Consider the following 54,655-nt stretch of genomic DNA (forward strand, 5'->3'; position numbering starts at 1 on the left):
CGTGTTTGACTGGATCAAAGCTGACCCGCGACGGAAGGCAGTCCGAGAGGATCGGCAATATGTTGTTGGCCGAACGCAGCGCTTCCTACGAAGTTACTTATCGTCAGATGGGTCCGGCAAGCAACGGTTCGTCCCGTCATTGATCCGCTTGCGGAGGACGCACAGATGGCCAGAGCCACTGCTGAAGCTGCGCTCGTGGTAGTGAAGCGCCGGATCCGTCGTGGAAATGACGGGGAAGACCATTCGGCCATTTTCATCACGGATGCTTACGCTACTGTAGCAATGGCATATCGTCGCGCCGCGGGCACATATACGATCGATCAGGACATGCAGCAGCTTGGCACCGCTGCAGTCCATCTTCTGACCATTGCGACGTCCTACATGACAGCTCACCCTCCAGCCGGAGGAAGTTGAGAGGCCAGCGCTCAGCCCTGCGGCTTATGTATTCGGATAGAGTAGAGATATGCGGGCGCGCCTCGGCCCAGCGGGGCGACAGTGTCCTTATCGTTAGCGTCCAACTAGGTTCAATAAAATCCAATTAGCGCTGAGTTTCCGTCACCTAAGCTGTGGGACCATCCACGTCAGTCCACCTTCGTCCTGTAAAATCCCAAACAGAATGTGGTATGGAATGTGGTATGGACCGGCGGCAACCACAGAAGGCTCTATCTGCTCTGCGAATTAACAAGCTGACTCAGCCGGGCCGATATGGTGATGGCAACGGCTTGTACTCGTCGTCGATCCATCCGGTGCAAAGCGATGGGTCCTTCGAACTGTTGTCCGAGGCAAACGGCGCGACATCGGCCTTGGCGGTCTGCGCCTAGTCTCCCTGGCTGAAGCGCGACAAAAAGCACTGGCGTATCGAAAACTGGCCAGAGAGGGTGGGGACCCCATCGAAGCCAAGCGCTCAGCCCGGGCGAAGATTCCAACATTCGCGGAAGCCGCGAGATCCACGATGGAACAGCGCCGCGGTGGTTGGAAGAAACGGTAAGGGCATGCCGATCAGTGGATGAAGAGCTTGGAAGGCAATTGAAAGCATCGAAACAGCAGACGTGCTGCTGGTGCTGTCACCAGTCTGGCTTTCTAAGCCGGAAACCGCGCGGCGCATCCGGCAACGGATAGCAACAGTCCTGGACTGGGCGAAGGCTGCTGGGTACCGCAAGGGCGACAATCCAGTCGACGGCGTCCGAATGGGGCTTCCTCGGCAGAACGAGAAGCGCCGCCACTTCGATGCGATCCCCTACGCCGACGTACCTGCCTTCGTTAAGCGGCTCCCCGAGGCGCCTACCGCCGAGTTCGCGCGACTAGGGCTTTAGTTTCTGATCCTAACTGCTGCTGCTCGAACGAACGAGGTGTAGAGAGCCCAGTGGGGTGAGGTGGACCTGGAAATGGCGACTTGGGCAGTCCCCGCCGGCCATATGAAAGCGGGACGAGAACACCGTGTCCCGCTGGCGCCGCGCGCAGTCGAGATACTTCGCGCCGCCCGCGCCTTGAACAGCGATTCAGGTCCGATCTTCCCAGGACGAGACTTGAGCTCTCCGATGTCGAACATGGTGTTTTTGATGATGCTGCGCCGATTGGGCGTCACCTCACGGTCCATGGCTTTCGTTCAGCGTTTCGGGACTGGGCCGCAGATACGTCTTCATCGGTTGCGGTTAGGGCCATCAGCCAACAACAAGACCCGCTCCTTGAAGATGCGCACGATGACTCCGAGCTTGCCGCCCGTAGTCGGCCACGACGACCCTTTCTTTTGGCGAACTCTCCTTGAGATATTCTGCCGGACCTATATCGCCGCTTGCGGCCGTCCACCGGAATGGTCGAAAGAACGTAAGGTGGCTCTAGGATTTGACCTGATCCAAATTTGGGAGGAGCATTTCAAGCAAAAAGAGATGGAGCCGAAAGGAGGCTTTGAAGACCTTGCGAGAGAAAGACCCCTACAAGACTAAATATAAGGAGGGGGGAGGTGGAGGGTCAGTCTGAAGGCTGTATCCGATGTCGCCAAACAGATCGAACCTATGGAAGAAATGAGCGGCGGACACCCCATGATTCGCCTGGCGCGACATTACAGCGATCTATTCCTGCCGGCGCTCGATCAGCACAACGGGAACCCAACATAACTGGTTTGCCGATAGGGCTCAGACAACAGGCACATTAATTCTCCCTGTTTTTAGTTCGAAGGAAAGCAGACGCTCACGGCATTCGACATTGCGTGAGGTTCTGCATGTCTGACACAAACTCTCGAGCCCTGTGGCGGCTTAGCGAAATTATTAGGCCCTATGGGCCATTGGCGTTGGCGAGGAGGACGTGGTGGGCCGGGGTCAAGTCCGGTCGCTTTCCCGACCGGTGAAGCTCGGGCCGCGCATCACCGCTTGGCGCGATAGTGACATTCAGAAGCTCATCGATCACGGCATCGAGCCGACGCTCGGAAACGCTGCGCATCCTCATAAAAAGGCCGCGGAGCCGCGGTCGTGAAGAAGGATCTTAATCGAGAACAAGATCTTGCAACGCCATTTGAATTGCAACTCGGCGGGGCGCGAACCGCATTTCGCAGTGGTTGCGTGTTCTCAGCAGGGCCGGCGCCGCGACGGATTACGATCTTGTCAAGTTGTTGGCTGAATGCGCTAGGCGCGACGAAAGAATCAGCGAACTCATGAGGCTGAATCTTGCCAGCGCCCAGGGACCTGATCCGCGGAGGGCATTATGGCCAGCGGTTATTATCGCACAAACAGGCCGAACACATGGCTGCTCCGACCAATCCTGCGACGTGAAGATTCTTCTTGCCAACCCGGAGCCGTCCACACCCACAGCGCTGCTATGTCCGATCCCCAAGAGATGACCCGACCAAGAGCATGCTGCTGCCCAGGGCAGCCTTTGACCCGCACCGGACTTCGGTCGGTTTTAACGCGGCGCGAACTCCGTGGGATCACGGCTCCTTGTCCCATAACGGCCGGAATGTGGCGCTTGCGCCGCCCGCTCGCCTATTTATTTCCCCTTCTCCGCCCAGCTTAGAGCGCGTTTCGTATCCACGTTTGACGCAACGCCCTCAGTACTGAAGAGAGTTCCTTGCGTCCGGTGGAGCAAGCGATGCGTACCGAATTGTCCTTTCACTGCAAGCTGCGCCACATGCTTGTTGCTGTTGCCATCGTTGGCCCCGTGGTGCTGACGCCCGAAATGGGTGCGGCCGAGGGCTTGCTTGATTTCTTTTTCGGTGGCGGCCAGAAGCAACAGCAGCAGACCTCGTCTTTTAACAACAATCCGCAATCACCACCGCCGCGGCCGGTCGTCGTAAGCGCGGGACCTGCTTTCTGCGTGCGCAGCTGCGACGGCAAATATTTTCCGCTGATGCGCGGCGCGGCGTTGCCGGCGCAGATGTGCCAAGCCTTCTGTCCGGCAAGCCCCACCAAAGTGTTCTTCGGCTCCAGCATCGACAGAGCCTATACCGCAACCGGCGAACGATACGGCGATAGCGAAAACGCCTTTGCCTATCGGAAGGCGCTGCGAGCCGATTGCACCTGCAACGGCCACAATCCCGCCGGTCTTGCGTCAGTCGATCTCGCGATGGACGGCTCGTTACGCTCGGGCGACGCGGTCGCTACCGCTGACGGGCTCGTCGCCTATTCCGGCATACGGGTCGGCAACGACCAGAGCCCAGATTTCACGCCATTAGCGTCTTCCGAGTTGACGCGCACGCCGCTTCCGGCGGCGACCATCACGCCGAAGCCGGTGCCTGGGCGCGACTAACGCATAGATGCGGATTGATGTTGCAATCAATGTCCGACGGTCACCTCTTGCAGACCTCCTTTCGTTGTCGGCCCGTCGCTGACGTTAGCCCAGAGCGCAAGTATGTCCGCTTACGAAAGGTGACCGGACCAAGTTCATGCTGGTCGACGAGGGTAGCCTTTGACCCGAAGCCGATCTTGCGGTCCTTAGTCATCGCTCTTGCGCCGCGAAAAAGTGCTAACCTTCTCATCCCACAGGCCTGGGTCCGTGGAGGGAGGGGCGCATGCGACGGCGGGACCTTCTTGCAGGATTATTGGCGACGACAACGGCCACCGCGGTGCGAGCTGCCGAGCCAAACAGGGTCTACCGGCTGGCGTTTTGCAATCATTTCAAGCGGTTGCCGCGGGGGCCCATTGCGATCCGCATATTCGACCGCTTACGCCAGCTCGGTTACATCGAAGGTAAGAATTTGGTCGCGGATGGATATTTCGCTGAGGATCGGCCAGAACGCTACGCGGAGATCGCACGCAAGGCTGTCCAGGCAAAGCCCGATGTGATCGTGGTGTCGTGGGACAACCAGCTCCTAGCGCAGGTCGCTAAAGAGACATCCACGATCCCGATTCTTTGGCAAATGCCATCGCTCGACGCCGGATTTGTGCGCAACCCTGCTCGGCCGGAAGGCAATATCACCGGTTTCGCCTTTGACGCCGGGACGGAGATGCAGGGAAAACACCTCGACATCCTGCCAAGCTGTCCCATCTGCGTCCCGTATCGCCTATCTCTCAAACCGCTACGATTGGGAAGGGACTTGGGGGCATGCGGTTGTCCAGGCTGGGCGCAGTTCGGGCATTTCAATTATCGGCATACCGATGGACCATTGGGTAGAGGACGAGGACTATCGTCGAGCATTTGAGACCATAGGCCAGCAGTCCGCAGACGCGCTCATGTTTAACGGGCTAGGTGGTAATTTCACTCACAGAAAACTCATCGCTGAATTAGCCTTGAAATATCGACTGCCCTCGATTGGTTGGTCTCCCGATATTGTCGAGAACGGTCCCGGACTCCTCTCTTACGCGGCGGACTTGAGCGATCTTACGGACCGCTTTGCTAATGCCGTGGGCCAAGTTCTCAATGGCACCAAAATAGCGGATATCCCCGTCTCTCCGCCGACGAAATTCATCCTCGCGATCAATCTAAAAACAGCAAGGATGCTCGGCCTCGAAATACCCGCCGGATTGGTCGCCCGCGCGGACGAGGTGAGGAATTGTGAAGGGTTTCGGATGCCGGCCGCATGACTGACGGCGCGGCGTATTCGGGCGGCCGGCGTCCGAAACCCTTCACAGCAGCGCCATCCAGCGATGTCCGCTCTTGCTTCATTGCCGGCAGCAAAGCGGACATCAGGTGAGCCGGAGCTGAGCGCTCCGATCAGGCCGCTAGCTAAGCGGACTTACTCGTCGTCCTCGTCATCTTCTACCTCCTCTTCGTCGTGGCGAGCGGCATCGTCTCACGGAGCAGGTCGCCTTCCATGTCCATCCAGAGGCAGAGCGATCAGACCGGACAGGGCTACCGGCGGCCATCCGACGCTTTTGAACTCCATGCGGTCCGTCTTTTGCAGCGGCGGTTAGTAACAGGACCACCGGCAGCAAAAGTCGGCGGCTTGATTGCATTCCTTGGTTCCCCCAAAGGCGCTGAAATCCTACAGTGCCGGCGATCAAGATTCTTACCAGGGATATCGCTTGCTGCAGCCCGAACAAGTTCCCGACCTGGGTCAGATGGATCGCAAGTGGTCCATTCGGCGCAGCTTAGTGTTCGGAGGCGTTGGGGTCGTCACCGTGGCCTTGCTGATCTGCGCCATGGGCATCTACGTCTTGCTCTATCGGCCGCTGGTGAAGGAGCTGGCGGCGTCGGAGAGCCGCCGTGCCGCCGTCCAGGTGACCGCTGATTTCGAGACGATCTTCGTCAGGGTCGAGGCGATCGCTCGCCTCGAACGCGAATGGGGACTCAAGGGACTGATCGATGTCGATCGTCTCGACGCCTCGAACGCTCTGCTTCGCCCACTCCTGAAAGGGACCAGCGGCATCACCTCGTTCGCAATCGCGCGCGACGACGGTCGCGAGATCCTGATCTCGTCGGAAGCCAACGGGCGCTGGTTCAACCGCCTCACCGATCCGGACGTGCGCGGCGGCGTCGGGCGCTTCATCAGTTACGATGAGAGCGACCGGGTGGTCGGCGACGAGCTGCGAAAGACCGACTACGATGCCAGAAAGCGTCCGTGGTTTCTGGCCGCCGCAGCGATGCCGAAGGACGACAATATCCATTGGACGGCGGCCTATCGGTTCGTCTCGTCCGGCGAGCCGGGCCTGTCGGCGGTGGTGCGGTGGACCGCTCCGGACGGCCATCGCTACGCCATCACCAGCGATGTGTGGCTCCGTGAAATCACGAGCTTCACGCAGCAGGTCCGTTTCACCAATTCCGGACTGGCGGCGATTTTGACCGACGCCGGCGAGGCGCTCGGTCTCCCGCGCCATCCGGGATGGACGAGCGAGACCGTCAGGAAGGCATTGCTGAAGCCTGTCGACGCGCTCGGAGTGGCGCCGCTAACGGCGTCATACCGAGCCTGGCAGGCTCGCGGGCGTCCTTCTAACGAGATCATCCCGGTCGAGGAAAGCGGAAACCTCTGGTTCGCATCGTTCCATGCGGTGCATCCTGCAGGTCAAACCTTCTGGATTGCAACGCTCGCGCCCTCAGCGGATTTCGGATGGGTGGGCGCGGGCAAGCTGGCGATTGGCGCAGCGCTTGTCGTCGGCTGCATAACAATCGCGTCGTTTGCCGCGATATGGTTCGGCACGCGCATCGCCCGGCCGATCGAGCAGTTGTCGGCTGAAAGTGAGCGCATCGGGCTCATGGAATTCTCTCGACCGATCAACGTGGCATCGTCGGTCGACGAGATCGATGCGCTGGCCCGCTCCCTCGAAAGGATGAGATCGAGCTTCGTGCAGGCCCAGGACGAATTGAACAGCAAGGCCGAGCTGGAACGGAAACTGGTGCAGGCCCAGAAAATGGAATCGGTCGGCCAACTCACAGGAGGCGTTGCGCACGACTTCAACAACATGCTCACCGTCATTCTTGGCACCATAGAGATTCTGAAGGACGGCGTTGCCGGCAATCCAGAGCTTTCCGCCATCGCCAAAATGATCGACGAAGCCGCCAAGCGCGGCGCGGACCTCACTCATCGGCTGCTCGCCTTCTCCCGTTTGCAGCCGCTGCAGCCGCGCCGAACGGACGTCAATGCGCTGGTCATCGATGTGGGCCGGCTTTTGCGGCCGATGCTCGGCGACAACGTCGAGATCGTTTCGATGTTGGCGGACGATGTGTGGGCCGCCCTGGTCGATCCGAGCCAACTGAGCAACTCTCTGGTCAATCTTGCCGTAAATGCGCGAGATGCGATGCCGGCCGGCGGCAAGCTCATGCTGGAGACCGAGAACGTCCAGCTTGACGAGGACTATGCGAGTGCAAATGGCGACGTTCGTCCGGGACCTTACGTGATGATCGCCGTTAGCGATACCGGGCAAGGAATCCCCGCCGCGATCCGCGACAAGGTGTTCGATCCGTTCTTCACCACGAAGCACGCCGGGAAGGGATCCGGGCTCGGCCTCAGCATGGTCTACGGCTTCGTCAAGCAGTCGAACGGCCACATCAAGATCTACAGCGAGGAGGGATGTGGAACGACTGTTAGGATCTATCTGCCGCCGGCAGGGGAGCACGATGAGGGGCAGGCGCGTGCCCAGCCGGTGACGCAGGTCGAGAGGGGAACTGAAACAATTCTGGTGGTCGAGGATGAAGCATTGGTGCGCGACTACGTTGGCGCTCAGCTGCGGAGCCTCGGCTATACCGCGATCCTCGCGAGTAACGCCGCCGAAGCGCTGGCCCGCATCGAACATGGTGATGCCGTCGATCTGCTGTTCACCGACGTAATCATGCCCGGCCTCATGAACGGGCGTCATCTCGCCGACGAGGCCGTGAGGCGGCGGCCCGGCCTCAAGGTGCTCTTCAGCTCCGGCTATACCGACAACGCCATCGTGCATCACGGGCGCCTCGACCCGGGTGTCCTCCTGCTGGCGAAGCCCTATCTCAGGTCGGATCTTGCCCGAATGATACGCACGGCGCTGGCCATGCGCACGCCCGATGGGGATGCTGCCGCTCGACCAGAGCCGCCCGGATCGCTCTCATAGTCGAGTTGATCATCACGATAGGCGCTCCCCGTCCGAGCGAGGTGCTCGGACCAGGCCGGGCTCAGATGCGCCTACTCGTCGTCCTCATCCTCATCTTCGATTTCCAGGCGTCCCAGCGTGGCAAGCGGTAGCGGCTCGCGGAACAGATGACGCGCTTGGCGAGGCCTAGCGCCGCGCCAATTTTTTCCGCTCTTGGCCGATGCTGCCTACCCCGAGGTTGGTCCCAAGTGTCGTCTGTCGAGTGTAGACCGGAAGCGCCTTGCGGGGGCTAGACCGCCGATTTTGACCCAAAGGCGACCTGCCGTCCTCATCTTACCGCTCTGACGGCGTGAAAAAAAATGCTAACCTTCTCAGCCCACGAGCGTGGTCCTTGAGGGGGTCACATGCAACGGCGCGATCTTCTTGCAGGATTGTTGGCCACGACAACGGTGAGCGCGCTGCGGGCGGCTGAGCCAACCAAGGTCTATCGCGTGGTGTACTGCGCCCATGTGAAGCGCCCGAAGCCTCCTTCGTCCTTTCTCGCGAGATTGCTTGAGCGCTTGCGGCAGCTTGGCTACAGCGAGGGCAAAAACCTGATCGTAGACATATATGGCGCGGAGGATCAGCCCGAACGATATTCAGAGATCGCACGCAAGGCGGTCGAAGCAAAGCCCGACGTAATCATGGTGTCGTGGGACAACCAACTCTTAGCGAAGGTCGCTAAAGAGACATCCACGATTCCGATTGTTGCATACATGCCATCGCTCGACGCCGGATTTGTGCGTAACCCTAACCGGCCTGAGGGCAACATTACTGGAATCGCTGCGGACGCGGGGATTGAGATGCAAGGGAAGCACCTCGATATTCTGCGGCAGGCCGTTAGCTCCGCATCACGTGTTGCCTACCTTTCAAATCGCTACGATTGGGAAGGAGTTTGGGGACGCGCAGTTGTCGAGGCTGGCCGGGCATCAGGAGTATCAATAATTGGCATCCCGATGGACCATTGGGTCGACGAAGAGGACTACCATCAAGCATTTGAGACTGTGGCTCAGCAGTCGGCCGAGGCACTCATGGCTAACGGACTTGGTGGCAATTTCACCCACCGATATCTTATCGCCGAGTTAGCGTTGAGATATCGGCTTCCGTCCATAGGTTGGTATCCGGACGTTGTCGAGAACGGTCACGGCCTCCTGGCTTATACGCAAGTCGACAGCGATATACCGGAGCGGTGGGCTAACTCGGTGGCCCAAGTGCTCAAGGGCACAAAGATAGTGGATATCCCCGTCTCCCAACCAACGAACTTCGTCCTCTCGATCAACTTGAAAACTGCAAAAACGCTCGGCCTTGAAATCCCTGCTGGATTGGTCGCCCGTGCTGACCAGGTAATCGAGTAGGTTTTTGTAGTGCGGAGTTTAGTCTGGAATTGGCCCATCGCTGCCGCATCCCACGGCCGCAGCTGTGTCGGCTGTCAGAGCTAGACCGGACCTAACTTAAACCGGGCCAAACCGTCGCGATTGACCCGAGGCAGGCGTCCGTCCGTGGACCCGCAAAGCAAAAACTACCTGACCTGCCACTGAATTTTCATCCAGCAGCAGTTAGAGTCTCGGGGGTTTGTACGCCAAGTGGCGCGGGTGGAGCAACGGACGATCGGCGGAGCTGGTCGGGGTTGCGCAGCCGATCGTCCGTTGCGGTGAGGTGGGCGGCGTAGGCCGCGGGGGTCAGGTATTTCAGCGACGAGTGGGGACGCTGGAGATTGTAGTCGGCGACCCAATTGGCGATTTTGGCGCGGGCATCATCGAGATCGAAGAACAGAGTCTCGTTGAGTAGCTCATCGCGCATCCGGCCGTTGATGGGGAAGACGGCCCCGCTTCCTCGGCGCCGGCGATATACTGGCGATGGACGAACCCGGTAACAGGAGCAATTCACCAATGGAACTCGCGACAATTGGGTTGGACATTTCGAAGCACGTATTTCACATCCATGCAGTTGATGGCCAAGGCCAAGTGGCCGGTCGCCAACGCCTCCGGCGAGGCGAGATCGTGTCGTTCTTCTCCTCGCTCGCACCTTGCCTGGTCGGCATCGAAGCCTGCGCGACTGCTCACGACTGGGCGCGGGAGATTCGGCAGTTTGGACATGATGTGAGATTGATCCCGCCGGCCTATATTAAACCCTACGTACGAAGAGGAGCCAAGAATGACGCCGCTGACGCGGCCGCGATCTGCGAAGCGGTCAGTCGTCCCAATATGCGGTTCGTTCCCATCAAGAGCGGCGAGAACCAGGGCTTCTTGATGCTTCATCGTGCAAGAGGCTTATTGGTCCGCCAACGAACCATGACGGCCTGCGCCATTCGGGCTCACTTTGCTGAGTTCGGAATCATCGTCGGGCAAGGCCGGCAACGGGTGGATGGTCTGGTGGACGTGTTGGATGACGAGGAACTGACGCTACCGGCCCACGCCCGGATCGCATTAGCCGTCCTTGTGAACCAACTGAAGGAATTGGACCGGCAGGTCGAGGCTATCGAGCGCGAGCTGGCTCAGATCCAGCGCGTAAATCCGATGGCGAAGTTGCTGTCCTCGATCCCCGGGATCGGTCCCATAACGGCCACAGCTCTCGCCGGGACCGTACCGGACGCGACAATTTTCCGCTCCGGGCGGGAGTTCGCGGCCTGGCTTGGCCTGACGCCTAGACAAAATTCCACCGGCGGGAAGGACAGGCTCGGCCGCATAACAAAGCAGGGCGATTCCTATCTCAGGCACTTGCTTGTCATCGGGGCACGCAACGTCGTTCGGTGTCCAAAGGCCCGGTCCCGGGTCGGAGCTGGCTGGATCGAAGCCCTTCTTGAACGGCGTCGGCCCATGGTTGTTGCGGTCGCTGTCGCCAACAAGTTGGCTCGGATCATCTGGGCAATGATGACGACCGGTGAGTTCTATCGGCCTAAGCTCGCGGCCTGAGCTGCCGCGCTTTTTTTGGCCACCCTAAGGAGTGAGGGCAGATGACAGCGTGATGGAAACCGGCGGAGCTGGGGATCGAGAAAGCCCGAAGAGTTTTAAGCGCAACAAGCGCGACCCGTTGATGAGGCCTCGATCCGCGATCTCGATCAGGGCCAGCGGCCATGGCATCGGTCGCACTAACAGGCCGTATACATGAACGCACCCGACCGGTAACCAAAGTGCTGCTGAAATCTCTTGCATCCGCGGGGCCGTCTATACACGAAGCCATTCTGCATGGGCTTTCCCGGTGCGATGAAGTGCCAATCGATGGCTGCGTCCTTGCACCAAGCCAGCATGGCGTTGCAGGTGAACTCGGTGCCATGGTCGGACACGATCATTCCTGGCTTGCGGCGTCGCTCGACGATTGCCGTGAGTTCGCGGGCCACGCGCCGCCCCGAGATCGACGTGTCCGGAATAGCGCCCAGGCATTCCTTGGTGACGTCGTCGACGATGTTGAGGATGCGGAAGCGTCGGCCATTGGCGAACTGGTCGTGGACGAAGTCCAACGACCAGCGGGCATTTGGCTAGGCCTCGACTAGGATCGGGGCCCGGCTCCCCGCGGCCTTGCGGCGAGCCCGCCGCTTGCGGACGGTGAGCCCTTCCTCGCGATAAAGCCGGTAGATCCGGTCGATCCCCGATGGCTCGCCCTCGCGCCGCAGCAGGACGAACAGGCGGCGATAGCCGAAACGCCGCCGCTCGTTGGCGAGATCGCGCAACCGGCCCCGCAGAACTGCGTCCTGCGGGCGGCTGGAGCGATAGCGGATCATCTTCCGATCCGCACCCACGATCGAGCAGGCCCGCCGCTCCGACAGGCTCACGACGGCCTGCAGATGCGCGACCGCAGCGCGCTTGGCGGCGGGCCCTACCATTTTTTTGAAAGGAGCTCACGGAGTGCGGCTGCATCGAGCATCTGTTCGGCCAGAAGCTTCTTCAGCTTTCCGTTCTCCTCCTCCAGGGCCCTCAACCGCTTCGCTTCGGAAACGTCCATGCCGCCGAATTTGGCCTTCCAATTGTAGATCGTGCCTCGGAGATCCCGTGCTTGCGAGCCAGATCGGCCGTCTTCGCCCCGGCCTCATGCTCCTTCAGCACCGCAATAATTTGCTCTTCCGTGAACCGTGCTCGCTTCATCTGTCCGTCCTTCTTCGGGGCGGACTCTAGCTCCTTCTGGAGGAAATACTCAGTGGCTCGATGGCTCTCCTTTGCAGGGGACCCTAAATCGGCTACCCGGGGGTTCATCGGAACGCCGCCTCTCGACCCTCAAGTGCGCCTCACATTTGCTGAACAACTTTACGCTGGGCGTCTGCGTCCTGTTCGATATACCGCTAAGCGTGCGCGGCCCAAGCCTGCCTGTCGCGGATGCATGTCTGACTGCTACCGTCGGCTCTGTCGTTGGTCGAGCCCTAGCTAGGACGTTTCCATAACCTGCGCCGCATGTTCGTACTCATCGTTAAGAGCCCCAAGCAGTTCTTTCGGCGAAAGACGCTTTGACTCGATACGGCTAAGGGTTGGGCTGACGGGCGCAATCCAATCATTGGCTTGGTCCTCGAACTGCGCCCACCAGTTGACCGAGCAAAGTGCTGGAACAATCAAAAGTAAAAGCTCGAAAGACGGCAATCTTGTTCCGTTTTTGCTGCCATCGTTAAAATCAGCGAGAATGTCTTTGAGAACATCCAGAGTGCCGCTGACGAACTGCCCCTCGTTCAATTCGCATAGCCGGAGTTCTCCATGCTCATCTCTCATAACGTGTGCTGCTGCGATAGCCTCATCGGACTCGACAACAAAGAACCGCCATCCTGAAATCCTCGCGGCAGCTCTGATATTTCCGTCCTTAGGTACTTCGTTGAGCCGCACAAAGCCGAGCCTGTGCCCCCAACATAGCTGAAGAGCGTCTGGCTTTGCCTTCTTCAACTTTGGCGTAAGAAATCCTCTGGTCGCGGCACGTTTTCGAATGCCATCTAGCGCAGCTTTCTTAGCTTCTTGCGAATTTGCTGAAAGGTAAGCTGTCATGGCGCCCTCGTGTGATAACTGTCCGTATAGACGGCCCCCATCCGGTAAAGAGCGGGAAAGTCGCTCCAATCTATGTCTGACAAGCCCCACCATGGATCTGCGATAGCTACTGCATCCACCTCAGTGTCGCCAGCATAGCCGTAGATCGCAACGAAATGCTCGCCACCCCCTAACCAGGCAATGCGCGCGCACAAGGGACGACCTTGGTCTATCTCGCTTCGAATCTCAGCTTGAATCGCGTCTCGCACTTGAAGCCTTAAACGCTCGGACTTTTCAGGTCGTCGGACATTCCATTGTTCAAAGCGGTCGAGACGATTGAGCGACGACATAAGATACCCAAATACATTGCACGGCTCATCCTTGTCTTGTTTGCAACAGTCCGTCCTGCCGAGTTCACCGTTTGCAATCTCGCATTGAGAGTACTTGCCTGATGAAACGTAAGTCTTAGCAACGCTGACCGCTAAGGCCGCCCAGCACCAATTGGTCTTCTCTTGATACTCAAGGTGAAAATCTAGAGCCTTCCAGGTTGAATCGTGGACTGAGCCTAGTTTGATCGGATCACACACCGAGCCTAAGGCGCGTTCGCCTTCTCCCGCGACTGATGTCATTTGAGTTACCTCGAGAATAAGCTGATAGGTTAGCCGGACCCGATTTGCATCCGACGTGCTTCCATTTCTAATGTCCTGAGCCGCCTGGCTCACTCTGCGCTCTTTCGATCGCGTCGTTAAAGCTGCCGCACGTCATCAAAAGCTTAAACGCTTGTTTCGCAATTTCTACTCCGGCGGCTGTATCAGTTGGATAGTGGACTCCGGCGACTTCGCGATTTCGACCAATGCGATCTGCTAGCGCAATTAGCTCACGTCCGCTGCGTGGTCTAATTTTCGCGAGCGAATACGCTATCATGTGACTTTCCAAAGAATGAGCGCTCGGAAATGATGCGTGCCAAGGGGAGTTAATCAGAGGAACCAAGGCTGGACACACTTGTTGAGGTCGCGCCCGCTTGAAACGCAGCTTGAAATAAATCGAAACCAGCTGCGCTACACGCATCGCCATTTCAATTACTTTGAGTGTTTCAGAGTGCGACCACGACGATAACATCAGGACTTGGGCGAAGTATCCCCTGAGTCTAGCATTCTGGTCCAAAATCTCGTTGACCAAGCGTGGCCGCTCGTCTCGAGCCATAGCAAATAGCTGTTCGATCTCATGGAAGATGATCTTGGGATCGGTGGGTGGACCTGAATGCGTAATCTTCTTCTGCCAATCCGTCTCACCAAATTCTGCAAGTGCTATCACGCCGAACAGATCAGGCTGCCACGCAGAAGATGGGAAATGAATGTCATAGTTTAGATCTTTTTCGCAAATGGTGCCGCCGAGCGGATCGAAGAGTAGAAAGGGCGCACCTTGGGGGGCCGGTGCACCGACATACGCGCCGCCAACCGCGCTGCCGCCGCCTTCTCCGCCACCCTCGCCTCCGCCTTCGCCGCCCCCCTCTCCGCCACCTTCAAGTATGTGCAAGCGCATGGCTTCCTCCTGAGTTAAAGATTACTTCGGAGCGGCACGCCAGAGTTAATCGGGAATTCCGGCGGATCTCAATCTTTGCAAGTACAAAGAACGTTGGGGTTCTTTAAATGGACAACGGGCTGCGTATTGAGAGACTTTGAATTGAGGTAGCACCTTGCTGTGTTGTGTGACCATCTGCGTGGCTTGTTCATCGCGACCGAGAGCGAGTAGGCTCGCCGCTGCTATGCGGATCGCATTTCCAAAGCGAGGGTTTAAACTTAGAGCCTTACGGGACCATCGCAGGGCGTCCTCGTAGCCCTCGTTGAGATAATGGTTCTGTGCGAGCCTAGCGTAACTTACAAATGCTTGCTGATCGAGAGGCGAAAGACGAATTGCCCGCTCTGCCCGCTCGATACCGCTCAAAGCATCACCGATGAAACCATAAGTCGCACTGCTAAACATCCAAGCCCAAGCGTTATTCGGGGAAATAGTAAGCGCACGATCGAAGCAGTCCAACGCAGCATCGTAGTCGCGGAAGAACATACTCGTGGCATGTCCCTTCAGCGCAAGCGCGAGTGCATTGCTGGGGTCTCGCTCAAGCGCCAGGTCTGACAAGTGCATAACTTCTGCAATTTCGACAGCAGGATCGGAAGACCAGCCTTCTGCAATGTTGAACAAGTGCCAATGCGCTGAGAACGCAAAAGGCGCTGCATATGTATTGTCGTCCTCACGTGCCCTTTCAAGAAGAGTTCGCGCTCGCGAAAAACTGGAGAAGTCAAGCTTATAGAGCAGCTCAAGGGCTCGAAGCAGGTGATCGTATGCGTTGAGGCTTTGTGGCCGCTTACGCATGGCACGCCTAACTTCAGCTCGACGAACGTGGGTAGCTACGCGCTCTACTATCGCAGAAGCAATCTCGTCCTGTACAACGAAGATATCGTCGATCTTCGAATCATATTTCTCTGCCCAGATCACTGAACCAGCTGCCAAGTCAGTAAGCTCTACTGACACACGAATAGAGTTTCCTGTCCTCCTAACCTTTCCGTTTAGAACATATCGCACTCCGAGCTTCTCGCTTGCCAAGGATGGGTCTAAAGACCGCCGGACAAAATTAACAGTTGAACCACGAGAGACGACTAGTAGATCCCGAAGGTTGCTCAAGGTGGCGATAATGTCGTCGACGAAACCTTCAGCAAAATAGTTGTCGTCATTGTTTTGCGAGAGATTTGCGAACGGCAGTACGCCGATCGATGGCAGTCTTGCTCGCTTTGAACCCTTCGACGCAAAACCCACAGCTGCACTGCGGTCTACACCGGGCAAGCGAACAGAAAAGGCGGCTATCGGCCGTGTTAGATTCTTAAACCGAAGTTCGCCCAAATCGTCGAAAGCGTATTCATTCTGATCACCAATCTGGTCGAGCATAGCTGACGAGAGGACAATTCCGCCAGCTGGGGCCGCGGTTTGCAACCGAGCGGCAATATTGACTCCGCTGCCATACACATCATTCAGATCCACAATCACGGGATCCCAATGGATGCCCATCCGAAATGATATTTGGAGTTCAGGCGGATGGTCTGCTTCCCTGGATCTAATCTCGCGCTGCAACTCTGCGGCTGCTTTTAGGGCGTCCAATGGACTTTCAAATATGGCGATAAAGCCATCGCCCGTGTTCTTGACGATCTCCCCGCGCATGTAAAGGATGCATGGATCGATAGTTTCTACCCTTAGGCGACGAAACCGTCGATGAATTTGAAGCTCGTTGGTCTCCATGAGACGCGTATACGCTACTACATCAGCGGCGAGCACAGCTCGGCTGAGGCGACCGAACTCGATAATCGGCTCGACTGAAACGTCTGGGCCAGAAGGCACAGCCACCTCCTCAAACCAAGCGAATGATTACTCTACCACCAGTTTGAAGTGGAGTCTTCAGCAGCGCCGTTCGATAGCGGCCCAAAATCAGGGCATCGCAGGGAATCAAGTGCTAGGCAGATATCGAGGAGCCTTTACGGCGCCTGTGGTAAATGGCTGCTGCTACAACCCTTCCTTGCTTCTCTATTTCGCTGGAAACGTATCGGTAGTGCCGTCAGCCGAACCCGCTCGGTCTTGGCCCCTTGGTCCGACGTTGTACCGGCCGTGCGGAGTAGTTGCATGACTGGCTGGGTAGCCGGTTCGTGGGCCCCTCTCTCCGGAGAGACATCGAGTTACTCGAAGCGTGCGATCCGAACTGGCGGGGAATGTCCCGTTCGCGCGAACCATGCGCCGGCCTCGCTTCTCACCGACTCCCTCCGTTAGACAGATCCTGGAAGGCAAGGGACTCTCACCGGCCCGAGCACGATCGCCAACGGATACGGTCAATTGGTCGCCGGTCGGCTTAATGATGGTTGGTCAGCTTATCTGGTGACTATAGTCTTTCAGCATTTCGCCGGCCCGAAGCAGGCAGTCGTCGGTCGGATGAAAGACGAGGTCCAGACGATCTACTCGACGCTCGTGACGTATGTCCATCGGAGACCCGCTTCTTGCGGTGGAGCAAATACCGCCAAATATCCGCCACCGCCTCCAAGCTGATACGTGGCGATCTGACCGTAGCCAACAGCGGTCAATTCGCAACGCAGCAGCTCAATCGACCTGCCGTGCCATGAGGTGGGACGCTCGAAGTCGACAATTCCGGCTTCAATGCGGGCGCGAGATTGTAAAGGAAGGCATAGGGCTGGGGCTATCTCGTGATACATGTGCCCAAGGATGGCGACATCCAGCGACGAAGCGGGCAGGCGGGGGTCGTGCGGTTCGCCCATCACAAATATAACGTATCTCAGCCCCAGTCGTTCCGTTCGCCTCCTGAGCTCGATGAGGTAATCCCGCATCACATCCTGGGCGACGATAACCGTTCGGGCTGAAGAGGTATGAGAGACGGACCGTGCAGTAGCCGCTGCCTGCACCAATATCGCCGACTGTCATGCCTGGTTTCAGCTCAAGAAGACGTGCGACCTCACCGGCCTCATTCAGGAAGTCGCGGTGCTCCTCGGCGGAGCGGCTTAGGCTGGGGATCGGCGCAACCGGACGCCGAGGTGCGGGAAACTCCTTTGCGGGGATTCCTGTCGGGGCCAGATAATTAACGTCAGCGGCGTACGCGGGGGTGGTGCCCAGCGCCATGACCAGCCTCACTGTGCGGACCAGCGTTATCGTAGGTCCGCAAGGTATCAGGCGTGTCCGTCCACGTTGCGAAGGATCCGGGCCCAGGGTCATTACTCCAACCACATGCCGGAAGCGGTAGCCCACCTAGCGATTTGCTCCGATCTTCTACTCCTGATAACAGCGGCCAGGGCTAGCTGATGCGATGGTGTAAACTGCGAACGCGGGTAAGCCCAGTTTGCCTATGCGGGCTGACCTTGTCACGCCAATGAAGCATAGTCTTGCGAGGATCGGCCGGTTTTGGCGCAAACCGACATGCTGTCGAATCCGAACGTCTCACAAGAGCCAACAAAGAGAAGACCTAATAGCTCTTCGCGGCGCGATAGAAAGCTTCGACCTTGGCCCGGTCTTTTGAGTGAGCACCCTCGCGGTCGGTCTTCGTTTTCGAGTCAACGCCGGCAGGTTGGACCGATCGGATGGCCTCTTCGACGTTGTCTGGTCCGAGGCCACCAGCGAGTATTACCGGGGTGCGAACAGTCTCGACAATCGTTCGACTGACGCTCCAGTCATGCGTCACGCCCTGCGCACCGATTTGGATATCGCCTACTCGATGACTATCAAGTAGGATCCACTGAACAATTCCATCATAAGTGCGCGCCACGTGTACCGCCTCGGGTCCCGTCACAGATATGCTGCGAATGAATTTGAGTTTTGGCAGAGTCTTTCGCAGCGCCACGACATGATCAGGCGTAAGCAAGTCGTTGGAAGCGCCGAGGTGCACGATCTGGGGATTAAGCTCCCTGGCCATCCGTTCGATGAGATCGACATCCGCCGAGAGGAACAACGCTGAAAGTACAGACGGCGCCCGGATCGCTTTCATAACGGCAGCTGCTTTGTGAACCGGAAGCTCGCGAGGGAAGGAACCATCGCCGACAAGCACGCCGACATGATCTACACCAATTGAGGATATTGCTTCGGCTTCGGCGGGCGTCGCGACTTCGTAGATTTGCGTCAGCATTGTTCTACCCGGCCCTCTGGGCCACACACTGGGATCGGCACGGCGGCCTCCCCGCGGGCGGAACGTCTGGCGGTTCGTGCAGTCGACTAAAGCGTGATGGCATTAAGTTCGATAGCCTGAGTTTTTGAGGTAGTTGGCACATTCCTCGGAGGTGAAGGCGTCGAGGGCGTGGCCGATTGCGGCGCAGACTGCGTCGACGGTTCGCGCGGCGGCTTTGCGGAGCAGATGCTTGAGCTTGGCAAAGACCTGTTCGATCGGGTTCAGGTCGGGCGAGTATTTTGGCAGGAAAAACAGCTTGGCACCGACCGAACGGATGAGCTGGCGAACTGCCTTGCTCCTGTGGCTGCCGAGGTTATCCAGGATGACGATATCGCCGGGTCGAAGGACGGGCAGAAGAACCTTCTCGACATAGATGCGAAAGCTCACGCCGTCGATCGGCCCCTCGATGAACCATGGCGCCTCGATCCGGTCGTGGCGCAGGGCCGCCAGGAAGGTCATGGTCTTCCAGCGGCCGTGGGGAACCTTGGTGTGTAGTCTGTGCCCGCGCGGCGCCCATCCCCGCAAGGGTGCCATATCGGTCCTGGTCCAGGTCTCGTCGATGAAGACCAGCCGCTCAGCTTCGACGCGATCTTGATACTTTGTCCACTGGGCTCGCCGCCGCGCGACCTCAGGTCGATCGCGCTCGCCAGCCGCCACGCTTTTTTTTGAAGCTGAGCTTCTCGGCATGTACGAAGTCCCACACCGAGTGGTAGTCGACCTTCAGGCCACGTCCGGCAAGCTCGGCAACGAGACCGCGTATGGTGAAATCGCCATCCTTGATCCGTTGTGACAGCCAGACCGCGTGCTTGCCCGAAATTGCCTTCGGCTTGTAGCCGCCGATCTGGCTAGGCTCAACGCTGCCGGTCTTCTCGACCCGCTGCATCCAGCCGATGGCCGTGCTGATCGCCACCCCAAACTGCTTGGCGGCTCGATTGCGCGACATCCCGCCCTCGATCGCGGCTACGACACGTTTACGGAGATCCAGAGAGTAAGGCTTGCCCATCCATGCTGGCCTCCTATCCAGCCAGCATGGTGAATCAGAAACAAACTGGTTTGGGAATCCCAAATCGATTCAGACTAAAGCCATCCCGCTTTAGGCGTCTGCCAAGAGCTCGCGCACATTGAGGCGACCCCCGTCTGGCTTGCTGACGTAGAGATGGCTCTCAAGTGCGGACTGCATGTTCTCAAACATCGCGTAGAGATCGTCGCAATAGACCGAAGGATTATCGTAACCGTTCTTTTTGGAGAAACGATGCGGAAGATAGCCTCCGCCGCAGGCGTTCATGAACTTGCATTGCCGACACTTCGCGCAAAGATTGATTGAGGCATCCCGCGCGGCTTTCCAGCGAGGCTCGTTCCTGACCTCGTCGATCGCATGATCGAAGATGTTGAACGTGGTGCTCGTGAAGCCGTCGCCTGCAATCCGCAGTACATCGTGCGCCTCCACGGTGCCATCTGTCATGACGGTGCAAAGTTCGACAGGTTTGTGGCCCACGCCCTCGGTCGGCGAATTGTTGCTAAGCAGGGCAGTGATCATGTCAGAAATGATACGAATATTGGTCGTCGACTTTGTACGATTTGCCTCCAGCCACAAGTCGAACAGACCCTTGTAGAACGCGGCAATAGATGGCGGTTTCTCATCCACCGTCGCGTCGGGGATCATGATGTCGTAGTTGGAGATTCCACACGCAGCGAAAAAATCAGCATAGTGCTGTGGCGCGTGGACGGGATTGCAGACTGCCAGGGCAATTACGCCAATCTTACGCGATACCAGCATTCGAGCGGCACGTTCCACAGCGGCGTGGGTACCCGTACCCTGAAATGTTCTGCGATGAATGTCATGTATGTGTGCTGGCCCATCCAGACTGATCGCAACCGAAATGTGGCGGGCCTCGAAGCAGGCCAGCCATTCGTCATCGATCAACACGCCGTTGGTCGTGACCGCGATGGGAAATTCGCAGCCCGTCCGTGATGAAATAGCCTCGCAGGCCTCGGCAAAGCGATGGAAGTTCTCGACGCCCCATAGCAGCGGCTCGCCGCCGTGCAGAATGATCGGAAAATCGACGAGGGAGTATCTGACGACGTGCTCCTCGATGCGCTGCAGCAATTGATGCTGCACGTCAGGGCTCATCAGTTTGGGCTTGCTATAAACGGACGTATCGCGAAACCAGTAGCAATAAGAGCAGTCGATGTTACATCTCGTCGCAACCTTGACCAGCAACTGCGCAATCGGCAGATCCTGGAAGGCAGCAAAATCTGAACCGTCAGCCGACATGCCGATACCGAGCCGGGCTAGAAGAAACCTATCTAATACCCTCGAACAAATCCCCCTCGGCGGAACGCGCCCGCGCCCGGGGCGTACGCCGCCCTGCGAAAGGCGCCTGCATTAGCCCCTTTAGCAAAACCCCCTCGTCTGAAAGCGGCTTGGGTCGCCACGGGTTCCTCGGAGACAACGCCTTGCTCCGCACTCTGTCCGCGCAGATCGTTCAGCAATGCGTCGATACCCTGATGGTCGCTTTGAATTGTTGCCCCTGGCCCATGTAATTGTATGAGGCTGGCCAAAACCTTCAGCGTCGTAATCGGCATGGTCATGCTCCTCATTTTCGCGACGCGGTGCAGGGATCGAGCGAAAGGCCGGTGGACCGGCTGAAGCGGTGGCAAGGTATACCTTTTATATTGAAGTGGCAACGTGGTCGGCCGCCTAGGGACAAGGCAAGTTCAGGACATGCTCGTACGCAACGGCAAACGCAACGTTGATGCAAATCAAGCGTTCAAATTGACGCGTCAGAGCGGCGAAGCGAGAGCGTGGCTGGAGAGGTACACTCCGACTAATGGTAATTCACTGTACGTCCACTATTTTGTATAGAGCCGCAATTCTTTAGCGGCGATCTCGAAACGAGGTTTTGCATGACCTCTCATTGTTGGATCAGGCGGCTCTGCGCGCCGCTCCTCGCTTTAATTCTGACCGTCGGGCCGTTGGTTTCGTCGGTATGCGCTATTGAGGATGCTCGAAAGGTTGGCGTGGTGTCCTTTGGCCTTTTCGGCGATCAGGGCGTATTTAGAGCGGAGGCAACTGGCGCAGCTCAGGTCGTAGCGGCCCGTTTCGAAACTGGCGCGATCGACGTACAATACAATTCGAAGAAAGGCGGAGGTGCAACGATCGAAGCCTTGGCTAGTTCGTTGCAGGTCGCAGCCAATAGCCTGAATGCCGATAAAGATGTTCTCTTTCTGATTCTCACCTCCCATGGCTCTCCCGACGGACTTGCAATCAAGGCGGGGCGGCTCACACAAACACTGACGCCCTCTCGTCTCGCTAGCATACTCGCGAAGACTGGTGTGCGACATAAGGTGGTGGTCATCTCGGCTTGCTATTCCGGGGTCTTCATCCCACGTCTCGCGAATCCCGATGTGCTGGTCATCACTGCGGCCGACGCAAATCATGCGTCGTTTGGGTGTCAAGATAAGGCGAAGTGGACCTATTTCGGTGATGCGTTTTTTAACGTCGCGCTCCGGCGAGCCGTAAGCCTGAAGGATGCGTTTCTCGATGCGCGCTTGCTTGTCCAGAAACGAGAACTGGGGGAGCACTTCGAGCCGTCGAATCCTCTCATGGCCGGCGGTGCAAACGTGCAGTCATTGCTTGTTGCACGTCCTTGAACGACCGGCCGGGAGCCTCGGCTCCCAGACGAAGATTCGGTGAGCGCAACTTATAGAGCCCGCCCCGCAGAGCGGGCGCGCGAAGCGGCTGCCAGCCTACAGGAGCAGAAGATGATGAACCTGCTTCGGCCCAGAACTCGGCCCTCGGCCGACTTCTTTCCATAATCCGTGATCTACCTATTAGGGGCTACCGCCGCGTCACCGTAATTTCGGCGGTGCCACGGTTGTTCGCATAAAATGTACCGGCCAGTCTAGGCACGCCAACGACGGCGTCGTTGACAAAGAAAAATAGTTCGCCATCGCGCGTTGCGCGGATCACCTCTTCGATCGAATGGTCTTCTGGATCGGGATCCAAAAAGCTCTCCTCGCCTCCGACGCTGCCGGTCCTAGCGACGATCCTGAACCAGGGCCGGATCAATTCGCGGCGCATCGGGAGCGCAAACAGCATCGCTGCCCGTTCCCAGATCGTGGGCGGGTCCAGGCTATAGAAGCCTGCAGCCGTCGTCGCAATCGTCCGATCGAACCATTGCGGTTCCCTCGCTTTGATCGTGACGAGATAGCGCTGACCATCTTGAAGAAGAATGCCAGTGGGCGAGCACACTGAAGACGTGTCAAGGATCAGTCGTCGCGTTTCCCCCTTTGTCATTGCGGTCGGACTACTCTCGCTGCACACGAAGCCGGCATCGTCGATGACGATGTAGAGGAGGTGGTTGACGGCCATAATTCCGGCATACAGAAAGAAGACGGCTGAGAGGCGGGCCCCAACTGAAACTTCCGAAATCGTTTGGACCATTCGTACGGCGTGCTGGTGCGCAGCCGATAGATCCAGTTTTCCGGCGCGCTTGCGATAGTGGTGCCGGTCACCATAGAATTTTGCCAAATCGCGCCCATGTCGCTCTTGATGCGTGCCGAGAGCCGGCTTCCGATTAGCGAGAATGCCGCAACCGCCAGCGCGAGAACCAGGAAAGTAAGGGGACTGCGGGCATATCCGTTGATCCAGGGCGTGGCAATGGACGGAAGAAAGGAGCCGATGAGGCGAATGAGGTCGGAAAGCCACCGCACGGGACTGGAGAACTCATCTGAGGCCGGCAGGGCTTTCAGCAGCGGAAAAACCAGCAGCGCCGCGGAGGCAAAGACGTTTAAGAAGTATACGACGCGGCGAAGCCAAACCGTGTTCCAGACCGCTTCCTGCGCCTTCGCCCGCGCTTCACTCTGAGCGCTCGTTTCGTAGGGGTTGGCGGGGGCCGGAAGGATTTGGCCCTTGTCCGTGAGGACGTCATACCGCGACGGGATACCGAGTGGCGCGCAAGGATGTGCGTTGTTTTGGATGCGCCGAAAGACGCTCTCATGAATCTTTGGCTTATCGATCTTGACCCGATGGCCTTCGTCGCGCGAAAGGCGGTCGTGACACAGCTCGGCGAGCTTGCGCGGACCGTAGCGGTAATAACTGCCGAGGCCGCTGCGAGAGTCATAGAGCCGCCCGTCCTTGTCTCTGGCGGAATGCGTGGCGATCATACTATCCGGATCGGCGGTTGGAGCAGACTTGAAGCGAAGGCCGCACTTCTGGGCTTCGGTCATGATCCAGCACTGCGGGATCCTCGCCAGCGAATCGTCGGGATAACCGCCGCCGACATTGGAATGCATTCCGGAGAACCAGACTTGGCTGATGCGTTCCTCGGAGATCGGCCGCGGTTGTTCGGATTGGGCTGGCGTCTCCTTGCTCTCATCCCACAAGACGGGGTGAAATGTCGTGCGTTCATCGTCCAAGGCTAACGCGTGGCAGCCGCGTTTAACGCGGGGATCAAGCACCCGGCTTGGGAGCTCGAGCGGCCATATCCATTTGTTGACGCCGCGGGTCATTTCATCGACGGGGAGCCCGTAGGCCGCCACCGTATCCCAAAGGCCCAGGAAACGGATGCTCTTGACCGGCTTATTTCTGGCTGTGTCCTTAGGCGGCGGTATTTTTCGATCACCCCTGAACAAGCTCCACCAGACCGTATGATACTTGCGACGTCGATAGTCCTCGAACGCGGCAGTCGCGCGACTATCGAGATCGAGCTCATCTTCCGCCTCGACCAAGCCCTGATCCAAGATCAAGCCTACGACTACGCGGATTGTGAAAGCACCACGGCTAAAGCCGAAGCCGAATATCTCGTCACCGTCGTCTCGATAATTTCTGCAGATGAACTTGTAGATGTCGATGACATTGCGTTTCAGGCCGTAGCCGAAGGCGCCGCCGAGTATCGCGAGAGGTTTGAAGCTCGAGGTCCCAACCCCGTCGTCATAAAATGCGACCTGATCCGAATTCGAGAGATCGATTGCCTCGAATGTGCGCCATACATTAGTGCGCCAGACAGCGGCAGAGGAGTTGCCTGTGCCGTCAGAGAGAACAACGATTTTCTTCATCGCTTTGTCACTCAAGCGGTAGGACTACAAAAAGAAGTTATCGGTTTGCGGTTGTGTCGGGTGTGAGATGGTTCACAGATTCCGTGGCGAACGAGCGAGAATAGATTGAGCTACTTGATCAATTTTAGAATAGCCAAAGCGCCGCGCCGCTACGATCCGGTGCCTCTTGGACATTTCACACAATGATGGAGGTAGCCAGTGACGATCGTTCAATTCACTCGCTTCAAGACCGAGAAGCCCGAGGAAATGACCCCGGTCATCAGGCAGGCCAAGAAAATCTCGAGATGCACCAGTCCGGAGGGATGGCCGGCCCCGCGCTGACCGTGAAGACGTGCCCGGGCGACAATCTGATGCTTCACAAGGCGATGGCGATCGCCGATCCCGGCGATGTCATCGTGGTCGACGCGGGGGGCGATCTCACCAACGCATTGATCGGCGGTGCGTCGCCGGAAGCACCCACCGAACGGTTGCAGCAACGACATGCGGAAACTAGAAGAGACGGCTGTGAGGCTATTAGAGGCCACCGCTCGGAAGCTTCCGCAGGGGCCGGGTCGCGACGAATTACTTCGAGATATTGCGGGATTTCGTGCGCAGTTAGCGGCCGGGCTACCAAGCGAAGGTCCGAGGAATGGCGGGAAATAGCCGCGGCTGGTCGACATCGGATGAAGTGAAGAGGTAGAGCACCGATGTCCGATCGAGATGACACCACAACGAGCTCGCACGAAACGGCCGTCAAGCAGCTTCTAAGGCGAGTAGCCAGACGCAGACGCCCGAGTCAGAACATCTCTTCGGACGTGCCCCATCACCGTGAGACAGATCCAAACCGTGAGTTTGCATCCCATGGCGAGCCGAACGGCGTCGTGTGGTTTTTCCTCTTTCTGCCGGGATTTGTAATCGCCTACGTGATTTGTCTAAAGATTGGTGCCCTCTAGGTGCAACGACTCGTCACGCCAAGGAGCCAGCCAAGCAATTGCGACGCTGCCGTTTTGAACGTTCACTTACGATCTGGCGCTATCGTTTCGTAATTGACCTCCGACGTGATTTCTATGTCCAACGATCACGCAACAGGACGGCCCTGGTTGCCGGACGAAGAAGCGATGGCGTCCAAGCTGACGAAACCGCCAAACGCCTAGGACGGTCCCGGCAGGCGATATACGGCCGTACTCAGCGCTTTCGCAAGCAGCGAGGCCAGATCAGTCGAAAGAGCGGCGAAACCTTTTCGCAATGGCGAATGGCTGAGTGAATCACCGGCTAGGGCTGGGGCCGCGCCTCGCTGAAGGCGGGTACAAGTCGCAAGCCTAGTTGGCCCGGCGCCGGATTTGGGCAGGAACCGACGGCGCCCCCGCGGTTCGTTGATGGCTGCGGGCCACCAATGCCCGCAGAGCGGCCCCGGCCTACCCAGCCCGCTGCGTACCCGAGGCCGCTTTTCTGTTTCCCGCGCCGCGCCACCAAACATGCCAGCCGGACCCCGGACGCCGACGTCCCGAGTATCGGAGCCACGGTCTAGGCGTGGCATGTTGTTTGCTACGGTGACGGCCGAGCAACCATCGCCCTGGGGCTGGCTTCAGGCTATGGCGCTCGACCGCCTGGTCGCGGACCAGACCGCGACCAGGCACCCAGAATAGACGATGGTCACTTAAAGGGTCGCTCCGCCAAAGAAACCTTCCGGGTTACTCTCTTCATCCAGCAGCGACCTGCTCGATGTCAGTGCGGGGAGATGGTTTGGGAAGAGTAAGTGGCGAGCCAACATTATCGCGTTCTGATGCACCGGGACGCTGATCGGGATCACAGCAATTTGCTTTAGGTTCGCCGTCCTGACCTTAACGTGGCGCTGTCGCAACATCGCGTATGTTCCGTTCTGGAACACCGATTGGCGACTCAAACTTCAGCCCGAGTCCTGCAATCATTCCGCTCAGCCGGGGCTGGAAGTCGAGCATCATTCGCAAACATTGAATTTTCCCGGAAAAATGAGGCCGCAGGATGTGGGGCAGGGTCCTGCGGCCGTTTTCGTTCGCTGCCCTACGAGCGGATCACGCCGACGAAGCCCCCGCCACCGCTAGCAAACATTGTCGATTACTGGGTGGCTCCGAACGCGCGCGAGCTACTGCGCGTCGTGGGTGTGGGTAACTGACCGCCATGGCCCCATGGGCTAGGGTCTTTTGCGTGTTGCAGAATTAGCTGCTTTGGATGCCAGTCCGAACGATTTCGACAAGGGCAACGGTCACTAGAACGAACAAGATCTGTGACCAGATCCCTTCCGGCCAGTTGAGTTTCCGTTTGGTGTGAATCCAGATGCGAAAGCGCTGAAGCGACCTCAGGGGCTCCCTCGGGAGAGCAGTATGCGCAAGTTGCAGGGGATCTGGCACTATGCCGCCTATCGCCCCCCAGCAGCACCGCAAGCGAGGCAGTCGGAGTTGCGTACAGCCACATTGCAACGGCAAGTCCGACTACCGCGTCGAGTGAGAATCAGTTCTACCGGGCTTTCCATCAGGGCATATCGGCCGATGGCAGCTATCTATGTCCCGCCATTCCCTACCCCTGGTACACCAAAATCAGCCGCGAGGACGCGGACGCTCTCAAGGCATTTTTGAACTCGCTAGATCCCGTCTCGAGCTCTAGGAGAATTCTGCTCAGACACGTAGATATCGTGTTGCTGCAGACCTCGCAATCGAGGCGTCTGCAATGCGGCACACTCCGTCAAGCAACGACTCGCCCGATGGCTGCTCGTCGCCAGCAATGCCCTCGAGGACGATAAGTTGCCGCTCACCCACGAAGTCTTGGCTCATCTGCTTGGTGTTCGACGGGCAAGCGTGACCGAATGCCTTGAAGCACTCGAAAAAGGTGGGTTGATCCACAGCTTGCGCGGGCTCGTCAACATCATCAACTCTCACGCTCTCGGCAAGTCTCCTGCACCTGCTTCGACACGATAGCGCGGGAATATCGAAGCCAGTTGAATCCAGATGATGATGTCAAAGAAGACTGAGAAACTCCTTCACAAACACACTAGCGAACGAAGAACTCGGGCGTCCGTGCTGCGCGAGGCTACGCGGGGGCCTTCAAAGTGTCGAGACGCATGCACGCCGTCGAACGGCCCATCGAGGTCGACGGCCACGCCCTTCAGATTGATCTCTGCGTTGGCGCCGCACTGTATCCGCTGAGGATCGCAGTCAACGTCTCGGCCGCGCAGTTGCGCCGCGAGAATCTCGAAGCGCACGTCCGCCAGGCGCTGCGCGATAGCGGGCTGCCGGGCTCGCGGCTCGAGCTCGAAATCACCGAAGGCGTGCTGATCGAGGACATCGCGCGCGCCAAGAAGACGATGCAGTCGCTCAAGGCACCGGGTTCAAATCGCACTGGACGACTTCGGCACGGGATACTCAGTCATACCTGGAAGCTTTCCCCCTCGACCGAATCAAGATCGACCGATCCTTCGTGATGGCGCTCGGCCAAAACGATCGCTCGCTCGCCATCGTCCGGGCCGTGATCGGCCTCGCCCACGGCCTCGGGGTCCCGGTGCTGGCGGAGGGCATAGAGACCGAAGCCCAGATGACGCTCCTCCTGCAGACGGGTGCGACGAAATGCAGGGATATCTGATCGGCCGGCCGCGAAGTCTGGCGACCCCCAACAAAAGCAAGAGGCTCCCGCTCCAGGCCGCCTCCTGAAGGCCTTGCTCCGGTCGATTGGCTTGAGGCCGCGTTGCGTCTTGAGTGCCCTTGAAGCTTTGCATGCGCATCGCGCGTGCGGCCATGTCGGCCGTGGCCGCCGAGGAAGGATGCACAAGATGACCGGAGGGTTCAGGAGCGGCCGCGTTCGAACCCTTCGTTGAACAACTCTCCCAGACCAATCTGCAGCTGGTCGGCCCCTTCAGCAGCCAAGTCAGGCAAGCCCCGGTCTAACGATTCATCACACCCAGGCGGCAGCACGCCGGCCACCTCCGGAACTGATTTGTCTCGGTGCCGTTAAATCCGCTCAGAGGAGGAAATACAATGATCAAAGTGAAGCTATTGGCTGCCGCTGCGGCGGTAGCGACCTTGGTGGCTGCCCCCGCGGAAGCGCGGATCGTGCACCATCGCGGCCACTATTACGCCCATCACTATGGCGTCGGCCCCATCGGAGCTGCCGCTGGCCTCGCTGGCGCGGCTATCGGAACGGCTGGCGCTATCGCGACTGCACCGTTCCGAGGATCCTACGCCTACGACCGCGGCTACTATGATCGTCCCTATGGGTACGGCGAGCCCTATTACGAGCGCCGCGGTTATTACGGACCTGAGTGGTAACAAAACGGAGCGCGAGACCGTCTTGTTCTGTTCAAAGCCCCGGACAGCAGCTGTCTGGGGCTTTTCACGTCCGCAGAGCGACAAGGGCCTTGCTTGGCACGTAGCGGGCGCGCCAGCCTAGTTTGTCGCCATCCTTAACAAATCGACCGGATAGACCGGCTTCGATAGAAACGTCACGTCCGAAGGCAGCACGCTCTGGCAAGGTCTTCCTGAGGTCACAACGATACGAAGGTCGGGATCAATTGCCCTCGCGATGTGTGCGAGTTCAACGCCGGTCATTTTGCCGATCAGGTTGACATCAGTAATCAGCACTGCCGCGTGATGGACCTTGAGCACCATAGTTGCGCTATCGGCATCCTCGAATTGAAGCACCTGGAAGCCACTCTCCTCCAGAAGAATTGCGATCATCTCGCGCTGAATCGCGATCATCTTCGACGACCATTGCAAGCTTAGAAAACGGAGTGGACTGGCCCATGGCAAACCCCGGCGTTGTTAACCTGGGTTAACCTCTGCTTACGGGCAGGGTTGCAAAAGCGACACTGAAACTCGGAGTTCCGAAAGGGGGCTGATGCTGAGGGAGTTCGGGAGCGCACAGTCACGGCTACAATAGCAGCAGCCGTCAATAGCAGCAGTCAACACGAACGCCTCACTTGTCTTTGTCGCTAATAGGGACCGCTCTGAGAGGCGCGGGCTTATTCGATCTCGGCATAGGAGCGTCGACGACCAAACTATCAAGCTCCAGGTTGGGCGCCGCCTTGATCACTAGGTCCTTCGGGGCACCGTCGCCCGGCTCGTACCAAGGCGCTTTTTCAATTGCACCGCCCTCAAGTGCTTGAGCCATTAGCTGGCCGATTTCCGGCCCCGTTAGTGGGGCTAGACTGCCGTTTTCGTTCTTGTAGAGCTGGGGGCAGAAATAGAGAGCGTGTATCCTTGGATCATAGCCGTCTATGACAAGGAAATACTGCGGCTTGCCGAATAGCCTGCGCTTCTTCACGAGCTTCCGCTCTTGCGTGGTCAGCGCCACCCGAAGCTTGTCACGTTGCTCGCCAACTATGGTGGCTGCTTCCAGGAGGACGAGCCAATCCCTCGTCTTAGCGTTGTCCTCGTGAACGGGAACTAGAGTACCGCGATGCTTTTCAAAGATGCCCATGCAAGCAGCCTATCAAGACGCCAAGTGACGTCAACCCGGCGCACCGCTGCTCCGTGGCTGGCGGCGACAGACACCTTGAACCAAAGAAGCTCGAAGGACCGGTGGCTTCATTATGCGTCATAGGTTCAGTTCAGCCGAAAGGACCCGCAGTGATGCTTACCGACTGGTGGCCGTAGGAATTGTAGTAGCAGCGATTGTTGTAACCGCTGTAGTAGGCGGCCCCTGCGGCCGCGGCGCCAACAGCGGCGCCGCGATAGGCTGCGCCCCTATAGGCCGCGCGGTATGCGCCCCGTCGTACCGACGCACGTGCGACAGGACTACCGGGAATTGGTCTGTAGCCATACCCTCCGCCGGCGCCGACGACTCGCCCGTGGACGGCACCGCCTCTTACATGAGCGACGCGACCTCCTCCTCCATGAAATCTGCCACCGCGATAACCACCTCCGCCTCGACGCGCAACTGCGTCATCGGGAGCGAGGCTTGCTGCTAAGAGAATGGCCGCAGCGAAGCCGACTAGACCATAGCGTTTCATAGGCATCCACACGAGCCATCACCCGAACTGGCGACAGGCCGACGTGGATGAGCATCAGTACTAGCATTTGGTTGGCACCGAACAGCCCCGAAACACCTATTACGAATTCGATCACGGCCACGCCGATCAAGCGGCCGATAATTCGTGAGCGCATTCTTGCCCCCTGAGAAAGGCCGCCACAGTTGGCGGCCTCTTCCTCTTTATCGCAAGCCGGCAGCTACCGTGTGGCGTACTACGCCGCCCCCAGCCCCAGCTTCGCGTAGATCCGCCGTGCATACGCGCCAAACGCATCCATTGTCTTCAACGGCAGATCGCGCGGGAAGGGCAGGTCGATCGGGAAGTAGTCGGCCATCTTCGCCGGCCCGGCCGTCAGCACCGCGCAGTGCGAGGACAGGAATACGGCTTCCTGGATCGAATGCGTGACGAAGATGATGGTCTTGCCGCTCTCCCGCCAGATCCGCAGCATCTCCAGATTCATCTGCTCACGCGTCAGTGCATCCAGCGCGCCGAACGGCTCGTCCATCAGGATCAACTTTGGATCGTGGATGAAGGCGCGCGCGATCGACGTGCGTTGCTGCATGCCGCCGGACAATTGCTGGGGATATTTCTGCTCGTAGCCTGAGAGGCCGACGAGATTGAGCAGGTCGCGCGCCCGTTCGCGCGCGGCCTTCATCGGGAGGCCGACGATCTCGGCCGGTAGCAATACGTTGTCTAGGATGGTGCGCCATTTCAGCAGCAGCGCCTGCTGGAACACCATGCCAATGTCACGGCTCGGATCGAACGGGCTGCACGCGTTGCCGATGGTCACGGTGCCGCCGTCCGCGTTGTGCAGGCCGGCCAGCATCTTCATGACCGTGGTCTTGCCGCAGCCGGACGGGCCGACCAGCGAGACCAGCTCACCCTCCTGCACGTCCATGGTCACGTCGGAAACAGCGAGAAACTCGCTGCCGCCGCTGCGATAGACCTTTCGGACGCCTTGCAGGCTGATGAAGGGTTTTGAGCTCATGCCAGCCATTTGCTCAAATTGTCGGCGACGAAGGCATCGTCGCTAAGGTCGGCATGCTCGCGCGTCACGCGATCGATCTCGTCTTTCTGGCCGAGGCTGAGACCTTCGTTCGGATCGAGGCACCAGAGACCCTTCATCAGGCCCTGACGGCGCAGGATCTCGTGGCAGCCGGCGATGCAGCCGTGAAAATTGTTGGCCACGTCGAAGAAGGCGCTGTTGCAATCGGTGACGCGGGCATCGAGCGCGAGGAGATCGGCCGGCACGCTGTCCTTGTGCCGCGCCGCCTTGCAGCGCTCGAACTGCTTGATGGCGCTTGAGGTCCAAACTGACCAGTGGCCGAGCAGGCCGCCTTTAAAATAAGTGCGCGTGGTGACGCCCTTGTCGCGGAGATCGAACGGCAGCATCAGGTCGAGCAGGATGTGATCGTCATTGCCGGTGTAGAGCGCGACGCGGTCGAGGGCGCCGGCGGCAGCCACGCCGCGCAGCACGTCGAGCGTGCGATAGCGGTTGAATGGTGCGATCTTGATCGCAATGACATTTTCGACCGAGGCAAAACGCTGCCAGAACCGGCTCGACAGGATGACGCCGCCGACCGCCGGCTGAAGGTAGAATCCCACGAGCGGGATTTCCGCGGCAACAGCGGTGCAATGCGCGATGATTTCGTCCTCGGACGCGCTTTTCATTGCGGCGAGGCTGAGGAGGCCGGCGTGATAACCGATATCACGTGCGGTGCGGGCTTCAGTCACGGCCTGTGCGGTCGGACCAGCGAGCCCCGCGACCATTGCAAGCGGACGCTTAGTCCAGTTTGCTGCGGTCTCAGCGGCTAACTCGAGTACCGGACGGTAGAGCCCGACATCGCGAATTGCGAATTGCGTGGTGTGGACGCCGACGGCAAGGCCGCCCGAGCCAGCATCGATGTAATAGCGCGTCAGCGCGCGCTGATGTGTCTTGTCGAGCTGTCGCTCGGCGGTGAGCGCGAGCGGATGCGCCGGCAGCACGGTGCCCTCGGCAATCAGCTTGCGGATGTCCCTGTTGATCTGGCTGTGGTGCATGATGTCCTATCCGAATTCAGGGCCGGCGACGGCGAATGGCATTTCCTCGCCCGGGGTGGTAGCGGGACCGAACCGCATGCGCTGGAACGGACGCTCGATGGTCCACCCTGAGGCGGTCAATCCTTCCAGAAACGCAGTCTGCGGCGCGACAGCGTCGATCAGCAGCGGTCCGGATTCCGATCGCGCGATGGCATGAACGAGCGCCAGCGCTTCGGCGGCCTCGTCCGCGAACAGCGGGCCGATATGGCGCGCAGTCCGGCCATCGCGGACTAGCGCGATCGCTCCGCTCGTGGCGGCGATGCGCGAGCCGGAACGCTGCGCGAAGGCGGACAGCAGGGCGGTCCGGTCGAAGCCGGTGGCACGGCGATCGCGCGCGCGAAGCGCTTCGAGCGCTGCGGAGGGCGGCGGCGGCGCGGGAGTGTGCGCTGGTCTCGCCAGCTTCAGCCGCCGCAATTGCAGCGTCGGCGTGAAGCCGAGCGGCCCGTAGACGGCAACGCCATCAGGTGTCGCGTCGAGCCAACTGGTCAGGCCGTTCTTGCGGGCGGTCTCGAGGCAGGCATCGACGAGCCGCGTGGCGAGGCCGCGCCGGCGGTGGCTGGATGTCACCAGCACCATGCTGATCCAGGCGTTGTTGCCGGAATAGGGCAGCAGCGCGGCCGTTGCGACCAGCAGCACGCCGGTGCGGATACCAAACACGACGCCGTCGCGCAGGAAGACGCGCCAATCCTCCTCGGTCTGGTTCCAGTGTGCCTCCGCCGAGAGGACGAGCCCGGCCGTGGCATCATCCAGGCCGAGCTTGATGACGGGACGCCCATCAGTAGCGGCCATCGCGCACCTCGTATTTTGTCGGCTTGCCGAGGCTCGGCATGGCGCGGGAGACCCAGTCGGCGGTCCAGGCAATCAACTGCTCGGTGTCGATGATGGGCAGCCCGAACAGCTCCACGGCTTTCGACGTGTCGGTCAGCCAGGCCGTCGGCTCTTCCTTGCCCGTCAGCACCGGCGCGCGGCCGAAGCGGGCGCCGAATTTCTGTGCGAGATCGCGCACGGCCAAAATCTCGTGGCCGCTGACATTGATCGGCGAGGTCGGCGCCGTGCAATGCGCCAGGCAGCGCAGCGCCTGCGCGGACGCATCGCCCTGCCAGATGAAATTGACGTGGCCGAGGCTGACGTCGATCGGTGTGCCCATCAGCACTTTTGTCGCAATGTCGTGCAGCACGCCATAGCGCATGTCGATCGCGTAATTAAGTCGGAACAGTCGACCCGGCGTTGCGAATTTGTGCGAGAAATACTCGAACATGCGCTCGCGGCCGACGCAGGACTGGGCGTATTCGCCGGGCGGGTTCGGCGCCATATCCTCGGTCGAGCCCTTGCCGTCGACGGGCACGAACGGATAGACGCAGCCGGTCGAGAACGCGACGATCCGCGACCGTGGGAAAGCCTGCGCTACCAATGCCGGCACATGCGCGTTCATCGCCCAGGTCAGCGACAGATCACCCTCGGCACCGAACTTGCGGCCGGCCATGAAAATGATGTTCGGCGCCTTTGGGAGCGCCTTGATCGCGGCCTCGTCCAGCAAGTCGCAATTGATGGTCTCGACGCCGCGCGCGTGCAGCCAGTCCTTGACGCTGACATCGCTGAAGCGGGCGACGCCGATGACGCGGCGATCCGGCGCGGCGGCCTTGGCCAGGCCTGCGAGCGTCGGGCCCATCTTGCCGGCGACGCCGAGGATCATGATGTCGCCGTCGACATTCTTGAGGTCGTCGATCAGCGCCTGCGTCGGACGGCAGAGGAGATCATCGAGGGCGGTGATGTCAGAAATGGTCTTTGGCAGCGCCTGGCGGGAGAGCAGCATGGAGAGCTCCTTCAATTTTGTCTTGCGTCCCCGACCACGAACATGCGTTCGAGGACGAGCACCAGGCCGTAGAGGGCGACGCCGAGCAGCGTCAGCAGCACGACCGCCATCACCATTGCGGGCGTGTCGAGCGAAGATTGCACCTGGATCATGAGGTAGCCGAGGCCGCGCTCGGAGGCGATGAACTCGCCGACAATGGCGCCGGCGACCGCGAGGATAGCGCCGACCTTCATACCGGAGAACACGTAAGGCAGCGAACCAGGCAGCTGGATTTTGCGGAAAAGCGTCCAGCGCGAGCCACGCAGCGATTTGACGAGATCGAGCAGGTCTGGCTCGACTTCGCGCAGACCCCGCGCGGTGGTCAGCAGGATTGGGAAGAAGCAAATGCTGAAGGCGATCAGGATGTTCGGCAGGATGCCATAGGAGAACCAGACGATGAAGAGCGGGCCAAGCGCGACCTTCGGGATCATGTTCAAGGTCACGAACAGCGGCAGCAGCACCAGGCTCACGAGCGGCGCCCAGCTGAAGATCACGGCAAGTGCGACGCCGACGACAGCACCGAGCGCGAACCCGCCGAGGATCTCAATCGCCGTTACCAGCGTGTTAGCTCCCCAGGAATAGCTCGCGGTGCCCAGCGTCTTCACCGTCGCGAGCGGGGAGGGCAGGATGAATTTCGGCACGTGGAAGGCGTCGACCGAGACCTGCCAGAGCACGAGCACGGCGAGGTGCACGATCAGGATGATCGCAAAGCTGCGCGCAGGACTTGCTCCGCCACCAGCCACCTGGTTCTCCCATTTGCGGTAGCCCTCATCGCCGCGAGGCAGAGCCTAACCGGCCTTGGGACAAGTTTCAACCAGATGGTTGATTACGGTCGGAGCGACTGCAGCACCAGATCGGCCACGTGCCGGCGGCGGGCTCGTCGGGCGGTGCGGCTCGACAGGTCCTTGCCGAAGATCGCCGACAGCGTCGGGGTGTTGGAGAAGAAGAAATAGCTGAGGCCTGCGATGGAGATATAAAGCTGGATCGGGTCGATCCCGTTGCGGAACAGGCCGGCGCGCACGCCTTCCTGCAGGATGTGGGAGACGCTCCTCACCAGCGGCGAATGCATGGCTTCCAGCCGCGTCGAGCCGCGGACATGGCGGGCGCCGCCGCGGTTCTCGTCGTTCAAAAGCACGATGAAATCAGGGTTTTCGGCCAGATGATCGAAGGAGGCCTCGATCAGCTTGCGGATGGCCTTGTCCGGCGGCAGGCCTTCGAGATTGAGCTTGCGTTCCTGCTCGCGGATGTCCTCGTAGACCCATTCGAGCACGGCGAGGTAGAGCGCGTCCTTGTCGCCGAAATAATGATAGACCAACTGTTTGTTGACGCCAGCGCGCTCCGCGATCTCGTCGACGCGTGCACCCGCAAAACCGTGTCGGGCGAACTCCTGGCGCGCCGCGGTGAGCAGTTTCTTGCGGGTGGCGACAGGGTCGCGGCGCTGCGGCACGCTGCCTCCTGAAAGTTTTGCGGGCATTTCCAACCAAACAGTTGACAAGTTGAGGACGGGCTTGTTGCATTGGTAACCTCACACGAGGAGAGCGACAAGCCGGGTCGCGGCAATGGGGAGAGAGACGATGAAGCGTTTGCAGGCGGCTCTTGTGGCTCTGGCGCTCGGTCTACCCGCGGTGCCGGCGAACGCGAGCCAGGCGGTCAATCTGATCCTGAACTGGACGCCGACGGCCGATCATTCACCGTTCTATTACGCCAAGGCGCAGGGCTGGTACGAGAAGGCGGGCATCGATCTGACCATCGAGGTCGGCAAGGGTTCGGGCGTCTCCGCCGCCAAGGTCGGCTCCGGCGGCTCGGCGTTCGGGATCGCGGATCTCGCCACCATGCTGGTGGCCAAGAGCAAGGGCGCCGACGACGTCGCGCTGATGAGCATCTACGCCAATACCGGGCAGTCCTTCTACTGGCTGAAGAGCTATGGCGTGAACGGCGTGAAGGATTTCGCCGGCCACAAGATCGGCAATCCGCCGGGCGATGCCTCGCGCGTGATGTGGCCGGCCTTCGCTAAGGCCGCGGGGCTTGCGCCTGATTCCGTCAGCTTCGTCAATATCGGGCCGACCGCGAAGATCGCCGCGCTGAAGAGCCACACGGTGGACATCATCAGCGACTTCTACAACGAGCACGATCTCAAGGTGATCGAGTTCGGTCCCGACCTCGGCTTCGTCAACTGGAAGGACATCGGCCTCAACCCTTACGGCAATTCGCTGATCGTCAATGGAGTCTACTTGCAGAAGCACCCGAAGGTCGCGGAAGAGTTCGTGCGCGTCACGCAGAAGGCCTTCGCGGCCTGCGTCGCCGACGTCACGCCGTGCCTGAAGGCGCTGCTCGACCAGGTCTCCGGTCTCGACAAGGAGAACCAGGAGCGCCAGTGGGAGCGCATCAAATATCTGATGACGGACGAGTTTACGACCACCAAGGGCCTCGGTTGGATCGACGGCGAGCGGATGAAGAAGGACTACGAGCTGGTCCAGACCTATCTCGGCATGGAAAAGCCGTTTGACGTGACCACCGCGTTCACGACGAAGATGCTGGATCCGAGCATCAAGATGGATGCGAGCAAGGTGAAGAAGTAGGGGCTGCCCTTTTTCCCACTTGCCGGATACCGAGGTGGGCGTCTCGCCTCTCTCGTTAACCGCGACGTCGGAATGCCTTGGACGGGGCGGGCGCGCGCCCGCACCGCACCGATGACGTGAATGTCTGCCTTGATCCCTTCGCTGCGCCTTCCGAATTTCTTGACCATCCGCACGATCGCATCGAGTTCCTCGGCCGTCGCCGGCTCGGCATTGGAGGCGGGAGAAACCGGCCCCGCGATGTCTAGGGGACCACGTCCGCACCGTTGGCCGCCATCTCCACCGCGATCGCACGGCTCGAACGGTCTTCGACGGTCAGAGCGGCGGCATGAGCAATACCGGCACGATCTGGCGGAGATCATGTCTCAGCAGCGCGGGCTGTCGGCTGACGCGACCGCGAAATGCGGAAGATAACTTCCGACATGCCGATCGCATGCCGACATGAACTCAAACCCAAATGTCGACAATAGGAGGCCTTGGGAATGAGACCTGATGCATTTGAGCCGCTGCATATTTTCGAGGCTCACCTCTATTGCGGTTGATCGATAGTTCTTCAGCGCTTCGAAAGCATCCTTGTTGTTGAAGATTCGCCTAGAGGGCTCGATATATCGCCCTCTCGCGAACTCGAGAACGACGGCATCAATCGGCTGTAGTTGTTTGACGATTTCGATAAACTCTGGGCGGACATCCCCGGCGAACCTGCTGTCCATCGCATTGGCAAGCAACGCAGCGTACAGGTCCTGAATCGACTCCCGCGATTCGCCTTGGGAAGCTTCGAGGAGCGGAACGGCAATATCCTCCGGCAGCTCTTCCCGATCCTTAATGTCGCGGTCACTCGGTTCAGACCAGATGGACAACCTCCTGAGAGACCACACTAGCGCGTGAACTGCGTGCTCAATGCCGACATTCGCAGCTTCTTCGACTCGGTCGACCACGAGTGGCTGCTGCGGATGGTGGCGCAAAGAATCGCCGATCCTCGCATCTTGCGGCTCATCGGGCTGTGGCTGCCGGCCGGCGTTCTTGAGAGCGGCGAGAAGCAAGAGACGGACAGGGGCACGCCGCAAGGGGCAGGCATCAGCCCGCTCCTTGCCAACATCTTCCTGCACTACATCCTCGATCTCTGGGTCCACCAATGGCGTCGTCGCCACTCACGCGGTCGCATTGTGACCGCGCGCTACGCCGACGACTTCGTCACGGGCTTCGAGAGCAAGGCAGATGCGCAGGAAATGCTCTTGGCGCTCAAGGCGCGGCTGGCCAGCTTCGGCCTGACGCTCCATGAGAACAAGACGCCTGATCGAGTTTGGCCGGTTCGCGGCCCTCTCGCTTCAGCGGCGCGGCGAGCGGCGACCGGAGACCTTCGCCTTCCTCGGCTTCTGTCTGAGAACCTGAGCGGCGCGCGTTTTGACCGGCCGCAATTGCGAAAGACAATCGCTGCTCGGGAAAGGTGACGTGCTGATCATCACCCGGCTCGACAGGCTGGCGCGCTCGAGCCGCGATCTGCTCAATATCCTGCACGAGGTCAGTGAGTCGGGAGCTGCGTTCAAGAGCTTGGCCGATGCTTGGGCCGATACCACCACGCCGCACGGCAAGATGATGGTGACCATTCTGGGCGGACTGTCTGAGTTCGAGCGCAGCTTGATCAAGGCGCGCACCGACGTCGGCATTCGGCGCGCGAGAGAAGCGGGCGAAGTTCGGTCGACCATCGAAGTTGACCAAGCATCAACAGCGGCAGGCGATCAAGCTGCTCGATGCCGGCGAGCCGCAGAGCGCGGTAGCGCGGCCGCTCAATGTGGACCAATCGACGATCAGCCGGCTGGCCGCGCGCGCCAGGGCAACGGCGGAATGCCCACGTCCCTAGACACTATCCGGGGATTCGGGCGTCAAAAGGCGAGGCGACCGCTGTTACGTAGCGGTAGCTTTTGACAGACGTCGGGCCAACGCAGGCCGGCTCCAGCTTGGGTTGTGGCTGCACTTGTAGTCCCGGCCAATACAGGGGGAGATCGCGAACCTCGGGCTGCGCGCTGACCCCGATGTCACCTCTGGCTAGAGCTACTAGGCGTCTCCAGCGCGCTCAATCCGGAACGGCTATTCGTCCTCTCCTGACCACCCGAAAGCTGTCGGTCGCCCGCAGCAACGACGGCAGACCCTCGACGCGAAAGCGCATGCCGTCTTCCGAGACACAGGCGACCTTTGCGCGCTGGCCGTCAGGCCATTCAATGATGTACTCGGCAGCTAGTTTTGGTATCGATTGGACCACTGCCTAATTCTCACTATGCGCCACCGGCCGTCCCCATTATTCTAATCGCGCCTCTTGCTCGCGACGATGCTTAAGATGAGCCGCAGAAATGTTGCCGGCCGCTCTTCGCAAAGTTGGCGCAGCGCCTGCTTGCCGTGTCGAGTCCAGACCGCAAGTAGGTCGCTGGTAAAGGCTTCCCTGAGACAGTCACGCGGGGGCCGCCCCGGGCCACCAGCGTGGCCGTTGACAAAGCGACCATGCGCGTCGCGCAGTGGGACGGGCGCTCGAACGACGCTGTCGCTCCGGTGCTGTATGGCGCAGCAGGATCGGTTGAAATACGCCGTCTGACCCGTGCCCGGGCCGCGATCGCAAGGGCTCGCTCGATCTTCAGGATGTCCTCCAGCGATCGCGATTTGGCCAAGACCATTAACGCAGCGATATGTTAGCACTTTCAGGCGCTTGGGACAAAACCAACGCTTTCACTTCGAGACCCGGAGGCGCGAGGGTTCTGTCGGCATGGACCAGGCGGTCGGAAGGCGGTGGTGCCGGTTGTGTGGACCTTAGTCGTCCCCTCAAGCGGCGGCGAACGTCGCGGATGTCGATCCGGCGACGGCGCCGAGAATTGCACCAGGCTGAACCGTCGACGATATGCAGCGTTCGACCGATGCCGACCAAGTAATCTCGAGACGCGACCGTTCGAGGAAACCGAGGCGCCACGGCACGCGTGCCGCGGCGCCTCGTCCTCATGCGGTCAAATGCCGACCCCGAAGATCGGCAGATCGGGGAAGGCCGCGAAGCTCGGCAAGTTGATGGTTGGCAAGTTGATCGTCGGCAACGAGGGCAACAACGGCAGCGTCGGATTGATCGGCAGCGGTACGACCGAGATCGAGGGGAATCGCAAGGACGGCGCGGGCGTGGTCGGCGGGCGTTCCGATCGGCAGCGGCAGGCCCTGATTGGCGAGGCTCTGCCAAGGCAACGGTGGCTGAGAGACGCTTGGTCAGGAACCGCCAGGCGAATTTCCATGATACGCGCGATGCAGAAGGGACAGCTTCGTGCAGGAGAGCAAGATGCTTGCCTTGCATCTCGATCCCTGCGTCCCCGGCGATGCCGGTAATGTTGCCTTCGGGCCGGGCCATATTTTGCAGAAGTCCGGCGGCGACCGGATCGCCCATCAACGCGACAATTGGGATGTGGATGTCTCTTTCGCAAGCAGTGCTATTGCCTGATGGTTCAGAGCCACAATCACATCCGGCTTTGTTCGCACTATACTGCGTGCGATCTCGGCATAGCGTTCTGGCAGACCGTCGGCGGTGTATCGCGCTACGATCAAATTCTTGCCTTCAATGTACCCGAGCCCACGCAAGCGAGAAACAAGCGGCGCAAAAGCCAGGTCGTTGCGAGGGATGCTGACTAAGGTAAAGATCGCCAGCCGGTAGACCTTGTTTTGCTCCGCGGCCGGCAGCGCGCTCGTTATGCCGGTGGCCACTATCCCTGCAAGCACGTCTCGCCGTCGCATGTGCCTCTCCTCCAAGGACCACGCTGGGGAGTAGGAGCCTAGCACTTTGGTTTAAGGCTGTGAGGTGCTTTGAAAGACCGCTCCGGGTCAAAATCAGCGGTCGAGACCGCTGCGTGCTGCTTCCAGTCTTCCCTCGCTAGCCGACGCTTGGGCGAGCATTGAGCTAGCCAACTCGGGCCATATCTCGAACGTTAATGCAATGCAGTTCATCAGTGGGTTTATTCGATGCGGTCTTAGGTCAGCGCTCCGCGCCGGAACGGAAGCCGGCAAAACAATGAACTGAACTTTGGCTGCGCGAGCCGCTGTGCCTACTGCTTGCTTCAGACCGAGTTCAGCAAGCGGCCGGTCAGCGACGTTTCGGGCTGTGGACTGAAGCTGCCGATTGGCTTCTGCAACGACTCGTATTGCTACGGCGAGTTCGCTGCATTCAACACGGGCACTTCATCCGCAAGGATGACGAGCTTCTCACCCTTTGGTTTGATGCTGATTGCTATCTCGCTCACGTCCGCCCACACCCTGGCCTGCTACCTGCCGAGAAGACCTCCTTCAGCGCGAGACCCTGCACCGACTCCTCTACGCCCAAGTTATTCGGCATTCCTACCGAGTCAGCGCGACCTGCTTGAATGCAATCACGAGAGCCTTTTCGAGTTTTCCCTGCATCCCCGAGAGAATGCCGTATGCCTCCGCCCGAGGCATGGTCGGCTTGTAGCATCGATGCTCGATCAGGGCGGCGAAGATGTCGGCAATGGTCAACATTCTCACGATGTCGGTGATGCTCTCGGCAGAAAGCGCGTCCGGATACCCGCTGCCATCGAGATATTCGTGATGATGCCGGACCGCATCCAGGATCTCGGCCGAGATTCCGGTCTGAGCTTTCAGAAACTCGTACCCCGCCACCGGATGCGTCTCTACAAGCGCCCGCTCTTCGGCATCCAGACGTCCGGGCTTGTCCAGGATCGCCAAGGGGACAGTTGCCTTCCCGATGTCGTGAAACATGGCGGCAGAGTACAGGCGCTCAAGATCGGTTCTCTTCAGCCCTAAGCTAAGGCCGAAGTCGATGGCTACACCGGTAACGAGGAGGCAGTGCTGATAGGTCCCTTCGTGATGGCGCCGCACGGTGCTGAGCCATTCAGCGAGGCCGCGCTCAGTGATCCGTTCGGCGATTCCTCTGCCAGCTTCTATAGTCGCGATCACGTCTATCGGCTCGCCCAAAGAGGCCGCAGCAAAAATCGATCCGATCGCAGCAGCCGCCGCCTCCACCGGATTGTCTTGCTGCGCCGTGCCAGTTGCCGAATCAGTCTCTGAACTCGCCCGACTGGCCAACGCCGCGAAGACTTTGGGTTGATTAATTTTGCCCGTCACGGCGAGCGTAGCTCCCAGGGCATAGGCCTGCGAGATGCAGACGTGAGACGCTTCCTCGACTAGGAATATGCGCTTGGAAACTTTGGCCATCCGAGCACTCCTCCTCTTGAGAGCGACGATGTTTTCGATCACACGTAGATCGGCCCGCACAACCAGTACGTCGGGCACGTCCGAGAGCTTTGCGTCGAGGTCCAGTCGCTCCCCTGCGATCCGAAATCTTCGATCGAGCAGGCTGCAAAGCTCGGACAGCTTGGCGGCATTATCAGTCAGAACATGCACAAACATGAGAGCCGTCTCCGAGACGCTAACCGGCGTCTTCACGTCCAAAATGATCCCTGATCCTCAGGCGGTTCGTTCAACCACACTAGCGCTTCGCGCAATTCCAGGAAGATCACTCGCTCCTCAGACGTCGACGGTCGGCCTCCCCCGGACAGATAGAGGATGAAGCCCTTGCTGTCGTGATGAAAGAGGGCCTCTTTGGCTTCGCAAGCAGCGAGAGACGGAACGTCGATGAAAGACACCGTTCGCGAGGAGACTAGCTGCATGTGTTGCTACTGGTCATTCGAGCTTCGACAGCTTCCGCTCATCGCGCGGGAGCAAGATGATCCTTAGGGGACGCTTTCTTCCTCGCCTTTTCCGTCACGAAGTGGATACCGACATTCATCACGTTGACCCAAACCAACTCGCATCGACGAAATGCAAGCCCGCTGGAAGATAGAACGAGGAAGAACTCTTGAGCCTTGAGCGCGTCGATAGATCCTTCGACCTCGAGCTTGGCGCCTGTTGCCGAGACGTCAAGGAGAACGCAACTTCGGCGCCATGTGCCATCGACGCCCATGATGTTCATGAGGCGCTTGTGTTCAAAGTGAACGCGGCCTGCCTTTCGACCGTTCAACCTCATTGCAATCCCCTGGAGTAATGGTACTAGGTTCAAAGCAGAAGCGCTCGATGGACATATGCACCTCGCTGCGCGCAGCCACGATGAGCTGTTCGATTCGTTCGGACTGGGACGGCAACTGAATTGTCGTCGCGCCGCTGGGCAATTGGCCGAGCAACAATCGAATGCAGGCGTTTGCGAGATCCAGGATGAAGATCGCCTGGCGCAGATCCTCTGTTGAGCGAATCTGGTGACCTTCAACTGTTGAGACGAGCGCAGCGATGTGCGTCAAAATATTGGATGGACGGCAGTATAACTGCTGTGGCTTAGGACGGGATTGGCGAGGTCTACGGAATTTCAGGACAGTAGACATGTGGTTCTCAATCGGTTCGGGCTTAAGGGCCGCCCAAGGAATCAAAATACATAAACAACAAACCGACAGGACGCGCGCACTGCATCAGGCTCGCGGGTCCGGCTTCGACCAGGACGAGTGCAGCGTCAAAATCCGCGCTGTCGAAATGCCCCGTGTTGCTGACCTAATTCTCACGCCGTAGTTGTTAAAATTTGCCTAAGCTTCTGGCGGCAGGGGTGCTTCTCGGCCATGATCGTGGCTGCTGAAAAGGGGCGCGCCTGACGGAGGTCCGCTTATTGCGACGGAGCGGACAGATTTGCTCAACCTGAGTTCTTCGCATGCGGACTTCGGGCCCGACGACAGAACCGAGCATTTCCAATTCCATCGCGGAAATTACGAGCCTTAGTCGGGCATGGGCCCGGAACCCACCATCGACCAACTAATTTAGCTGGGGCGCTTGCCTTCCCATTGTGGCGGTCGCCAACAATCCGGAACTACGCTCGACGAGGGCGCGGCTCGGTGTTGCCCAGGCGCAGGCGTTTGCCGCCGGAATCCTGCCCAATCCGCAGGTGGCCCTGGAGCATGGTTTCCTGATCAGCGGCCCGGGCACGGTAAATGCCATGCTCGCCGGGATATCGCAGGACATCGTGCCGCTGCTCACCTTCGAAAAAAGCGACGTCTATTGACGTCCCTAAAGAGACAGCAGCGGAATACCAAGCGCCACTCCGATCGCGTCGAAAGCTTCAAAAGAGCCACGGCTCTCATAAGGCGAGCTGCCATTCCAAAGTATTTCTTACATCAATCGGCGATGTGTGATCCTTGTCACAGGGAACCGAAGTGAACTGCCCACAGTTGAATGTTCTTTCCATAAATTGACAAGCGGCTGTGCGCGCCTGATTTGCAGCTCCCGCGCTCTCAACGGGACGGAGAAAAGGAATGAGCCCTCTACCGAGGCAGCCGTTCAAGGCACGGACCACCGAGGAGCTGATTGGGATCCTAAGCACGGCATCCGCTGCGATACTGGCCGTAATCATCATCGCCACGCTCTATTTCGGCCGAGATATTTTCGTGCCGGTAGCGCTTGCTGTCCTTCTCAGTTTTGTGTTGGCTCCCGTTGTAGGTTTATTGCAGCGCATCCACGTTCCCCGCGGACTCGCTGTCGTAGGCGTTGTCATCCTCGCCTTTGGCCTGATTTTTGCGATGGGAAGTCTTCTGGCAACGCAGCTGACCCAACTCGCCGGTGATCTTCCTCGCTATCAGTCGACGATCAGTGAAAAGATACAGTCGTTCCGGAACACCAAAGCAGGTAGGGGTACGCTGGAACGCGCGTCCGACATGCTGAAGGACCTCGGCAAGGAGCTCGACAAGCCAAAGGACACCGCGGTGGTGCGAGTCCCCGGATTAACGGCGGGCCGAACCATTTCTGCTCCGCCGGTGCCAGTGGAGGTTCGCCAGCCGGATCCCGGGGCGCTGGAAAGTCTTCGTAGCTTGATATCTCCACTCATCCATCCGCTCGCGACCACGGGCATCATCATCATTTTCGTGATCTTCATTCTCGTTCAGCGCGAGGACCTGCGTAACCGCCTGATCCGGCTGGCCGGCTCGTCCGATTTACAACGGACAACGGCGGCGCTGGACGATGCGGCGAGCCGGCTTAGCAAGCTTTTCCTCACGCAGCTCATTCTTAACGGGGCGTTCGGCGCCGTGATCGGCACGGGTTTGTGGTTCATCGGGATTCCCAGCGCGATCTTGTGGGGCATCTTGGCTGCCGCGCTGCGCTTTGTCCCGTATATCGGCGCGGTGATTGCCGCCGCATTTCCGCTTGCTCTTGCGGTCGCCCTTGACCCTGGCTGGTCAATGCTGCTGTGGACGCTCGCGCTCTTTGTGGTCGTGGAGCCGATCGTGGGGCATGTCATAGAACCAATGGTTTACGGTCACAGCACAGGGCTATCTCCCGTTGCCGTTCTCGCGTCGGCGACGTTCTGGACCGCGCTGTGGGGACCCATCGGCCTCGTCCTCGCAACGCCGCTCACGGTCTGCCTTGTGGTGCTCGGAAGGCACGTGGAGAGGCTGGAATTCCTCGACGTCATGTTCGGAGATCGGCCGGCTCTTGCTCCATCGGAAATTTTTTATCAGCGCATGCTGGCTGGCGATCCGACAGAAGCAGCCGAGAAGGCCGAGGAATTTCTTAAGGAGCGGTCGCTGGCCTCATACTATGACGAAGTCGCTCTTAGGGGGTTGCACCTGGCGCAAACCGATGCCGAACGGAATGCTCTCGATCAGGAGCGACTCATCAGAATCCGCGATGCGGTCAGCGAGCTCGTCGGCGACCTTGCCGATCAAGATGAGCGGCCGCCGGCGAAGGGCGAGGCGACCATGGATCCGGAAGCATCCACTGCGGTGGAGAGCGTTCCAGAATTCGCCGCGAACGAACGGATGCGTTCCGTGCGCAAAGGAGACCTCCCGGCGGAGTGGCAGGGCGATCACCCCGTGCTGTGCGTGGCCGGACGCAGCTTAGTCGATGAGGCGGCTGCGATCATGCTCGGCCAGCTCTCAACAGAGCACGGATTAGCGGCGCGCGTAGAAGGCGCCTCTTCGCTGACCTCCAGCAATGTTTTCCGCTTGGATACCACAGGCGTTATGATCGTATGCCTGGTCTATCTCGACATCAGCAGTCCGGCACATATGCGTTACTCGGTCCGGCGGCTGAGGCGGAAATTGCCAAGGGCAACCATCATACTGAGCTGTTTGGCCAGAGAGATTGACGAAACGGCATTAGAGGCGCTGCGCGAAGGCGCAAAAGCCGATCTAGCGTCTGCGAGCATTGGCCACACAGTCAGCCTGAGTATCGATGCCACCGGAACCACTAGACTCGGCCAGACCGGAAAGAAGCAGGCGACGGTAATAGCTGCGGCGTAATCGTCAGCGTCGGCCACTCCAAGACCAGAATTATGAAGGCGGGTTCGAGATACTGAAAGCGAGTACTTGCTTGGCTGCTTACCGGAAAACTTCTCTCCGGTCATGAGAGCAATTGCGGGTCCCAGTTTCGAGCCCTCGTGCGCCCACGATTTCAATGCATTAGCCAGTGAGCACATGATTTTTCAAACGGACCTTTCAACCAACGGCCAGGGCGGGCTGAAGTCTCTCTCCGCTAGCGACTTTCAATCGCCCAATCAGTGGCTTACACGACGGGCCAATCGAACCATTTTTGCCGTACCGCGTTCCAAGAAAATCGGTGCGTTAGTGTTTTATGCCTGCGCGCCGCGACCGCCGATCAGACGTCAGGACGGTTGGTCTGTGTAGGCGGCCGCGGTTGCCCATGAGCAATGCATCGGATATCAGCTCGACGTTGCATCGCGCGACCCGGTGGCATCGGCGAGAATGCCTGTCGCATCAGTGCGCGGATCTGTGAGGATTCCGAATGGCTCGGCCTGGAGATGGACCACGCCCGCAATGATCGCGCGCCACACCGCGCGGCTACTCGCCGGTTCGCCGTAGGAGTCGCGACTGTGATTGCGCAAAAGCTATGCAGGCGAAAGCTGCAACATTGCAAAATGCCGTTTCGTGGAAATCGGCGCGTTGGAATTGCTGATGAAGTCTGTAAGATCACAGTCCACCGACTGCATCCCGGACGTCGCAACTTCAAACGCTGTTTGAAAAATGGCGAGGAGGTGATCAAACGCAGCTCGCGAAATGTATTTGACGAAGCCTGAAAGCCGCTTCAAACTCCCGACAAAATAAGAGTTGGAGGAAACGAATGCGGTGGCCCCTGGCGTCGCGCAGCCTTGCCGTTCCTGAGACCGCCCCGCGCATTCCCTTCAATATCCCGAAGCCAAACCAGGAGCAGATCGTGCTTCTGATCACGATCGTGCTGCTCGTCGTGTTCGGTGTCACGCTAACCGGTTTTGCCACCGTCTCCAACCTGCTCAATCTGCTGCGCAGTATTTCCATCCTGGGCGTGCTCGGCCTCGGCATGGGGCTGATCGTGATCAGCCGTGGCATCGACCTCAGCGAGGTCGCGACCCTTGCAGGCTGCTGGGCCATCGCCCTGATCGAGATGCAGCGCGGCGTGCCGGTCGGCGCCGCCGTCCTGCTCGCTCTCGCCATCGCGCTGCTGATCGGCGTCATCAATGGCGTCATGGTTGCCTTTGTCGAAGCGCCGCCTCTGTTCGTGACACTGGCCGCCGGCTTTGTGATCTATGGGCTGGCGTTCTGGTTGGCGCCGGCCTGGGTGGTCTACGCGCCCAAAGACGCACCAGGGCTGATGTTCGCCGGCGCCGGGCGCCTGTTCGGCATTCCCGTCCCAATCCTGGTGTTCGCCGTTTCCGCGATCGCCATGCATCTGTTCCTGTCGCGCACCTCGATCGGTCGCTTCATCTATGCGCAGGGCGATAATCCCGAGGCCGCGCGGCTCACCGGCATCCCGCTGCGGCCGCTGATCGTGCTCGAATACGCGCTCGTCGCGTTCCTCGCCTGGCTCGCCGGCCTCGTCTGGGTCGGCACCACCGGCAGCATGCAGATGGCGATCACGCAGGGCACAATGATCTTCGACGTGGTGCTGGTCGTCGTCATCGGCGGCATCAGCCTAATTGGTGGGCGCGGCAGCGTGTTCTCGGTCGTGGTCGGCTGCATCCTGATCGGCACACTGCTGAATGCGTTCACCATCATGGACGTCAACAGCGAGGTGCAGAACATCATCAAAGGCGTGGTGCTGCTGGCCGCCATCGTGCTCGACAATTTCCTGCATCCGCGGGACGAGGAGACGGCGCGGCAGGGAGACTGACGAGACTTACTCAACGAAGCAAAACCTAGCGAGGCAAAAACCTAACAAAGAATGCCGCCAAGGCATCCCGTCTCATCAACAACGGGAGGAACCCATGAAGATCAGGACACTCTGGACGATCGCGATCACAGGCGCTGCGCTGGCCGCGCTGCCATCCCTAGTGCTCTCGCAGGAGGAAGGCGGCACCAAGACCGCGCGCGAGCTTCGCGCCTCCTATGACAAGGCGTTGCAGGGCAAGACCATCGCGTACCTGCCGATCGCGCTCGGCGTTCCGCTGTCCGACGAATGGGGCCGGGTGGTGCAGGAAGAGGCGGAGTGGCGCGGCATGAAGTTCATTGTCCGCGATCCCAACAACAATCCATCGGCGATGCAACAGGCGCTCACCGCGTTGGTCGATCAGAAGCCTGACGTGCTGATCGTGCAAAATCCCAGCGTCACGCTGCTGATGAAGGACCTGAAGCGCGCCGAAGCGCAGGGCACGCATGTTATCCAGATCAACATGTCCTCGAACTACAAGTCAGGCGCCTTCGTCGGCGCGGACTGGCGCGAGATCGGCAAGATGCTGGCGACTGAGGTGGTCAGGGTCTGCGGCACCGGGTCCGGCAAGTCCGGCAAGGTCCAGATCGTGCAGGGCGAACTGACGGCGGCGGCGAGTGTCGACCAGGTCGGCGGAATCATGGAGGTCCTCAACAAGGATACCAAAATCAAGGTGGTGTCGAACCAGGCCGCCAACTGGGACGCCAATACCGCGCTGAACATCACCGCCACCGTGATCCAGCAGCATCCGGACCTCTGCGCCTCGATCGGGTTCTGGGGAATCATGGAATCGGGTGCCGCGCAGGCGATCCGCAACGCCGGCAAGATCGACGACGTCAAGGTGTTCGCTTCCGGCGAGGGCTCCTCGCTCGATTGCGACCAGCTAACTTCTGGCAATTTCTACAAATTCCTTAGCTACAAGGCGACTGAGCAGGGCCACGATCTGATGTTTGCGGCTGAGACGCTGCTGATGTCCGGCGAAAAGCCCGGCACGAAGAATCTCGAATATTACACGCGCCCGATCTGGCTCGATAAGAGCAACGCGTCGGGTGCGAACTGCTTCGCACTTCCCAAGAAGAGCTGACGCGAATCTGAGCCGGCGTGCGCGGTTGCACGCCGGCTGCTTGGGAGTGCTACGACCATGTCTACCATCGAAGCCTTTGCCGAATCCCTGACGCAATCGGCGCGGCGGTTCTCGCCACGCCTGCTTCTCTCCGAGTTGCTCCTCAAGCAATGGTTCGAGCCGGTCGTCCCGTTCACGGTGATGATGGGGCTGTGGCTGTATTTCGCGTTGACAATCCCGGACTATGCCTCGGTGCAAAACGGGTTGTCGCTGCTGCGCCTGTTCGCCGAATTCGGCTTCGTGGCGCTGGCGATGGGCTTTTGCCTCATCAGCGGCGGCATCGACCTGTCGGTCGGTGCGATCTTTGCGCTCTGCAATTTCGCCGCACTGTTCTTCCTCCTTGTGATGGAGTGGCCGGTTGGCCTCGTCGTGGTCGCGACGCTTTGCGTCGGCGCTGCGCTCGGCAGCATCAACGGCGTCCTCATAGGTTTCCTGAAGACGCGGCCGTTCCTGACCACGCTGGTGACGCTGATCATACTGCGTGCCTCGGTGAACCTGCTCAACACCGGCTATGCCCAGGTGTTCGCCACCAATTCGGTCGATAGTGATGCCTGGGACTTCATCGGCACCGGCAGCGTGCTCGGCATTCCCGTCAACGCCGCGATGCTGTTCGTGGTGCTGCTGATCTGTCACATCTTCCTGTCGCGCTCGCGCTATGGCTGGCATCTGACCGCGATCGGCGCCAGCCGCAAGGCGGCGCGGCATGCCGGCATCCGCGTCCGGCTGATGCTGTTTCTCACCTATGTGCTGTCCGGCACGCTGTGCGCGGCCAGCGGCATCTTTTATGCCGCGCGCCAGGCCTCGACGGATTCGACGACCGGCGTCGGCTGGGAATTCCAGGCGCTGACCGCGGTCGTGCTGGGCGGCATCTCGCTAGCCGGCGGGAAGGGCACCGTGTGGCGGGCGATGATCGGTGCGCTGATCGTCTTCCTCCTCATCAACGGCCTCGTCCGCATGGGCATCCCCGGCTACGTCACGTCGGCGGTCACGGGCATGATCCTGCTCGCCGCCGTCGGTATCGACGTCAAATGGTCGAAGAACCGCGGTAAGGCGATCCAGAAGATCTACGTCAATCCGGCCTATGTGGCGTTCTCCCCCGCGCCCTCCGTGCAGCGCGGCTCGGCCTCGCCCTTTGCCCAGAACGATCGCTTGATCCACGCCAAGGCCATCGGCCTCGACCAGGTCGAGGGTCCGGAGGACGTCATCGTCGACCGCCAGGGCCGGGTCTATGGCTCGACCCGCGACGGCAACGTGATCCGCTTTTCGGGAGAGAACTTCGAACAGCGCGAGGTATTCGCCCATATCGGCGGCCGCCCTCTTGGCATGCAGTTCGACCGCGACGAGAACCTGATCGTAGCGGTTGCCGGCATGGGCGTCTATGGCGTCGCCCCGGACGGCCGCGTGTTCAAAGTCACCGACGAGACCAACCGCACCTGGTACAAGCTCAATGACGATTCCCGCCTCCGCATGGCTGATGATCTCGACATCGCGCCTGACGGCAAGATTTATTTCAGTGATTGCACCACGCGCTACGAGATGACGACCAACACGCTCGACATTCTCGAAGCGCGGCCCAACGGTCGCGTGGTCTGCTACGACCCCAAGACCAGGACGACGCGTACAGTCATCAATCACTTCTACTTCCCCAACGGAGTGTGCGTCTCCCATGACGGCAAATCAGTGCTGATCGCGAGCACCTCGCTCTGCAAAATCTTCCGCTACTGGATCGAGGGGCCGAAGAAGGGCAAGACCGAGGTCCTGATCGACGAGCTTCCGGGCAATCCCGATAACATCAACCGCGCCTCCGACGGCAATTACTGGCTGGCGCTGGTCGGCATCCGCACGCCCACCTTCGACCTCTCGGTACGCAAACCCGGATTCCGCTTACGCATGGTCAAGCAGGTGCCGACCGATGAGTGGCTCGCGCCCGCGCTCAATCACGGCTGCGTGCTGAAGTTCAACGAACGGGGCGAAGCGCTGGAATCCTGGTGGGATCCGACCGGCATCTCGCATTCGACGCTGACCTCGATGCGCGAGCACAAGGGCTATCTCTATCTCGGCGGCCTCGAGAACAATCGTATCGGCCGCATCAAGCTCGATGGTGTCGACGAGAGCTGGACCGGATACGACGCCTACTGGGGCGACAAGAGCAGAGTCAGGGGATAGCGATGGGATTCTTCGATCACCTCCTGCGCGATATCCGCAGCGTCATCGACCGCGATGGCGGCGAGAACGCGATCCCGCCGCTCGACGGGTCGCTGAGCCCTAACGACCGGCTGGATGGCGCGACTGTCATCGGCGAGCCCTTGCCTGGGGTGGACGACGTCGTCGCGGCACCCGACGGATCGATCTTCGCCTCGGCTGGGCGACAAGTGCTGAAGCTCTCAGGTGCGGGTTTTGCAACGCGGACGCTGATCGCCGAATTCGACGGCGATGCGGGTGGGCTTGCGATTCACCCGGATAGCCGTTTGCTCGCGTGCGTGGCCGGCCGCGGCCTTGCGGCAATCGATCCGGCCAAACCCGATCCGGTCTGGCTGCAATCCGGGGACGGCCGCCCCTTAGTCGGGCTGTTGTCGGTGGCCGCGCATCCCGAGGGCCGCATCTTCGCGGTCGAAGGCGCCGCCGGCCGCTCACCGGACCAGTGGCGGCGGGACCTGATGGAGAAGCGGAGCCAGGGAAGGTTGATTGCGTGCGGGCCGGATCTCGGAAGTGCCGAGGTGCTGCTGAGTGACCTATCTTATCCCTCCGGCGTTGCGGTGTCCGCCGACGGCAAAAGCTTGTGGCTCACCGAGACCGGCGCGTATCGCTTCAGCCGTTTCCCGCTCACCGCAAGTGCGCTGGGGCAGGCCGAAATCGCCGCCGGCAATCTGCCGGGCTACCCTGGGCGGCTGCATCCGGATGATCGTGGCGGCTTCCTCCTAGGCCTGTTCGCGCGGCGCACGCATCTCATCGAATTCGTGCTCAAGGAGGACGATTTCCGCGAGGAGATGATGCGGACGATGCCGGAAAGCTATTGGATCGCGCCGGCGCTGGCCGGCGGTTCCGATTGCCTCGAGCCGATGCAGATCGGTGGCGTCAAGGCGCTCGGCATACAAAAGCCTTGGGCGCCGCCGCGCTCTTATGGGTTGCTCGTGCATCTGGATAGCGAGGGCGAAGCAACGGACAGCCTGCACAGCCGTGCCGGCGGCCGCTTCCACGGCGTCACTGCGGCCTGCGCGACGCCGCAAGGCGTGGTCATCGCCGCCCGCGGCGCGGGATGTCTTCTGCTCCACACGGGAGAGTTCCGATGAGCGACGGCGCAAACCTCGTCAATCCCGCCGAGCCGGTGCTCGAGATCGTCGGCGGCAGCAAGATCTACGGCGGCGTGCACGCCATCGAGGGTGTCAACTTCAATCTCTATCCGGGCGAAGTGCATGCCCTCGTCGGCGAGAACGGCGCCGGCAAATCGACGCTGTGTAAGGCGATTGCGGGGGCGATCCAGCTCACCTCCGGCGAATACCGGCTCGATGGCAAGCAGGTGAAGCTCGAACAGCCGCGCGATGCTCTGAACGCCGGCATCTGCATGGTCTATCAGGAGACGAGCCTGGTGCCGACCATGACGGCGGCGCAGAATATCGAGCTCGGCAACGAAAAGCTGCTGACGCGCTTTCGCACCCTGAACATCCAGGCACAGCAGCTGCTGCAATCGCTCAATTTCCACGTCGACCCGGCAACGCCCGTGGCCATGCTCGGCACCGCCAAGAAGCAAATGGTCGAGATCGCGCGCGCGATCTACAACAAGGCGCGCATCATTATCTTCGACGAGCCGACCGCCTCGCTTACGCCAGAGGAGATCGTCCATTTCTTCCACCTGGTGCGCGACCTCCGCGCCCGGGGCGTTTCTATCATCTACATCTCGCACGCGCTGGAAGAATCCTTGCAGATCGCCGATCGCATCACGGTGCTGCGTGACGGACGGCACGTGATCACCGCGCCGGCAAAGCAGCTCAGCCGGGATAGCCTCGTTCAGCATATGGTCGGCCGCGAGGTCGGGCAAGCGGTCTATGGCGGCAGCAAGAAAACTCACCACCGTCGCGAGAAGGTTCTGACGGTCGAGAACGTCACCATGGGCATGGCGGTGAAGAACATGTCGTTCTCGGTTTATGCAGGGGAGGTCGTCGGCATCGCCGGACTGATCGGCTCGGGCCGCACCGAGATCGCCAAGGTGATCTATGGTGCGCTCAAGCGCAATTTGATCAATGGTGGCACCATCCGCCTGCGCGGGAGGCCGATCCGTTACCGGGTGCCGCGCCAGGCCATCAATGACGGCATCGCCTACATCACCGAGGACCGCAAGGCCAACGGCTTTTTTGAGACCATGGTGGTCGATGACAACGTCTATCTCGGCAAGCTCGCCACCAAGGGCGGCTTCAGCTTTCTGCTCTCGCGCGCCCGCCGCGGCAAGCTCGCCACCTATTGGGTCGACCGGCTCAAGATCAGCGCCCTGCAAAGAAAAGCCAAGATCATCGAACTCTCCGGCGGCAACCAGCAGAAGGTCGTACTGGCAAAGACGCTGGTGCAGGATCCCTCCATTATCATTTTCGATGAGCCGACACGCGGCGTCGACGTCGGCACCATCCCGCACATCCACGCCGAGATCCGCCGCCTCGCGGACGAGGGCAAGGCGGTGGTCGTGATCTCGTCCTATCTGCCGGAAGTCCTCGCCGTCTCCGACCGCATCCTGGTCGCCCGGACGGGGCGCATCGTCGCCGAGTTCGATTCGGCGGAGGCCACGCAGGACAAAATTCTGTACGCGGCGGTGCATTGAGCAGCGAGACCAGACCGAGACTCGAGGCAGCAGCGAACCGCAATGCTGACGCGAGACGCGCGGCAAACTCGCCCTTTCTCTTGTAAAATCAATGATCCTATCATGTCTCATAATCAGCGGGTCCCAGGTTCGAGCCCTGGCGCGGCCACCAAAATATGCACAGAATCAGCTGCTTAGAAAGTGATCGGGCTCAAGTCAGTTGGCCGCGTCGGCTTGGGTCACGCAAGGGTCACGTCGGAGAGACAGTAGCCGCTCTTTTCTATGAGAAGCCTCAGCCCGACAATCGAATCCTTGGATGGCGCGTAGGTAGTAGGGACACGCTGTCTTTGCGGGTCGCTTGCTGTCTCAAGAATTCAAATGCCGAACGACTACTCGAGCTTCAGGCAAGGCGTCCCACGCGTGGACGGCCAGTG

General features: G+C 59.8%; 48 protein-coding genes and 4 pseudogenes. 27 read left to right on the forward strand and 25 right to left on the reverse strand.

The window, feature by feature from the left end:
* The first annotated feature begins 165 nt into the window (after nt 1-165).
* From ACVW16_RS01370 to ACVW16_RS01400, 7 genes and pseudogenes are all read left to right on the forward strand, one after another.
* Nucleotides 166-414, forward strand: a complete 249-nt coding sequence (locus tag ACVW16_RS01370) for a hypothetical protein (protein ID WP_456739243.1) — start codon at nt 166-168, stop codon at nt 412-414.
* Between the two features lie 364 nt (nt 415-778).
* Nucleotides 779-988 (forward strand): annotated as a pseudogene (locus ACVW16_RS01375) (integrase arm-type DNA-binding domain-containing protein); the annotation flags it as partial.
* Between the two features lie 61 nt (nt 989-1,049).
* A complete protein-coding gene (locus ACVW16_RS01380) occupies nt 1,050-1,313 on the forward strand; it encodes a phage integrase central domain-containing protein (RefSeq protein WP_456739242.1) in 264 nt (87 codons plus the stop codon).
* A 225-nt stretch (nt 1,314-1,538) separates the two neighbouring features.
* The gene (locus tag ACVW16_RS01385) at nt 1,539-1,943 is read left to right on the forward strand and encodes a hypothetical protein (RefSeq protein ID WP_456705530.1); all 405 of its coding nucleotides are present in this window, start codon (nt 1,539-1,541) and stop codon (nt 1,941-1,943) included.
* A gap of 1,138 nt (nt 1,944-3,081) precedes the next feature.
* A complete protein-coding gene (locus tag ACVW16_RS01390; protein ID WP_456705529.1) occupies nt 3,082-3,738 on the forward strand; it encodes a DUF2865 domain-containing protein in 657 nt (218 codons plus the stop codon).
* Between the two features lie 262 nt (nt 3,739-4,000).
* Nucleotides 4,001-4,630 carry an ABC transporter substrate binding protein gene (locus tag ACVW16_RS01395; RefSeq protein ID WP_456739241.1) on the forward strand — a complete coding sequence of 210 codons (630 nt, stop codon included), beginning with the start codon at nt 4,001-4,003 and terminating at the stop codon, nt 4,628-4,630.
* 31 nt (nt 4,631-4,661) lie between these two features.
* Nucleotides 4,662-5,012, forward strand: coding sequence for an ABC transporter substrate binding protein (locus tag ACVW16_RS01400; protein ID WP_456705527.1), 351 nt, complete (start codon nt 4,662-4,664; stop codon nt 5,010-5,012).
* Nucleotides 5,013-5,519: 507 nt separating this feature from the next.
* Here ACVW16_RS01400 and ACVW16_RS01405 read toward each other — a convergent pair.
* Nucleotides 5,520-6,035, reverse strand: a complete 516-nt coding sequence (locus tag ACVW16_RS01405) for a hypothetical protein (RefSeq protein WP_456802206.1) — start codon at nt 6,033-6,035, stop codon at nt 5,520-5,522.
* Between ACVW16_RS01405 and ACVW16_RS01410 the strand changes: the two genes are divergently transcribed.
* Together ACVW16_RS01410 and ACVW16_RS01415 are read left to right on the forward strand one after the other, a co-directional pair.
* Nucleotides 6,012-7,949, forward strand: coding sequence for an ATP-binding protein (locus tag ACVW16_RS01410; RefSeq protein ID WP_456734509.1), 1,938 nt, complete (start codon nt 6,012-6,014; stop codon nt 7,947-7,949). The two genes, ACVW16_RS01405 and ACVW16_RS01410, sit on opposite strands and share 24 nt — an antisense overlap.
* A 383-nt stretch (nt 7,950-8,332) precedes the next feature.
* A complete protein-coding gene (locus tag ACVW16_RS01415; protein ID WP_456739240.1) occupies nt 8,333-9,322 on the forward strand; it encodes an ABC transporter substrate-binding protein in 990 nt (329 codons plus the stop codon).
* Between the two features lie 187 nt (nt 9,323-9,509).
* On the opposite strand, the pseudogene ACVW16_RS01420 reads toward ACVW16_RS01415, so the two are convergent.
* Nucleotides 9,510-9,788 (reverse strand): annotated as a pseudogene (locus tag ACVW16_RS01420) (integrase core domain-containing protein); the annotation flags it as partial.
* A 68-nt stretch (nt 9,789-9,856) separates the two neighbouring features.
* Here ACVW16_RS01420 and ACVW16_RS01425 point away from each other — a divergent pair.
* A complete protein-coding gene (locus ACVW16_RS01425; RefSeq protein ID WP_456739239.1) occupies nt 9,857-10,879 on the forward strand; it encodes an IS110 family RNA-guided transposase in 1,023 nt (340 codons plus the stop codon).
* A 257-nt stretch (nt 10,880-11,136) separates the two neighbouring features.
* Here ACVW16_RS01425 and ACVW16_RS01430 read toward each other — a convergent pair.
* The 8 genes and pseudogenes from ACVW16_RS01430 to ACVW16_RS01465 form a co-directional block, all read right to left on the reverse strand.
* A pseudogene (locus tag ACVW16_RS01430) lies at nt 11,137-12,046 on the reverse strand (IS3 family transposase); the annotation flags it as partial.
* Nucleotides 12,047-12,322: 276 nt separating this feature from the next.
* Nucleotides 12,323-12,925 (reverse strand): hypothetical protein, encoded by a 603-nt coding sequence (locus ACVW16_RS01435; protein ID WP_456705523.1) that lies wholly within the window; start codon nt 12,923-12,925, stop codon nt 12,323-12,325.
* Nucleotides 12,922-13,533 (reverse strand): papain-like cysteine protease family protein, encoded by a 612-nt coding sequence (locus ACVW16_RS01440; RefSeq protein WP_456705522.1) that lies wholly within the window; start codon nt 13,531-13,533, stop codon nt 12,922-12,924. Before ACVW16_RS01440 ends, ACVW16_RS01435 begins: the two co-directional genes overlap by 4 nt.
* Before the next feature lie 67 nt (nt 13,534-13,600).
* The gene (locus tag ACVW16_RS01445) at nt 13,601-14,446 is read right to left on the reverse strand and encodes a phosphatase PAP2 family protein (RefSeq protein ID WP_456739238.1); all 846 of its coding nucleotides are present in this window, start codon (nt 14,444-14,446) and stop codon (nt 13,601-13,603) included.
* A 45-nt stretch (nt 14,447-14,491) separates the two neighbouring features.
* Nucleotides 14,492-16,297: an adenylate/guanylate cyclase domain-containing protein gene (locus ACVW16_RS01450; protein WP_456802207.1), complete on the reverse strand. Its 1,806-nt coding sequence runs from the start codon at nt 16,295-16,297 to the stop codon at nt 14,492-14,494.
* 1,615 nt (nt 16,298-17,912) lie between these two features.
* Nucleotides 17,913-18,569: a phosphoribosylanthranilate isomerase gene (locus ACVW16_RS01455; RefSeq protein WP_456705520.1), complete on the reverse strand. Its 657-nt coding sequence runs from the start codon at nt 18,567-18,569 to the stop codon at nt 17,913-17,915.
* Nucleotides 18,570-18,671: 102 nt separating this feature from the next.
* Nucleotides 18,672-19,611 (reverse strand): IS630 family transposase gene (locus ACVW16_RS01460; protein WP_456704075.1). Its coding sequence is split into 2 segments (ribosomal slippage): nt 18,672-19,274 and nt 19,276-19,611, totalling 939 coding nucleotides; the frame shifts between segments, so codons are not numbered across the junction.
* Between the two features lie 90 nt (nt 19,612-19,701).
* Nucleotides 19,702-20,883 carry a radical SAM protein gene (locus ACVW16_RS01465; protein ID WP_456705519.1) on the reverse strand — a complete coding sequence of 394 codons (1,182 nt, stop codon included), beginning with the start codon at nt 20,881-20,883 and terminating at the stop codon, nt 19,702-19,704.
* A 632-nt stretch (nt 20,884-21,515) separates the two neighbouring features.
* Here ACVW16_RS01465 and ACVW16_RS01470 point away from each other — a divergent pair.
* Entirely contained in the window at nt 21,516-22,262 is a 747-nt protein-coding gene (locus tag ACVW16_RS01470) for a C13 family peptidase (protein ID WP_456705518.1), read from the forward strand.
* A 187-nt stretch (nt 22,263-22,449) separates the two neighbouring features.
* On the opposite strand, the gene ACVW16_RS01475 is transcribed toward ACVW16_RS01470, so the two are convergent.
* Together ACVW16_RS01475 and ACVW16_RS01480 are read right to left on the reverse strand one after the other, a co-directional pair.
* A complete protein-coding gene (locus tag ACVW16_RS01475) occupies nt 22,450-22,908 on the reverse strand; it encodes a hypothetical protein (RefSeq protein ID WP_456739236.1) in 459 nt (152 codons plus the stop codon).
* Complete coding sequence (locus tag ACVW16_RS01480) at nt 22,905-24,668, reverse strand: DUF2235 domain-containing protein (protein WP_456739235.1); 1,764 nt, start codon at nt 24,666-24,668, stop codon at nt 22,905-22,907. Before ACVW16_RS01480 ends, ACVW16_RS01475 begins: the two co-directional genes overlap by 4 nt.
* Before the next feature lie 284 nt (nt 24,669-24,952).
* Between ACVW16_RS01480 and ACVW16_RS01485 the strand changes: the two are divergent.
* From ACVW16_RS01485 to ACVW16_RS01505, 5 genes and pseudogenes are all read left to right on the forward strand, one after another.
* Nucleotides 24,953-25,105 (forward strand): annotated as a pseudogene (locus ACVW16_RS01485) (RraA family protein); the annotation flags it as partial.
* A gap of 2,205 nt (nt 25,106-27,310) precedes the next feature.
* Complete coding sequence (locus tag ACVW16_RS01490; RefSeq protein ID WP_456802224.1) at nt 27,311-27,598, forward strand: Crp/Fnr family transcriptional regulator; 288 nt, start codon at nt 27,311-27,313, stop codon at nt 27,596-27,598.
* 143 nt (nt 27,599-27,741) lie between these two features.
* Entirely contained in the window at nt 27,742-28,101 is a 360-nt protein-coding gene (locus ACVW16_RS01495; RefSeq protein WP_456802208.1) for an EAL domain-containing protein, read from the forward strand.
* Nucleotides 28,101-28,259 carry an EAL domain-containing protein gene (locus tag ACVW16_RS01500; protein ID WP_456763878.1) on the forward strand — a complete coding sequence of 53 codons (159 nt, stop codon included), beginning with the start codon at nt 28,101-28,103 and terminating at the stop codon, nt 28,257-28,259. Before ACVW16_RS01495 ends, ACVW16_RS01500 begins: the two co-directional genes overlap by 1 nt.
* Before the next feature lie 392 nt (nt 28,260-28,651).
* Nucleotides 28,652-28,942 carry a hypothetical protein gene (locus ACVW16_RS01505; RefSeq protein WP_456705514.1) on the forward strand — a complete coding sequence of 97 codons (291 nt, stop codon included), beginning with the start codon at nt 28,652-28,654 and terminating at the stop codon, nt 28,940-28,942.
* Between the two features lie 117 nt (nt 28,943-29,059).
* On the opposite strand, the gene ACVW16_RS01510 is transcribed toward ACVW16_RS01505, so the two are convergent.
* The 8 genes from ACVW16_RS01510 to ACVW16_RS01545 all read right to left on the reverse strand — a co-directional run bounded on the left by ACVW16_RS01510 (nt 29,060) and on the right by ACVW16_RS01545 (nt 36,047).
* Nucleotides 29,060-29,371, reverse strand: coding sequence for a response regulator (locus ACVW16_RS01510; protein ID WP_456705513.1), 312 nt, complete (start codon nt 29,369-29,371; stop codon nt 29,060-29,062).
* A 217-nt stretch (nt 29,372-29,588) separates the two neighbouring features.
* Nucleotides 29,589-30,092 carry a hypothetical protein gene (locus ACVW16_RS01515; RefSeq protein WP_456705512.1) on the reverse strand — a complete coding sequence of 168 codons (504 nt, stop codon included), beginning with the start codon at nt 30,090-30,092 and terminating at the stop codon, nt 29,589-29,591.
* A gap of 764 nt (nt 30,093-30,856) precedes the next feature.
* The gene (locus tag ACVW16_RS01520; RefSeq protein ID WP_456705511.1) at nt 30,857-31,639 is read right to left on the reverse strand and encodes an ABC transporter ATP-binding protein; all 783 of its coding nucleotides are present in this window, start codon (nt 31,637-31,639) and stop codon (nt 30,857-30,859) included.
* Complete coding sequence (locus ACVW16_RS01525; protein ID WP_456734512.1) at nt 31,627-32,682, reverse strand: dihydrodipicolinate synthase family protein; 1,056 nt, start codon at nt 32,680-32,682, stop codon at nt 31,627-31,629. The genes ACVW16_RS01520 and ACVW16_RS01525 overlap by 13 nt, the downstream gene beginning before the upstream one ends.
* 6 nt (nt 32,683-32,688) lie before the next feature.
* Entirely contained in the window at nt 32,689-33,510 is an 822-nt protein-coding gene (locus tag ACVW16_RS01530) for a GNAT family N-acetyltransferase (RefSeq protein ID WP_456705509.1), read from the reverse strand.
* The gene (locus tag ACVW16_RS01535; RefSeq protein WP_456802209.1) at nt 33,497-34,534 is read right to left on the reverse strand and encodes an NAD-dependent epimerase/dehydratase family protein; all 1,038 of its coding nucleotides are present in this window, start codon (nt 34,532-34,534) and stop codon (nt 33,497-33,499) included. The genes ACVW16_RS01530 and ACVW16_RS01535 overlap by 14 nt, the downstream gene beginning before the upstream one ends.
* Before the next feature lie 11 nt (nt 34,535-34,545).
* Entirely contained in the window at nt 34,546-35,316 is a 771-nt protein-coding gene (locus ACVW16_RS01540; RefSeq protein WP_456763875.1) for an ABC transporter permease, read from the reverse strand.
* A gap of 83 nt (nt 35,317-35,399) precedes the next feature.
* Nucleotides 35,400-36,047, reverse strand: a complete 648-nt coding sequence (locus tag ACVW16_RS01545) for a TetR/AcrR family transcriptional regulator (protein WP_456705506.1) — start codon at nt 36,045-36,047, stop codon at nt 35,400-35,402.
* A 100-nt stretch (nt 36,048-36,147) separates the two neighbouring features.
* Between ACVW16_RS01545 and ACVW16_RS01550 the strand changes: the two genes are divergently transcribed.
* Nucleotides 36,148-37,152, forward strand: a complete 1,005-nt coding sequence (locus ACVW16_RS01550; RefSeq protein WP_456802210.1) for an ABC transporter substrate-binding protein — start codon at nt 36,148-36,150, stop codon at nt 37,150-37,152.
* 362 nt (nt 37,153-37,514) lie between these two features.
* Here the strand turns inward: ACVW16_RS01550 and ACVW16_RS01555 are convergent, their stop codons facing one another.
* On the reverse strand, nt 37,515-38,006 hold the full coding sequence (locus tag ACVW16_RS01555) for an Abi-alpha family protein (protein WP_456705504.1): 492 nt from the start codon (nt 38,004-38,006) through the stop codon (nt 37,515-37,517).
* 33 nt (nt 38,007-38,039) lie between these two features.
* Here ACVW16_RS01555 and ACVW16_RS01560 point away from each other — a divergent pair, with 33 nt between their 5' ends.
* From ACVW16_RS01560 to ACVW16_RS01570, 3 genes are all read left to right on the forward strand, one after another.
* A complete protein-coding gene (locus tag ACVW16_RS01560; RefSeq protein WP_456802211.1) occupies nt 38,040-38,597 on the forward strand; it encodes a reverse transcriptase domain-containing protein in 558 nt (185 codons plus the stop codon).
* A gap of 1 nt (nt 38,598) precedes the next feature.
* Nucleotides 38,599-39,072: a recombinase family protein gene (locus ACVW16_RS01565; protein WP_456802212.1), complete on the forward strand. Its 474-nt coding sequence runs from the start codon at nt 38,599-38,601 to the stop codon at nt 39,070-39,072.
* A gap of 1,068 nt (nt 39,073-40,140) precedes the next feature.
* Complete coding sequence (locus tag ACVW16_RS01570; RefSeq protein WP_456802213.1) at nt 40,141-40,500, forward strand: hypothetical protein; 360 nt, start codon at nt 40,141-40,143, stop codon at nt 40,498-40,500.
* A gap of 57 nt (nt 40,501-40,557) precedes the next feature.
* On the opposite strand, the gene ACVW16_RS01575 is transcribed toward ACVW16_RS01570, so the two are convergent.
* The 4 genes from ACVW16_RS01575 to ACVW16_RS01590 form a co-directional block, all read right to left on the reverse strand.
* Nucleotides 40,558-40,902: a hypothetical protein gene (locus ACVW16_RS01575; RefSeq protein WP_456705500.1), complete on the reverse strand. Its 345-nt coding sequence runs from the start codon at nt 40,900-40,902 to the stop codon at nt 40,558-40,560.
* A gap of 597 nt (nt 40,903-41,499) precedes the next feature.
* Nucleotides 41,500-42,549, reverse strand: a complete 1,050-nt coding sequence (locus tag ACVW16_RS01580) for an HD-GYP domain-containing protein (RefSeq protein WP_456802214.1) — start codon at nt 42,547-42,549, stop codon at nt 41,500-41,502.
* 298 nt (nt 42,550-42,847) lie between these two features.
* On the reverse strand, nt 42,848-43,165 hold the full coding sequence (locus ACVW16_RS01585; protein WP_456802215.1) for a PilZ domain-containing protein: 318 nt from the start codon (nt 43,163-43,165) through the stop codon (nt 42,848-42,850).
* Nucleotides 43,125-43,514, reverse strand: a complete 390-nt coding sequence (locus ACVW16_RS01590) for a hypothetical protein (RefSeq protein ID WP_456802216.1) — start codon at nt 43,512-43,514, stop codon at nt 43,125-43,127. The genes ACVW16_RS01585 and ACVW16_RS01590 overlap by 41 nt, the downstream gene beginning before the upstream one ends.
* A 449-nt stretch (nt 43,515-43,963) precedes the next feature.
* On the opposite strand from ACVW16_RS01590, the gene ACVW16_RS01595 reads away from it, so the two are divergent.
* From ACVW16_RS01595 to ACVW16_RS01625, 7 genes are all read left to right on the forward strand, one after another.
* On the forward strand, nt 43,964-44,179 hold the full coding sequence (locus tag ACVW16_RS01595) for a hypothetical protein (RefSeq protein WP_456802217.1): 216 nt from the start codon (nt 43,964-43,966) through the stop codon (nt 44,177-44,179).
* Nucleotides 44,180-44,429: 250 nt separating this feature from the next.
* Complete coding sequence (locus ACVW16_RS01600) at nt 44,430-46,412, forward strand: AI-2E family transporter (protein ID WP_456802218.1); 1,983 nt, start codon at nt 44,430-44,432, stop codon at nt 46,410-46,412.
* An 838-nt stretch (nt 46,413-47,250) separates the two neighbouring features.
* Nucleotides 47,251-48,276 carry an ABC transporter permease gene (locus tag ACVW16_RS01605; protein WP_456739217.1) on the forward strand — a complete coding sequence of 342 codons (1,026 nt, stop codon included), beginning with the start codon at nt 47,251-47,253 and terminating at the stop codon, nt 48,274-48,276.
* A gap of 94 nt (nt 48,277-48,370) precedes the next feature.
* Nucleotides 48,371-49,396 (forward strand): sugar ABC transporter substrate-binding protein, encoded by a 1,026-nt coding sequence (locus tag ACVW16_RS01610; RefSeq protein WP_456802219.1) that lies wholly within the window; start codon nt 48,371-48,373, stop codon nt 49,394-49,396.
* Nucleotides 49,397-49,453: 57 nt separating this feature from the next.
* Nucleotides 49,454-51,601 carry an ABC transporter permease gene (locus tag ACVW16_RS01615; RefSeq protein WP_456705493.1) on the forward strand — a complete coding sequence of 716 codons (2,148 nt, stop codon included), beginning with the start codon at nt 49,454-49,456 and terminating at the stop codon, nt 51,599-51,601.
* A 2-nt stretch (nt 51,602-51,603) separates the two neighbouring features.
* Nucleotides 51,604-52,725, forward strand: a complete 1,122-nt coding sequence (locus ACVW16_RS01620) for an SMP-30/gluconolactonase/LRE family protein (RefSeq protein WP_456802220.1) — start codon at nt 51,604-51,606, stop codon at nt 52,723-52,725.
* Nucleotides 52,722-54,242: a sugar ABC transporter ATP-binding protein gene (locus tag ACVW16_RS01625; RefSeq protein WP_456705491.1), complete on the forward strand. Its 1,521-nt coding sequence runs from the start codon at nt 52,722-52,724 to the stop codon at nt 54,240-54,242. The genes ACVW16_RS01620 and ACVW16_RS01625 overlap by 4 nt, the downstream gene beginning before the upstream one ends.
* Nucleotides 54,243-54,655: the final 413 nt, after the last annotated feature.

Source organism: Bradyrhizobium sp. USDA 4474 (assembly GCF_054057515.1).

Bases quoted from the DNA above. Each gene is read 5' to 3' on its own strand.
- ACVW16_RS01370 (WP_456739243.1), top strand. From the start codon at position 166: ATGGCCAGAGCCACTGCTGAAGCTGCGCTCGTGGTAGTGAAGCGCCGG.
- ACVW16_RS01385 (WP_456705530.1), top strand. From the start codon at position 1,539: ATGTCGAACATGGTGTTTTTGATGATGCTGCGCCGATTGGGCGTCACC.
- ACVW16_RS01390 (WP_456705529.1), top strand. From the start codon at position 3,082: ATGCGTACCGAATTGTCCTTTCACTGCAAGCTGCGCCACATGCTTGTT.
- ACVW16_RS01395 (WP_456739241.1), top strand. From the start codon at position 4,001: ATGCGACGGCGGGACCTTCTTGCAGGATTATTGGCGACGACAACGGCC.
- ACVW16_RS01400 (WP_456705527.1), top strand. From the start codon at position 4,662: ATGTTTAACGGGCTAGGTGGTAATTTCACTCACAGAAAACTCATCGCT.
- ACVW16_RS01410 (WP_456734509.1), top strand. From the start codon at position 6,012: ATGCCGAAGGACGACAATATCCATTGGACGGCGGCCTATCGGTTCGTC.
- ACVW16_RS01405 (WP_456802206.1), bottom strand. From the start codon at position 6,035: ATGGATATTGTCGTCCTTCGGCATCGCTGCGGCGGCCAGAAACCACGG.
- ACVW16_RS01415 (WP_456739240.1), top strand. From the start codon at position 8,333: ATGCAACGGCGCGATCTTCTTGCAGGATTGTTGGCCACGACAACGGTG.
- ACVW16_RS01425 (WP_456739239.1), top strand. From the start codon at position 9,857: ATGGAACTCGCGACAATTGGGTTGGACATTTCGAAGCACGTATTTCAC.
- ACVW16_RS01435 (WP_456705523.1), bottom strand. From the start codon at position 12,925: ATGACAGCTTACCTTTCAGCAAATTCGCAAGAAGCTAAGAAAGCTGCG.
- ACVW16_RS01440 (WP_456705522.1), bottom strand. From the start codon at position 13,533: ATGACATCAGTCGCGGGAGAAGGCGAACGCGCCTTAGGCTCGGTGTGT.
- ACVW16_RS01445 (WP_456739238.1), bottom strand. From the start codon at position 14,446: ATGCGCTTGCACATACTTGAAGGTGGCGGAGAGGGGGGCGGCGAAGGC.
- ACVW16_RS01455 (WP_456705520.1), bottom strand. From the start codon at position 18,569: ATGCTGACGCAAATCTACGAAGTCGCGACGCCCGCCGAAGCCGAAGCA.
- ACVW16_RS01465 (WP_456705519.1), bottom strand. From the start codon at position 20,883: ATGTCGGCTGACGGTTCAGATTTTGCTGCCTTCCAGGATCTGCCGATT.
- ACVW16_RS01470 (WP_456705518.1), top strand. From the start codon at position 21,516: ATGACCTCTCATTGTTGGATCAGGCGGCTCTGCGCGCCGCTCCTCGCT.
- ACVW16_RS01475 (WP_456739236.1), bottom strand. From the start codon at position 22,908: ATGACAAAGGGGGAAACGCGACGACTGATCCTTGACACGTCTTCAGTG.
- ACVW16_RS01480 (WP_456739235.1), bottom strand. From the start codon at position 24,668: ATGAAGAAAATCGTTGTTCTCTCTGACGGCACAGGCAACTCCTCTGCC.
- ACVW16_RS01495 (WP_456802208.1), top strand. From the start codon at position 27,742: ATGCACGCCGTCGAACGGCCCATCGAGGTCGACGGCCACGCCCTTCAG.
- ACVW16_RS01500 (WP_456763878.1), top strand. From the start codon at position 28,101: ATGGCGCTCGGCCAAAACGATCGCTCGCTCGCCATCGTCCGGGCCGTG.
- ACVW16_RS01505 (WP_456705514.1), top strand. From the start codon at position 28,652: ATGATCAAAGTGAAGCTATTGGCTGCCGCTGCGGCGGTAGCGACCTTG.
- ACVW16_RS01510 (WP_456705513.1), bottom strand. From the start codon at position 29,371: ATGATCGCGATTCAGCGCGAGATGATCGCAATTCTTCTGGAGGAGAGT.
- ACVW16_RS01515 (WP_456705512.1), bottom strand. From the start codon at position 30,092: ATGGGCATCTTTGAAAAGCATCGCGGTACTCTAGTTCCCGTTCACGAG.
- ACVW16_RS01520 (WP_456705511.1), bottom strand. From the start codon at position 31,639: ATGGCTGGCATGAGCTCAAAACCCTTCATCAGCCTGCAAGGCGTCCGA.
- ACVW16_RS01525 (WP_456734512.1), bottom strand. From the start codon at position 32,682: ATGCACCACAGCCAGATCAACAGGGACATCCGCAAGCTGATTGCCGAG.
- ACVW16_RS01530 (WP_456705509.1), bottom strand. From the start codon at position 33,510: ATGGCCGCTACTGATGGGCGTCCCGTCATCAAGCTCGGCCTGGATGAT.
- ACVW16_RS01535 (WP_456802209.1), bottom strand. From the start codon at position 34,534: ATGCTGCTCTCCCGCCAGGCGCTGCCAAAGACCATTTCTGACATCACC.
- ACVW16_RS01545 (WP_456705506.1), bottom strand. From the start codon at position 36,047: ATGCCCGCAAAACTTTCAGGAGGCAGCGTGCCGCAGCGCCGCGACCCT.
- ACVW16_RS01550 (WP_456802210.1), top strand. From the start codon at position 36,148: ATGAAGCGTTTGCAGGCGGCTCTTGTGGCTCTGGCGCTCGGTCTACCC.
- ACVW16_RS01570 (WP_456802213.1), top strand. From the start codon at position 40,141: ATGCCGACCCCGAAGATCGGCAGATCGGGGAAGGCCGCGAAGCTCGGC.
- ACVW16_RS01575 (WP_456705500.1), bottom strand. From the start codon at position 40,902: ATGCGACGGCGAGACGTGCTTGCAGGGATAGTGGCCACCGGCATAACG.
- ACVW16_RS01580 (WP_456802214.1), bottom strand. From the start codon at position 42,549: ATGTTTGTGCATGTTCTGACTGATAATGCCGCCAAGCTGTCCGAGCTT.
- ACVW16_RS01585 (WP_456802215.1), bottom strand. From the start codon at position 43,165: ATGAGGTTGAACGGTCGAAAGGCAGGCCGCGTTCACTTTGAACACAAG.
- ACVW16_RS01590 (WP_456802216.1), bottom strand. From the start codon at position 43,514: ATGTCTACTGTCCTGAAATTCCGTAGACCTCGCCAATCCCGTCCTAAG.
- ACVW16_RS01600 (WP_456802218.1), top strand. From the start codon at position 44,430: ATGAGCCCTCTACCGAGGCAGCCGTTCAAGGCACGGACCACCGAGGAG.
- ACVW16_RS01605 (WP_456739217.1), top strand. From the start codon at position 47,251: ATGCGGTGGCCCCTGGCGTCGCGCAGCCTTGCCGTTCCTGAGACCGCC.
- ACVW16_RS01610 (WP_456802219.1), top strand. From the start codon at position 48,371: ATGAAGATCAGGACACTCTGGACGATCGCGATCACAGGCGCTGCGCTG.
- ACVW16_RS01615 (WP_456705493.1), top strand. From the start codon at position 49,454: ATGTCTACCATCGAAGCCTTTGCCGAATCCCTGACGCAATCGGCGCGG.
- ACVW16_RS01620 (WP_456802220.1), top strand. From the start codon at position 51,604: ATGGGATTCTTCGATCACCTCCTGCGCGATATCCGCAGCGTCATCGAC.
- ACVW16_RS01625 (WP_456705491.1), top strand. From the start codon at position 52,722: ATGAGCGACGGCGCAAACCTCGTCAATCCCGCCGAGCCGGTGCTCGAG.